Source organism: Actinomadura rugatobispora, from assembly GCF_042656285.1.
GTDB classification, from domain to species: domain Bacteria; phylum Actinomycetota; class Actinomycetes; order Streptosporangiales; family Streptosporangiaceae; genus Spirillospora; species Spirillospora rugatobispora.
In genome coordinates this window covers 1-55,809 of sequence record NZ_JBHSON010000013.1, presented here as the reverse complement: position 1 = coordinate 55,809, position 55,809 = coordinate 1, and the positions used below count along the sequence as shown (strand labels likewise).

Annotated in this window: 57 protein-coding genes (1 of these 57 only partly in view); 22 read left to right on the top strand and 35 right to left on the bottom strand. The window is 72.6% G+C overall.

Annotation, left to right across the window (positions count from 1 at the left end):
* The 20 genes from ACFPZN_RS11850 to ACFPZN_RS11755 form a co-directional block, all read right to left on the bottom strand.
* Positions 1-479 carry the 5' portion of an enoyl-CoA hydratase/isomerase family protein gene (locus tag ACFPZN_RS11850; RefSeq protein WP_378281926.1) on the bottom strand. Its footprint begins 313 nt before the window's first position, so the window shows 479 of its 792 coding nt (coding positions 1-479); it begins with the start codon at positions 477-479; its stop codon lies beyond the left edge, outside the window.
* On the bottom strand, positions 476-1,336 hold the full coding sequence (locus tag ACFPZN_RS11845) for an enoyl-CoA hydratase/isomerase family protein (protein WP_378281925.1): 861 nt from the start codon (positions 1,334-1,336) through the stop codon (positions 476-478). Before ACFPZN_RS11845 ends, ACFPZN_RS11850 begins: the two co-directional genes overlap by 4 nt.
* A complete protein-coding gene (locus ACFPZN_RS11840) occupies positions 1,333-2,148 on the bottom strand; it encodes an enoyl-CoA hydratase/isomerase family protein (protein WP_378281924.1) in 816 nt (271 codons plus the stop codon). Before ACFPZN_RS11840 ends, ACFPZN_RS11845 begins: the two co-directional genes overlap by 4 nt.
* Positions 2,145-3,146: an acyl-CoA dehydrogenase family protein gene (locus ACFPZN_RS11835; protein ID WP_378281923.1), complete on the bottom strand. Its 1,002-nt coding sequence runs from the start codon at positions 3,144-3,146 to the stop codon at positions 2,145-2,147. Before ACFPZN_RS11835 ends, ACFPZN_RS11840 begins: the two co-directional genes overlap by 4 nt.
* Before the next feature lie 162 nt (positions 3,147-3,308).
* On the bottom strand, positions 3,309-4,124 hold the full coding sequence (locus ACFPZN_RS11830) for a VOC family protein (RefSeq protein WP_378281922.1): 816 nt from the start codon (positions 4,122-4,124) through the stop codon (positions 3,309-3,311).
* Between the two features lie 179 nt (positions 4,125-4,303).
* Positions 4,304-5,494 carry a HesA/MoeB/ThiF family protein gene (locus ACFPZN_RS11825; RefSeq protein WP_378281921.1) on the bottom strand — a complete coding sequence of 397 codons (1,191 nt, stop codon included), beginning with the start codon at positions 5,492-5,494 and terminating at the stop codon, positions 4,304-4,306.
* The gene (locus tag ACFPZN_RS11820) at positions 5,487-5,678 is read right to left on the bottom strand and encodes a hypothetical protein (RefSeq protein WP_378281920.1); all 192 of its coding nucleotides are present in this window, start codon (positions 5,676-5,678) and stop codon (positions 5,487-5,489) included. Before ACFPZN_RS11820 ends, ACFPZN_RS11825 begins: the two co-directional genes overlap by 8 nt.
* Before the next feature lie 15 nt (positions 5,679-5,693).
* A complete protein-coding gene (locus ACFPZN_RS11815; RefSeq protein ID WP_378281919.1) occupies positions 5,694-6,140 on the bottom strand; it encodes a hypothetical protein in 447 nt (148 codons plus the stop codon).
* Between the two features lie 37 nt (positions 6,141-6,177).
* Positions 6,178-7,461 (bottom strand): hypothetical protein, encoded by a 1,284-nt coding sequence (locus ACFPZN_RS11810; RefSeq protein ID WP_378281918.1) that lies wholly within the window; start codon positions 7,459-7,461, stop codon positions 6,178-6,180.
* The gene (locus ACFPZN_RS11805; RefSeq protein WP_378281917.1) at positions 7,458-8,594 is read right to left on the bottom strand and encodes a hypothetical protein; all 1,137 of its coding nucleotides are present in this window, start codon (positions 8,592-8,594) and stop codon (positions 7,458-7,460) included. The genes ACFPZN_RS11810 and ACFPZN_RS11805 overlap by 4 nt, the downstream gene beginning before the upstream one ends.
* A 185-nt stretch (positions 8,595-8,779) precedes the next feature.
* On the bottom strand, positions 8,780-9,427 hold the full coding sequence (locus tag ACFPZN_RS11800; protein WP_378281916.1) for a protein-L-isoaspartate(D-aspartate) O-methyltransferase: 648 nt from the start codon (positions 9,425-9,427) through the stop codon (positions 8,780-8,782).
* Between the two features lie 425 nt (positions 9,428-9,852).
* Positions 9,853-11,388 (bottom strand): class I adenylate-forming enzyme family protein, encoded by a 1,536-nt coding sequence (locus ACFPZN_RS11795; RefSeq protein WP_378281915.1) that lies wholly within the window; start codon positions 11,386-11,388, stop codon positions 9,853-9,855.
* A gap of 25 nt (positions 11,389-11,413) precedes the next feature.
* Positions 11,414-12,031 carry a dihydrofolate reductase family protein gene (locus ACFPZN_RS11790; RefSeq protein WP_378281914.1) on the bottom strand — a complete coding sequence of 206 codons (618 nt, stop codon included), beginning with the start codon at positions 12,029-12,031 and terminating at the stop codon, positions 11,414-11,416.
* Positions 12,032-12,088: 57 nt separating this feature from the next.
* Positions 12,089-13,387 (bottom strand): tetratricopeptide repeat protein, encoded by a 1,299-nt coding sequence (locus tag ACFPZN_RS11785; RefSeq protein WP_378281913.1) that lies wholly within the window; start codon positions 13,385-13,387, stop codon positions 12,089-12,091.
* Positions 13,388-13,457: 70 nt separating this feature from the next.
* The gene (locus ACFPZN_RS11780; RefSeq protein WP_378281912.1) at positions 13,458-14,687 is read right to left on the bottom strand and encodes a PP2C family protein-serine/threonine phosphatase; all 1,230 of its coding nucleotides are present in this window, start codon (positions 14,685-14,687) and stop codon (positions 13,458-13,460) included.
* A 72-nt stretch (positions 14,688-14,759) separates the two neighbouring features.
* The gene (locus ACFPZN_RS11775) at positions 14,760-16,001 is read right to left on the bottom strand and encodes a glycosyltransferase (RefSeq protein WP_378281911.1); all 1,242 of its coding nucleotides are present in this window, start codon (positions 15,999-16,001) and stop codon (positions 14,760-14,762) included.
* Positions 16,002-16,124: 123 nt separating this feature from the next.
* On the bottom strand, positions 16,125-16,871 hold the full coding sequence (locus ACFPZN_RS11770; RefSeq protein ID WP_378281910.1) for an enoyl-CoA hydratase/isomerase family protein: 747 nt from the start codon (positions 16,869-16,871) through the stop codon (positions 16,125-16,127).
* 17 nt (positions 16,872-16,888) lie between these two features.
* The gene (locus ACFPZN_RS11765) at positions 16,889-17,662 is read right to left on the bottom strand and encodes an SDR family NAD(P)-dependent oxidoreductase (protein WP_378281909.1); all 774 of its coding nucleotides are present in this window, start codon (positions 17,660-17,662) and stop codon (positions 16,889-16,891) included.
* Between the two features lie 41 nt (positions 17,663-17,703).
* Positions 17,704-18,519, bottom strand: a complete 816-nt coding sequence (locus ACFPZN_RS11760; protein WP_378281908.1) for an SDR family oxidoreductase — start codon at positions 18,517-18,519, stop codon at positions 17,704-17,706.
* Entirely contained in the window at positions 18,516-18,989 is a 474-nt protein-coding gene (locus ACFPZN_RS11755) for a VOC family protein (RefSeq protein WP_378281907.1), read from the bottom strand. Before ACFPZN_RS11755 ends, ACFPZN_RS11760 begins: the two co-directional genes overlap by 4 nt.
* A gap of 79 nt (positions 18,990-19,068) precedes the next feature.
* Between ACFPZN_RS11755 and ACFPZN_RS11750 the strand changes: the two genes are divergently transcribed.
* Genes ACFPZN_RS11750 through ACFPZN_RS11740 form a run of 3 tightly spaced genes read left to right on the top strand, consistent with a single transcriptional unit; the run spans position 19,069 to position 22,153 of the window.
* Positions 19,069-20,370, top strand: coding sequence for an acyl-CoA dehydrogenase family protein (locus ACFPZN_RS11750; RefSeq protein ID WP_378281906.1), 1,302 nt, complete (start codon positions 19,069-19,071; stop codon positions 20,368-20,370).
* A complete protein-coding gene (locus ACFPZN_RS11745) occupies positions 20,367-21,386 on the top strand; it encodes a phosphotransferase family protein (RefSeq protein ID WP_378281905.1) in 1,020 nt (339 codons plus the stop codon). Before ACFPZN_RS11750 ends, ACFPZN_RS11745 begins: the two co-directional genes overlap by 4 nt.
* Positions 21,383-22,153, top strand: a complete 771-nt coding sequence (locus ACFPZN_RS11740) for an enoyl-CoA hydratase-related protein (protein ID WP_378281904.1) — start codon at positions 21,383-21,385, stop codon at positions 22,151-22,153. The genes ACFPZN_RS11745 and ACFPZN_RS11740 overlap by 4 nt, the downstream gene beginning before the upstream one ends.
* Positions 22,154-22,301: 148 nt before the next feature.
* On the opposite strand, the gene ACFPZN_RS11735 is transcribed toward ACFPZN_RS11740, so the two are convergent.
* Positions 22,302-23,279, bottom strand: a complete 978-nt coding sequence (locus ACFPZN_RS11735; protein ID WP_378281903.1) for an NADPH:quinone oxidoreductase family protein — start codon at positions 23,277-23,279, stop codon at positions 22,302-22,304.
* A 157-nt stretch (positions 23,280-23,436) separates the two neighbouring features.
* On the opposite strand from ACFPZN_RS11735, the gene ACFPZN_RS11730 reads away from it, so the two are divergent.
* A complete protein-coding gene (locus ACFPZN_RS11730; protein WP_378281902.1) occupies positions 23,437-24,255 on the top strand; it encodes an SDR family NAD(P)-dependent oxidoreductase in 819 nt (272 codons plus the stop codon).
* Between the two features lie 48 nt (positions 24,256-24,303).
* Here ACFPZN_RS11730 and ACFPZN_RS11725 read toward each other — a convergent pair whose 3' ends face one another.
* Positions 24,304-25,143, bottom strand: a complete 840-nt coding sequence (locus ACFPZN_RS11725; RefSeq protein ID WP_378281901.1) for an SDR family NAD(P)-dependent oxidoreductase — start codon at positions 25,141-25,143, stop codon at positions 24,304-24,306.
* 89 nt (positions 25,144-25,232) lie between these two features.
* On the opposite strand from ACFPZN_RS11725, the gene ACFPZN_RS11720 reads away from it, so the two are divergent.
* The 4 genes from ACFPZN_RS11720 (at position 25,233) to ACFPZN_RS11705 (ending at position 29,792) form a co-directional block, all read left to right on the top strand.
* The gene (locus ACFPZN_RS11720; protein WP_378281900.1) at positions 25,233-26,153 is read left to right on the top strand and encodes a TIGR03619 family F420-dependent LLM class oxidoreductase; all 921 of its coding nucleotides are present in this window, start codon (positions 25,233-25,235) and stop codon (positions 26,151-26,153) included.
* 105 nt (positions 26,154-26,258) lie between these two features.
* Positions 26,259-27,053 carry an enoyl-CoA hydratase/isomerase family protein gene (locus ACFPZN_RS11715; RefSeq protein WP_378281899.1) on the top strand — a complete coding sequence of 265 codons (795 nt, stop codon included), beginning with the start codon at positions 26,259-26,261 and terminating at the stop codon, positions 27,051-27,053.
* Positions 27,054-27,529: 476 nt separating this feature from the next.
* Complete coding sequence (locus ACFPZN_RS11710) at positions 27,530-28,888, top strand: cytochrome P450 (protein WP_378281898.1); 1,359 nt, start codon at positions 27,530-27,532, stop codon at positions 28,886-28,888.
* 88 nt (positions 28,889-28,976) lie between these two features.
* Positions 28,977-29,792 carry a tyrosine-protein phosphatase gene (locus tag ACFPZN_RS11705; protein ID WP_378281897.1) on the top strand — a complete coding sequence of 272 codons (816 nt, stop codon included), beginning with the start codon at positions 28,977-28,979 and terminating at the stop codon, positions 29,790-29,792.
* 22 nt (positions 29,793-29,814) lie between these two features.
* Here ACFPZN_RS11705 and ACFPZN_RS11700 read toward each other — a convergent pair whose 3' ends face one another.
* The 10 genes from ACFPZN_RS11700 to ACFPZN_RS11655 all read right to left on the bottom strand — a co-directional run bounded on the left by ACFPZN_RS11700 (position 29,815) and on the right by ACFPZN_RS11655 (position 38,519).
* On the bottom strand, positions 29,815-31,416 hold the full coding sequence (locus ACFPZN_RS11700) for an acyl-CoA synthetase (RefSeq protein WP_378281896.1): 1,602 nt from the start codon (positions 31,414-31,416) through the stop codon (positions 29,815-29,817).
* 113 nt (positions 31,417-31,529) lie between these two features.
* Entirely contained in the window at positions 31,530-32,366 is an 837-nt protein-coding gene (locus ACFPZN_RS11695) for a GNAT family N-acetyltransferase (protein ID WP_378281895.1), read from the bottom strand.
* A 69-nt stretch (positions 32,367-32,435) separates the two neighbouring features.
* The gene (locus ACFPZN_RS11690) at positions 32,436-32,630 is read right to left on the bottom strand and encodes a hypothetical protein (protein ID WP_378281894.1); all 195 of its coding nucleotides are present in this window, start codon (positions 32,628-32,630) and stop codon (positions 32,436-32,438) included.
* Entirely contained in the window at positions 32,623-33,480 is an 858-nt protein-coding gene (locus ACFPZN_RS11685) for an iron-sulfur cluster-binding protein (protein WP_378281893.1), read from the bottom strand. The genes ACFPZN_RS11690 and ACFPZN_RS11685 overlap by 8 nt, the downstream gene beginning before the upstream one ends.
* Complete coding sequence (locus ACFPZN_RS11680; protein ID WP_378281892.1) at positions 33,477-34,799, bottom strand: Zn-dependent hydrolase; 1,323 nt, start codon at positions 34,797-34,799, stop codon at positions 33,477-33,479. The genes ACFPZN_RS11685 and ACFPZN_RS11680 overlap by 4 nt, the downstream gene beginning before the upstream one ends.
* The gene (locus ACFPZN_RS11675; protein ID WP_378281891.1) at positions 34,796-35,275 is read right to left on the bottom strand and encodes a hypothetical protein; all 480 of its coding nucleotides are present in this window, start codon (positions 35,273-35,275) and stop codon (positions 34,796-34,798) included. The genes ACFPZN_RS11680 and ACFPZN_RS11675 overlap by 4 nt, the downstream gene beginning before the upstream one ends.
* Positions 35,272-35,841, bottom strand: coding sequence for a type I phosphoribosyltransferase (locus ACFPZN_RS11670; RefSeq protein ID WP_378281890.1), 570 nt, complete (start codon positions 35,839-35,841; stop codon positions 35,272-35,274). Before ACFPZN_RS11670 ends, ACFPZN_RS11675 begins: the two co-directional genes overlap by 4 nt.
* Positions 35,842-35,844: 3 nt before the next feature.
* Positions 35,845-36,699 (bottom strand): IclR family transcriptional regulator, encoded by an 855-nt coding sequence (locus ACFPZN_RS11665; protein WP_378281889.1) that lies wholly within the window; start codon positions 36,697-36,699, stop codon positions 35,845-35,847.
* 3 nt (positions 36,700-36,702) lie between these two features.
* The gene (locus tag ACFPZN_RS11660; protein ID WP_378281888.1) at positions 36,703-37,725 is read right to left on the bottom strand and encodes a dihydroorotate dehydrogenase; all 1,023 of its coding nucleotides are present in this window, start codon (positions 37,723-37,725) and stop codon (positions 36,703-36,705) included.
* Positions 37,722-38,519 carry a nucleoside phosphorylase gene (locus ACFPZN_RS11655; protein ID WP_378281887.1) on the bottom strand — a complete coding sequence of 266 codons (798 nt, stop codon included), beginning with the start codon at positions 38,517-38,519 and terminating at the stop codon, positions 37,722-37,724. The genes ACFPZN_RS11660 and ACFPZN_RS11655 overlap by 4 nt, the downstream gene beginning before the upstream one ends.
* 352 nt (positions 38,520-38,871) lie before the next feature.
* Between ACFPZN_RS11655 and ACFPZN_RS11650 the strand changes: the two genes are divergently transcribed.
* The 6 genes from ACFPZN_RS11650 (at position 38,872) to ACFPZN_RS11625 (ending at position 45,615) form a co-directional block, all read left to right on the top strand.
* On the top strand, positions 38,872-39,621 hold the full coding sequence (locus ACFPZN_RS11650; RefSeq protein WP_378281886.1) for an ABC transporter ATP-binding protein: 750 nt from the start codon (positions 38,872-38,874) through the stop codon (positions 39,619-39,621).
* The gene (locus ACFPZN_RS11645; protein ID WP_378281885.1) at positions 39,618-40,508 is read left to right on the top strand and encodes an ABC transporter permease; all 891 of its coding nucleotides are present in this window, start codon (positions 39,618-39,620) and stop codon (positions 40,506-40,508) included. The genes ACFPZN_RS11650 and ACFPZN_RS11645 overlap by 4 nt, the downstream gene beginning before the upstream one ends.
* Positions 40,509-40,534: 26 nt before the next feature.
* Positions 40,535-41,572, top strand: a complete 1,038-nt coding sequence (locus tag ACFPZN_RS11640; protein WP_378281884.1) for an ABC transporter substrate-binding protein — start codon at positions 40,535-40,537, stop codon at positions 41,570-41,572.
* A complete protein-coding gene (locus tag ACFPZN_RS11635) occupies positions 41,559-42,392 on the top strand; it encodes an ABC transporter permease (RefSeq protein WP_378281883.1) in 834 nt (277 codons plus the stop codon). Before ACFPZN_RS11640 ends, ACFPZN_RS11635 begins: the two co-directional genes overlap by 14 nt.
* Positions 42,393-42,493: 101 nt before the next feature.
* Positions 42,494-44,929, top strand: a complete 2,436-nt coding sequence (locus tag ACFPZN_RS11630; protein ID WP_378281882.1) for a PEP/pyruvate-binding domain-containing protein — start codon at positions 42,494-42,496, stop codon at positions 44,927-44,929.
* A gap of 107 nt (positions 44,930-45,036) precedes the next feature.
* Entirely contained in the window at positions 45,037-45,615 is a 579-nt protein-coding gene (locus tag ACFPZN_RS11625) for a hypothetical protein (protein WP_378281881.1), read from the top strand.
* 14 nt (positions 45,616-45,629) lie between these two features.
* Here the strand turns inward: ACFPZN_RS11625 and ACFPZN_RS11620 are convergent, their stop codons facing one another.
* The 3 genes from ACFPZN_RS11620 to ACFPZN_RS11610 are packed head-to-tail and all read right to left on the bottom strand — an operon-like array spanning position 45,630 to position 47,337.
* Complete coding sequence (locus ACFPZN_RS11620) at positions 45,630-46,067, bottom strand: YbaB/EbfC family nucleoid-associated protein (protein WP_378281880.1); 438 nt, start codon at positions 46,065-46,067, stop codon at positions 45,630-45,632.
* 7 nt (positions 46,068-46,074) lie between these two features.
* Positions 46,075-46,998: a hypothetical protein gene (locus tag ACFPZN_RS11615; RefSeq protein WP_378281879.1), complete on the bottom strand. Its 924-nt coding sequence runs from the start codon at positions 46,996-46,998 to the stop codon at positions 46,075-46,077.
* A 3-nt stretch (positions 46,999-47,001) separates the two neighbouring features.
* Positions 47,002-47,337, bottom strand: coding sequence for a hypothetical protein (locus tag ACFPZN_RS11610; RefSeq protein WP_378281878.1), 336 nt, complete (start codon positions 47,335-47,337; stop codon positions 47,002-47,004).
* A 233-nt stretch (positions 47,338-47,570) separates the two neighbouring features.
* On the opposite strand from ACFPZN_RS11610, the gene ACFPZN_RS11605 reads away from it, so the two are divergent.
* The 8 genes from ACFPZN_RS11605 to ACFPZN_RS11570 all read left to right on the top strand — a co-directional run bounded on the left by ACFPZN_RS11605 (position 47,571) and on the right by ACFPZN_RS11570 (position 55,557).
* Positions 47,571-47,870: an SAV_915 family protein gene (locus ACFPZN_RS11605; RefSeq protein ID WP_378281877.1), complete on the top strand. Its 300-nt coding sequence runs from the start codon at positions 47,571-47,573 to the stop codon at positions 47,868-47,870.
* Complete coding sequence (gene lysA / locus ACFPZN_RS11600) at positions 47,828-49,195, top strand: diaminopimelate decarboxylase (RefSeq protein WP_378282018.1); 1,368 nt, start codon at positions 47,828-47,830, stop codon at positions 49,193-49,195. The genes ACFPZN_RS11605 and lysA overlap by 43 nt, the downstream gene beginning before the upstream one ends.
* A 306-nt stretch (positions 49,196-49,501) precedes the next feature.
* Entirely contained in the window at positions 49,502-50,800 is a 1,299-nt protein-coding gene (locus ACFPZN_RS11595; RefSeq protein ID WP_378281876.1) for a CE1 family esterase, read from the top strand.
* Between the two features lie 90 nt (positions 50,801-50,890).
* Positions 50,891-52,159: an RsbRD N-terminal domain-containing protein gene (locus tag ACFPZN_RS11590; RefSeq protein ID WP_378281875.1), complete on the top strand. Its 1,269-nt coding sequence runs from the start codon at positions 50,891-50,893 to the stop codon at positions 52,157-52,159.
* Positions 52,160-52,188: 29 nt separating this feature from the next.
* Positions 52,189-52,764, top strand: a complete 576-nt coding sequence (locus ACFPZN_RS11585) for a TetR/AcrR family transcriptional regulator (RefSeq protein WP_378281874.1) — start codon at positions 52,189-52,191, stop codon at positions 52,762-52,764.
* Positions 52,765-52,889: 125 nt separating this feature from the next.
* Positions 52,890-54,137 (top strand): TetR/AcrR family transcriptional regulator, encoded by a 1,248-nt coding sequence (locus tag ACFPZN_RS11580; RefSeq protein ID WP_378281873.1) that lies wholly within the window; start codon positions 52,890-52,892, stop codon positions 54,135-54,137.
* 201 nt (positions 54,138-54,338) lie between these two features.
* A complete protein-coding gene (locus tag ACFPZN_RS11575; RefSeq protein WP_378281872.1) occupies positions 54,339-55,136 on the top strand; it encodes a maleylpyruvate isomerase N-terminal domain-containing protein in 798 nt (265 codons plus the stop codon).
* A 34-nt stretch (positions 55,137-55,170) separates the two neighbouring features.
* On the top strand, positions 55,171-55,557 hold the full coding sequence (locus ACFPZN_RS11570; protein WP_378281871.1) for an SDR family NAD(P)-dependent oxidoreductase: 387 nt from the start codon (positions 55,171-55,173) through the stop codon (positions 55,555-55,557).
* Positions 55,558-55,809 lie beyond the last annotated feature (252 nt).

Below are 55,809 nucleotides of genomic sequence, written 5' to 3'. Positions count from 1 at the left end.
CCCAGCCCGATCCGCCGCATCAGCCCGATCGGCTCGATCGCCGACACCATGCCGTAGGTGACATGGGAGTCGAAGAACGTCGCGTCCTGCGAGCAGATGACGATGTCGGCCTCGTTGACGAAGTAGAACGCCCCGCCCGTGCAGATGCCCTGGACCGCGCAGACCACGGGCTTCCACAGCTTCTGCCACTTGGGGCTGAGCAGCTCGCCGGGGTCCTCGTGGTTCCAGACGTCGTCCGGCTGCTCGTAGCGCTCCTGGACGTCCAGGCCGGCGCTGAACGCGCGGTCGCCCGCCGCCCGGAGCACCACGGCGTTGATCTCCGCGTCGTGCTTGATCCGGTGCCACGCGTCGGCGACCTCGTGGCACATCCGCTTGTTGAAGGCGTTGAGGCGCTTGGGCCGGTCGAGGGTGACGGTGGCGACCCGCGTGCCGTGGTCGGCCTCGTACCGGATCGTCTCGTAGCCGGGGTCCTCGGTCATTGGCACCGCCACTCGGGAGAGCGTCGTTCCAGGAAGGCCGCGGGGCCTTCGAGCGCGTCCTCGGTGCGGGTCACCCGCTCGCGGTACGCCTCGGCCAGCAGCTCCGCCTCGTACAGGGGCAGGCCCAGCCCCTTGCGGACCGCCATCCGGGTGCCCCGGACCGCCAGCGGGGCGTTGCGGTTCACCAGTTCGGCGATCTCGCGGGCCCGCTCCCGCAGCCCGTCGGCCGGGACGAGCTCGCTGACCAGGCCCAGATCGTAGGCGCGCTGCGCGCCCAGCCGCTCGTGCTTGCCCAGCAGCGCCATCCGCAGCGCGATGTTGAGCGGGACGACCCGCGCCAGCCGCACGGACTCCCGCGCCGACACGACGCCGATCGACACGTGCGGGTCCATGAACTCGGCCGTGTCGGCGGCGATGACGATGTCGGCCGTGGTGACCAGGTCCATCCCGGCGCCGCAGCACAGCCCGTTGATCGCCGCGATGACCGGCTTGGTCATCGTCCGGAACGGCGGGGTCGCCTCCTGCGGGGCGTCCCACTGCTCGTGCGTCGACAGGTACGGCTCCTCGTAGACCACCTTCCCGGTCCCGGGGATCTCGCCGACGTCGGCGCCCGAGGTGAACGCGCGCCCGGTGCCGGTCACGACGACGACCCACACGTCGGGGTCGGCCTCGGCGGCGGTGTAGGCGTGCTTCAGCTCGCGGGCCATGAGGGGGCTGATCGCGTTCAGCACCTTCGGCCGGTTCAGGGTGACGGTCGCGACGCGGTCCGAGACCTCGTACAGGATCGTCTCGTACGCCTCGGGCGGCGGCGGGTCGGTTCGGCCCATGTGCGGGATCCCCTCGTGTGCGTCGGTCATCGTCCGGTGTAGTCCGGGTCGCGGCGTGCGGTGAAGGCGGCCAGCCCTTCGCGGAAGTCGGCCGTCCGGGAGGCCAGTTCGAGCCCGAACGACTCGTCGACCAGGGCGCGGGCGAGCGGGACCTCCGACGAGCGCTGCAGCGACTGCTTCGTCAGGCCCAGGGCGACGGTCGGTCCCTTCGCCAGCGCGGCGACCAGCTCCAGGGCGCGGGCGTCCAGGTCGGCCGCGGGGACCGCCTCGTGGATCAGGCCCCACTCGGCGGCCCTGGCGCCGCTCACCTTCTCGCCCAGCAGCAGCATGCGCCGCGCCCGGGCGAGGCCCACCAGCCGCGGCAGCAGCCACGACGCCCCGCTGTCGGGGGTGAAGCCGCGCTTGACGAACGGCTCCCAGAACGTCGCCTCCTCGTCGGCGACGGTGAAGTCGGCGGCGAGCGCGAGCTGGCAGCCCAGGCCCGCCGCGTTGCCGCGGACGGTCGCGACCACTGGGAGCTGGACGGTGAGCAGCAGCTCGATCAGGCGGTGGCTCTGCAGCGGCAGGCGCCTGACCAGGTTCGCGGGCCGGGGCCGTTCCTTGGCGCCGGTGTTCGAGGACACCCAGTCCGACCCCGAGCAGAAGTCGCGTCCCGCCGCGGTGAGGTGGACGGCCCGCAGGTTCCCGTCGACCGCCGCCGCTTCGAGGAGCTCGACGAGCCGGGACGTGGACGCCTGGTCGAGGGCGTTGCGCTTGTGCTCGCGCTCGATCCGCAGCGTCAGGACGCCGTCCCGGACGTCGTGGCGGATGCTCGGCTCGGCGCCGGTCGTGTCCTCGCTCACGCGGCGGCCTCCGGGTCCCGCGCCAGGTCGTCGGCGACGAGCAGCGCGTGCCGTTCCCCCGAGCCGAAGGCGCTGTCGAGCACCCATGCCCGTTTCAGCAGCAGGTGCGGGGAGCTCTCCCAGCTGAAGCCCATGCCGCCGAACACCTGGACGGCCGCGCGCGCGTTGTCGTTCGCCGCCCGGCCGCACAGCAGCTTGGCGGCCGGGAGGTCGGCGCCCGTCCCGTCCACGGCTTCGAGTTCGGAGGCGGCGTAGAGCGCCGCGCGCGCCAGGCTCGTCCGCACGTAGCAGTCGGCGAGCAGGTGCTTGATCGCCTGGAAGGAGCCGATCGGGCGGCCGAACTGCCGCCGCTCCTTGGCGTACCCGATCGCCACGTGCAGGGCCGCGTCGCTGATGCCCAGCAGGAACGCGGCGGACAGCAGGGTGCCGGCGCGGCGCAGGCGGGCCGCCGTCTCGGCGCCGGCCACGCGCTCCCCCTCCGGCAGCCGGTCGATCCGGGCGATCGGGGTCAGGGGATCCAGCGGCCGGGCGACCTCGGCGAAGTCGACGCCGTCCCTCGCGTGCAGGTGGACGCCGTCGCCGGACAGGACCAGCAGCCGGTCGGCGGCCGCGAGGTGCTCGACCAGCAGCGGGTCGCCCTCCGGCCCCGCGTCCCGGTCCACGCCGGTCACGACCAGCTCCCCCGACGCCAGTTCGGGCACGGCCAGCGCCGCGAGCTGCGCCCACACCAGGGGACCCCATCCGAGCGCGCGCCCCAGTTCCTCCGAGGCCAGCGCGGACTCGGCGAGACCGAGGCCGAGGCCGCCGCGCTCCTCAGGGACGGCGAGGGCGAACACGCCGAACTCGGCGAGTCCCTTCCACCACCGGGACGGCTCCTCGGGAGGCGCGACCGCCCCGGCCGACGGGCCGCCGTCCGGCGAGAGGAGCTCGCGCAGCGAGACCCGCAGCTGGTCGCGCCGCCCGTCGGCGCTGCGCGGCCCACTGACCGACAGGGACATGGGCGACCGCCTTTCTTAGCTAAGATTAGTAATATAACCAGCGGTGCGCGAAGGGGTAAAGGGGATGCGCCCGCACCGCGTCGGCGAGCGCGAGGACGGGCCCCAGCCTGGCCGTGATCTCCCCGGAGGGCACTGGGGCGTGGTCGACGCGCCCGGTCCCGGCTAGGACTCCGCCGTCCAGCCGATGACCGAGTGCTGATCGGGGTGGCGCTGGATGATGACCAGGGGCGCGGCGGTGGGGTCCTGGAGCCGGACGTAGCGGCCGTGCGACGTCTCGGTGCACGGCCCCGTCACGGATCCGCCCTGCCGCACGGCCTCGGCGGCGGTGGCGTCGCAGTCGGCGACGGCGAAATAGGGGATCCACTGGGCCGGAACGCCGTCGGGCAGGTCGGTGCGGACCACGCTGGCGACGGACCTTCCGTCCTTCCTCCACAGGTACGACGGCGAGCCGGTGACGCCCTCGAACTCGACCGGCTCGTTCCAGCCCAGCACGCGGCCGTAGAAGCGGCCGGCCGCGGCGACGTCCCGGCACACCAGCTCCATCCAGCACATCGAGTTCGGGTCGCCGAGCATCCCGGCGCCGGGGTGGGTGTAGGCCTGCCAGAAACCGATTCCCGCGCCCTGGTCGTCGTCGGCGAGCACCATGCGGCCCATGTTCACGACGGGCGTCGGTTCGAGATGGACGTAGCCGCCCGCCTCCCGCGTGGCCGCCATGGCCGCGACCAGGTCGTCGAGGCCGAAGAAGCAGGTCCAGAAGGGGGCGCTGGAGTCGTCGGCCAGGGCCACCAGCCCGGCGACGTCCAGCGCGCTGGACGCGTCGTGGGTGAACAGCGTGTGGTCGCCCAGGCGCCGGTCGGCGATGATGTAGGAGCCCCAGCCGAACAGCCCCCGGTAGAACCGCTTGGACGCTTCGACGTTCGGGCTGGACAGCTCCACCCCGACCGGCGCGCCGGGCTCGAACGACGTGATCTCCGGCATGCCGATCTCCCCTTCGCGCCGGGCGTCGCCCCCTTCGGCTCGCGCCGGTCCCGCCCGCGCGCTTCCACGCTACGGGGCCCGGGGTAAACGATCACAAGCCCACCGGAATCCTGTTGCCCAAGAAATCGGCATTACCGGAAATATCGCCATGCGGTGCGGGTCTGCGGGAACTCGGGCGGTCAGGAGGGCGCGCCGAAGAACTCGTCCTGGATCTCGGCGTGCTGCCGCGAGCAGGCCCGGCAGTCCGGAAGGCGCTGGAGCAGCACGCCGTACCAGCGCAGGACGCTCAGCCGGTCCACCCCCACCCCCATCGGCTCCAGCCCGGCGTGGGCGAGCTCCCGCCGGTTGATCCACTGGTGGACGGGGGCGACCAGGTCGGCGCTCAGCGAGGCGAAGGCCGGGGACTCGCCGTCCAGCAGCTCCACCAGCGCCAGCTTCGCCATGTGCAGGGCGATCGGCAGGATGTCGGTGGACAGGCCGGGCTGCGGCTGCACCGTCCGGTCGGTGTAGGAGACCCGCGCCGCCTCGTCACCGCTGCTGATCTCGTTGTCGCCCGCCTGCTCCGGCAGCGCCGACACGAAGCACTGGTAGCACGCGGTCAGGCCGGGGACGACCCGCTGCACGACGCCCCCGTACGCCCGGCGGAACACGCCGCCGAGCACCAGCGGGACGTCCTCCTCCAGGCACAGCCGGTTGATCAGCAGCCGGCTCTCCCGGTTGTCGGTCGCGCAGATCACCACGTCGGCGGGCAGCGCCCGGACCAGCTCGCGCAGTTCGGACCAGGTCTCACCGCTGACACGCAGGTCGCTGGTCACGATCCGGGCGGCCGAGTGGTGCCGCCGCACGAGGTCGCGCAGCGCGTTCACCTTCAGCCGCCCCACGTCGTCGAGCCCGCACTCGTGGCGGGAGATGTTGCCGACCTCCAGGCGGTCGTGGTCCAGCAGCAGGAACCGCCCCACGCCCGCCTTGGCGAGCTCGCGGACGATGAAGCTGCCGCCGGACCCGAGCCCCAGCACGGCCACGCCCTTGTCGCGCAGCACATCGGTCTCGAAGATGCCGCGCACCCGGTCGAAGGCGTCCGCCCCCGCGGGCACCAGCGTGGTGCCGATCGGCTCGCCGGACGGGCTCCGGCAGGTCAGCCCGCCGTCTTCGACCCGGCACACCGCCAGCAACCCCGCCTCGTCCGGTCCCGGTTCACCGGTTCCGGAGTCGGCGGGCAGCACGACCAGGTCGTCGCCCGGCGCGCCGTCCACCACCCCCAGATCTCCCTGGTCGCGCAGCCGCACGCGGAACCGCGGCCCCGCGTTCCCCTGCGCGACCACCGCCAGCGCGGCCGGTGTGAACACCAGATGGCGCACCGTCTCAGCCATGCGCGAACGCCTTCATGTCCTCGGCGTCCACCTGGGGAACGTGGTCACCGGGACGCTCCCCGGCCGAGCGGACCTCGAACTTCCCGGTCGCCGGGTTGAAGACCATGCGCTGGCCGGGCGGCATCTCGCCGGAGGCGGCCTGTTCCAGAAAAGCCCGGATGTCGTTGTGCGTGTCGCCGGCCATGCGGCTCCTCCAGCCTCAGTCCATCAGGAATCGGTTCAGCGGGCTGCCGTCCTGCAAATGGCACTCGTAGGCCACCAGCCAGAGCATGCCCTTGCGGATTATCTTCACGATCGAATGGTCGGCGGACCACAGGTCGGGCCGGTACGTGCAGATCTTCACCCAGCCGGGATGGTCGGTCCTCCAGGTGTGCATCTCATGACTCGACCCGTGCGACTCCATCGTCCGGCGGCCCTTCCAGCCGAGCAGGGGGCTGGGCCGCACGATGTAGGTGCTCGGGCATTCGTCCGGATAACCCGCCGGAATGTTGACGCGCAACGTGTAGTCGTTGCCCAGGTTCGTCGTCCAGTTGCCCGCGACGTACGTGGAGCCCCTCGGGTCGAAGAAGCCGAAGAGCGGGAACTCCCTGCGCAGAACGTCGCGTTCCTGTGACAGCCGCACGATCTGATGGCGATTCCAGCTCATCCTGATGTCCTTTGCAGCGTGCCTGTCCGACGGACGATCACGGCGCCCGGTCCAGGAGTCGGAGTCCCCAGGCCAGCGTGTTCGGAAGGCCGTACCTTTCCTCCTCGTCGCTCGGCCGCCATTCCTCGAACTCGTGCTCGGAGTAGAAGAGCCTGCAGGCGAGGACGAGCGGGCGCTCGCCGTCCCACGCGGTGTAGAAGTGCAGGCGGCTGCGGCGGCCGTGGACACGGACGATCAACGCGATCCGGTGGTGCTTGATCGGCTGCAGCTCGGCCTCGTACCGGCCCTCCAGCACCTGCAGCAGCGGCTGGATGTGGTCCCTGACGTAGTCGGCGAGATCGGGGACGGGGCTCAGCCGCGGCCCACCCCGCTCGTCGCGACGCGGGTCGGCCGGCGTCGCGTCCGCCCCTCGTTCACCCGCCTTCTCGGCCTTCTCCTCCTTGGCCGGCCGGGCCGGAGCGGCGTCGGCGGGCGCTTGTTCACCCGACGGCTTTCTCGTCGCGACCTCGGTGCGTTCGGGCTCCCTCCCCGCCGCCTCGCTGCGCTCGGGCTCGTCCCGTTCGGGCGCGTCCGTCGCGGTGTCGTCGGCCGCGCCGGGATCGGCGCGGGTCTCCAGGGCGGCGCGCTTGTCGGAATCGCCGAAGTGCGGGAGCCGATCGGCCAGCCCCCGCCACCACGAGGACCCTGCGGCGGACGCGTCCGAGCTCGCCAGCACGTAACGGACGCGCGGCCTGAGCGCGGCGGGACGCAGCGAGCCGGCGACCGAACCGTCCAGCTCCACCCTGCTCAGCGCGCGGCGCAGCGGGCTCTCGCCGGGCAGCACCTTCAGGGACGCCTCGGCCCGGGTGAGGTTGCGCGCGTCCATGTAGAAGAAGGGCGTCAGCTTGACCTTGGTCTCCTCGCCATCGCCCCGGAACACGCGCGAGCGCTTCTCCGGACCGACGAAGTTGGCGAGGATCTCGGTGTACTGCGGACGCTGGTGCTTCTGCGCGTACCGGCGCGTCCGCTCGCGGTCGCCGCTGCTGGGCTCGTGCAGGTCGAACCAGTGGTGGGAATGCCACATGCCGAGGCACTGGACGCCGAACTCCTCCCACGACAGCCGTTCGAGCTCCCAGGTCACGTCCGGGTCGAGCTCCAGCGTGGACGAACCGCGCACGGCGCGCTCCGACGGCCGGGTCGCCAGGAAGACCGTCGGCCCGCCGCCATGGCTGAACAGGCCGAACAGGCTGCCTCCGGTCTCGATCCGCTCGTGGTCGAAGGTCTCGTCGGCGATGACGCGCAGCTCGGACTCGAAGATCCGGACCAGGTAGTGATCGTTCACCGGAAGCCCTCCGCGATCTCCAGCAGGGTGCGTTCGGCCGACCAGTCGGCGGCGTCGATCTCCATCCGCTCGCGGAGCGCGCCGGCCACGTGGAACACCATCGGCGGGCTGAGCGGGTAGTCGGGGGCCAGGACGAACGCGAGTTCGAGGTCCTGGTCGGACACGATCAGCGCGACCCTGGTGTCGCCGAACTCGGCCGTCTCGTGGTCGAAGCCGCGCCGTTCCAGTTCCCGCAGCTCCATCTCCAGCCGGCAGCCGAACACGTCGCCGCCCGTCCCGGGTTCCGCGTCCCCTGCCGGCGGGTCCGCCGGAGCGTCCGCCGGAGCGCGGCCGGCCAGCACCGAGCCGCGCAGGTCGGCGCCGGCGAAGCCGCGCAGCTGCCAGTGGTACTCCAGGCAGGTCAGGACGAACCAGGCCACGGCCGCGGCGATGACCTTCTCGGCGGGCTGGCCCGCTTCGGAGAGATCGATGTGCTGCCAGGTCGGGAGCGATCCGCCGTCCGGCCGGGTGGGCCTGCCCGGCCCCGTGCCGAACCGGGCGATCCGGATCGGGAAGCCCGCGGCCCCGTCGACGGCGGGGAACAGCGAGCCCAGATGGGCGAAGGCGCTGATGTCGCTGCCGTCCGCCTCGAACCAGACGACGATCGCCGGATGCGCCGGGAACTCCAGCGCGCTGATCTCCGCCGCCCCCACCGAACCGCGGATCGTCCGGTCGCCGACGAACGCCCCCGTGTGCAGCTCGGCGTAGCGGGAGAATCCGGCGACCTCCCGCAACGCCTCGTGGATCAGCCCGGGCAGCCGCCCGGCGGGCAGGCCGTGCCAGGAGACCGGTGCGACCAGCACGGCCGGGCGGCCGTCGGAGATCTTCTCCGCCAGCCGGCCGATGACCCCGAGCGGATAGTGCTCGCCGCGATGGCGATACCGCTCCAGCAGCATTCTGCGTTCGTGTTCCTCGCGCGCCTGGATCTCGCGCGCGGCCGCGTCCCGCCGCTCCGCGATCTCGATCAGCCGCCGCTCTTCCTCCGCCGCGCCGACGACCCCCCGATTGCGCAGCTCGAATCCGATGAGATCCGGAATCCGGCCGGCGAGGCCACTGATCACCGGGCCGAGAATGACGGCCAAGAACCATTCCACCCGTTGCTCCCCCGTAGAAGAGAACATCCCCTCGCTGGAGGGTAGTCCGGCCGTCACCCGCGGAGCTCTTTTCCGGTCGTCCACATCCGGCTACGTGGTTTTTTCCACGCATCGGGGAGAATACGGCGGCGACCTTTTCCGCCCCGGAACGGGCCCGGTGATCGTTCAGATGATCGAATTCCCGGTCATTCGGAGAGCCCGTGCCTTCCGACCAGGGGAACGAAACGCGCGAACGTCACCAGTTCCCCTTTCAGCAGCCGTCCGCCCCGCTCGGTGAAAGCGATGACCCGCTCGGCGCCGCCGGTGCCGATGGGCTGGACCAGGCGTCCCCCCGCGGCGAGCTGCCCGGCGAGCGGGGCCGGCACCTCCGGGGCCGCGGCGGAGACGACGACGCCGTCGTAGGGGGCGTGTCCGGCGAGCCCGCGCGTCCCGTCGCCCACGATCACGGTCGCGTTCGGGACACCGGCCGCCGCGAGATTGGCGCGCGACCGGGCGGCGAGGTCGGCGTACCGCTCGACGGACCACACCTCGCGGGCGAGCCGTCCGAGCAGGGCGGTCTGGAAGCCGAGCCCGGTGCCGATCTCCAGGACCCGTTCGCGGCCGGTGAGCCCCAGCGCGGCGACCATCTGCGCGATGAGCGAGGGCTGCGAGGTCACCTGGCCGTGCGGGATCGGCAAGGGGATGTCCTCGTACGCCTCGGCGCGATGCGACGCGGGGACGAACCCTTCGCGCGGCGTCCGCCGGAACGCGTCGAGCACGCGCGGGTCGTCCACCCCCTGGTCGCGCAGCGCACGGATCAGCGCGTCCGATCCATGGCGCTCGCCCGCCCGCATGGCTCCCCCCTCCAGCGATGCGAGGGTTATGCCCGCTCACCCCGGCCACCGCACACGGGCCGCTCGGCTGGCGCATCGTGGCCGTGCGAGCCCAGCCGTGATCAGCGCGGCCGCAGGGCCGCCGAAACCAGCCGCCGTCGCTCGGCGGTGAGCCCCCGCCACCCACCCGCCGCCACCAGCGCGGAGGCGACCGCCGCACCGGCCAGTTCGGGCCAGCCGAGCCCCGGCCCCGCAGGCTCCGGTCCACGCCGAAGACCTCATCGATGGTGCGCCGGCCGCCCAACGCCTTGGCCGATGCCAGGTAGGCGGGCCAGAAGAGCGGCTCGTCCAGGAACGGCGTCCCGTCGACCAGCGGCGCGCTCTCATATCCGGCCTCCAGCACCCGAGCATGATCGCAGCACCGCCCGCCGCGCACCACCGCCGGGTCAGGTGAGGAGCGCGCGTTTGAGGACCTTGCCCATCGGCGACCGCGGGAGCTCGTCGACGACCTCCAGCCGTTCGGGGCACTTGAAACGGGCCAGCCCCTGCTCCCGGCAGTGCTCGACCAGCCCGGAAAGGGTGACCTGGTGGCCAGGGGCGGCGACGACCACGGCGCACACCCGCTCGCCGGTCCGCTCGTGCGGCTCCCCCACGACCGCCACGTCCGCGACCCCCGGACACCCCAGCAGGACCCCCTCCACCTCCCCCGCCGAGATGTTCTCCGCGTTGCGGATGATCACGTCCTTGATCCGGCCCTCGACCCGCACCCGGCCCTCGTCGTCGACGGATCCGACGTCGCCGGTGCGCACCCACCCCTCATCGTCGAACACCTCCGCGTCCAGCGCGGCGTCCACATACCCCAGGAAGCACTGCGGCCCCTTGAGGCGCAGCTCGCCGCCGACCACCCGCACCCGCACCCCGTCCATCGGCCGCCCGACACCCGACCCGACCCCCGGATCGGACGGTCTCTCACTGGTGGCCACCGGAAACTCCGTCAATCCCCAGGACCCGGCCACGCCCGCCACCCCCAGCACCTGGGCGACCTCGCGATTGACCGGTTCGGGGGTCGCCGCGCCGCCACCGACGCAGGCGCGCAACGCCGGGAACAGCGGCCGCCCGCCGTGGCGGCGCTGCGCGGCCACGTACGCCTGGAAGAACGGCGTCGCCGACCCCAGGATCGTGGGCCGGTGGGCCGCCATCCGCTCCGGCGTCACCGCCGGGTCGAAGGCGTCGAACAGCACGAGCCTGCACCCGGTCCGCAGCGCGGACGCCAGCATCGACACACCACCGATGTGGGCCAGCGGCCACGCGATCGGATACACGTCGCCGGGGCCGAGGCCGAGACCGTCGACCGGGCCGTTGGACGAGGCGATCACCGAGGCGTCGGTATGCCGGACGCCCTTGGGATCGGCCGTCGTCCCCGACGAGTAGTAGATCCACCGGCACTCACCGGAGCCCGCCGGCGGCCCGGGAAGATCACCAGGGTCCCCGCCCGGCAGCCGCAGCGCCGCACCGGGCGGACCGTCCAGATCCAGGACGAGCACCTCAGGCCCCAGGGACCGGGCCATCTCGCCGTGACCGAACCCGCGCCAGGTCTCGGGCACCACGACCAGGCGAGCCCGCACCTGCCGCACGATGAACCCGACCTCCCGCTCGCGGAACACCGGAATGATCGGATTCTGCACCGCGCCCAGCCGGGCGCACGCCGCCATCAGCACCGCCGCCTCCAGCGTCGTCGGCACCTGCCAGGACACCACGTCACCCCGGCCGACACCCAGAGCGCGCAGACCCGCCGCCACCCGCTCCGCCTCACCGGCGAGAGCGGCCACCGTCAGCGAACGACCATGATCGTCCGCCAGGACCACCGCGTCGGGACGACACCGCACGGCTTCCTCCAGCAGACCCCAGAACCCGCCCTCCACCACTTCGGCCTCCTGACCGGTAACGGGAGCCGACCGCACGCTCGGCACCCCCAGTCTCATACCTCTAGAGGTTTAAGGCCAGAGGTCACGCCACGACGTCGTAGGTCAGGTGCGTCGCGGTCGAGGTCGGGACCACGCTCCGCTGTACCAGCGTGCGCGGCGTTCCGCCGGTGAACAGCGGCGTCCCGGCGCCCAGCACGACGGGCGCGAGGTGCAGCGACAGCACGTCGACCAGCCCGGCCGCGAGCGCCGAGCCGATCGTGGCGCCGCCGCCCATGAGGACGACGTCGAGGTCCTCGCCGCGGTCCGCCGACGCCGCCTCGGCGCGCTCGCGCGCGGTGGCGACGGCGTCGGGCAGGCCGGTGGTGACGAACGTCCAGTCGAGCTCGGTGAGCCGCACCGACGGCGGCGGCGAGCTCGTCACGACGACGAACGCGGGCCTGCCGACCTCGCCGGCGCCGTAGCCGGTGTCGTCGTTCCAGCCGCCCGGCCCGTCGACCACGTCGAAGAGGCGGCGGCCGAGGACGACGGCGCCCGAGCGGGCGGTCCCCTCGCGCAGGACCCGGCGGTCGCCGGGGTCGTCGGAGAACGCCCAGGTGTGCAGGGCCTCGCCGCCGGTGCCCAGACCGCTGTCCGGGCCGGGGCCGGGCCCGGTGACGAAGCCGTCGAGGGAGATCGAGATGTCCGCGATGATTCGAGTCATGTCAGGGCAGACCCGCTCCGCCGCCCGAACTCATCGCCCACGCGCCCGCCTGCCCGGTCAGACCTCGGTCCGCTGGACGAGGCCGGCGCGGATCCGTTCGGCTTCGGCCAGGTCGTCGCCGGATGCCGCCTGCGCTCGGTAGATCAGGATGGCCTCGTCCACCGCCTTCAGTGAGGCGTCGAGGTCGATCCCGTGGGCGTCGCCGATCGACGCGGCGGAGCAGAGGGAACGGGCGAGGCCGGAAAGGTGCTCGGCCCTCCCGGACTCGGCCGCCCGCCGCCTGATGTCGACCGCCTCACGGGCCGACCGCAGCGCCTGCTCGGGCTGTCCGATCTCCGCCAGCCGCTTGCCGAGGTTCTGGACGGAGACAGCGAGAAGCGGCAGGTGGACGTCGGGATCGTCGCCCGCGAGATCGCGCAGGATGCTCACCGATTCGGTGGCGGCGTTCACCGCGCCTTCCCGGTCTCCGGTCTCCGCGAGGAAGTTCCCCAGCCCGTTCAGGGCGACGGCGAGGTCGGTGCGGTAAGGGGCCGGGAAAGGCAGATTCCGGCAGTGGTCGATCGCTTCCTGGACGGCCTCCACCGCGGCCGCCGTGTCTCCGGCGTGGGACAGCTGCGTCCCGAGATTGATCAGCCCCATGACCAGGTTGGGCAGGTGGGCCGCCGCATCGGCCTCGGCCAACCGGCGCCAGGTTTCCACCGCCTCGCCGACGGCCGCGAGCGCTGCGTCGCCGTCCCCGGCTTGGCCGAGGTGGACGCCGTGGCGGTTCAGCATCAGGGCCAGCTTGGGGAGGTGCGCGGCGGGGTCCTCGTCCGCCAGCCGCCGCTGGATGCCGACGGCCTCACCGATGGTCTCGACACCGGCACGGTCGTCCCCGGCCTCCACCAGACGGGTGCCGAGCCCGTTCAGCACATTGGCCAGCCGGGGAAGGTGGGGCGCGGGCTCCTCCTCGGCGAGGTCCCGCATGATGGCCACCGCTTCGCGGGCCGGTTCCAGCGCGGCCCGCTCGCTGCCGGTCCTCGACAGGCGGATCCCGAGGTTGTTCAGGGCGAGCGCCAGGAAGAGCCGGAACTCGGCAGGGTCCTGCCCGGCCAGGCGCCGGAAGATGTCGGCCGACTCCCGGGTCGGTGCCAGCGCCGCGCTTTCGTCTCTGGCGTCCGCCAGCCTGAGGCCCAGATCGTTCAGGGCCGTGCCCAGGCCGGGAAGGGACGAGGCGTCCTGCCCGGCCATCCGCCGCCAGTCCTCGACCCGCTGACGCGCTTCCAGTACGGCCAGGTTCTCGGCCCGCTCACGGCCCTGATCAGGCGGGGCCGCCGCACGGGCCGGCACCGGACGGCGCCGGCCAAAGATCCGCAAGATCACCACACCCCACCAGACCGACCACCCGCATTCCACCACAGCGGGCCCGACGCGGGGACCATCGTGATCAGAGGCGGGTGATGATCAGGGCGATGTCGTCGGCGCCGCCGCCGGCGACGCCGAGGCGGGCCAGCAGGGCGTCGGCGGCCTGCTCGGTGCCCAGGCGGGCGCAGTCGGTGAGGGCGTCGGTCAGGCGCCGCAGGCCGGTGTCGATGTCCTCGCCGCGGCGTTCGATGAGCCCGTCGGTGTAGAGCACGAGGGTGTCGCCGGCCTGGTAGTGGATGCTGGCCTGGGGGCGGAGGACGTGCAGCGGGCGGGCGCCCAGCGGCGGGTCGGTGGCCTGGTCCAGCAGGTCGAAACCGCCGTCGGGGTGGGCCAGGACGGGCGGCGGGTGACCGGCGCTGCTGTAGCTGAGCAACCGGCTTCGGGTGTCGACGATGACCTTGACGGCGGTGGTGCCCAGCGCTCCCTCCACCGACCGCGCGTACAACCCCAGGACCTCCAGGGCCTGGGCCGGGCGCTCCAGGGCTCGGACGGCGGCGTTCAGGGCGCTGCGGAGCATCCCCATGACGGCGGCGGCCTCCAGGCCGTGCCCGACGACGTCACCGACCGCCAGGGCGAGGCGGTCGGGCGCGATGTCCGCGACGTCGTACCAGTCGCCGCACACGTTCAGCGACGCGGCGGCCGGCAGGTACCGCACCGCCACATCGGCGTGATGGACCAGGTCAGGGGTCTGCAGCATAGCCTCCTGCAGGGTGAGGGCGACCTCGCGTTCACGGGTGTGGGCCTGGCGCAGCTCCTCGTTCAGCCGCTGCAGCTCCCGCGCCCGCGCGTACAGCTCGGCTTCCAGCGCCTGCGCGTTCTCCGGAGGGGCCGCCCGGGGATGGGCGCTCTGGAAGGCCCTGACATAGGCGGTGACGTCCTCGACCCGGTGGATGATCCACGTCACCCGCCCGTCCGGCCCGGCCACCGGGGTGTTCACCGGCGACCACCAGCGCTCCTCGAACCGGCCCGGCTCGCCCGCCACCGGGATGTCGTACTTCTGCAACGCGATGGTGTCCTGCTTCCCCGTGGCCAGGACCCTGTGCAGGGAGGCGCCGAGGTTCCGGACCCCGTCGGCCTCGGGGTCGGCCGGGTTGTCGGGGAACGCCTGGAAGATGTGCTGCCCGACCAGATCCTCCCGGGTCCGCCCGGTCGCCTCCAGATACGCCCGGTTCACGTCCACGATCACCAGATCGGGCCCCAGCACCAGATACGGGCTGGGCGTCGCCGCGAACAACGCCGCATAGTCGACCAACGGTCCCACACTTGCCCCCCCGACCTGCGCGAACCTGGATTCCAGGGTACGCGGCGCCGCCCGGTCAGCGGCTCACGTGGACACGGGCGGCTTGTCCCTGCTGATCGCGTCCACCAGCAGCTTCGCGGCCGCCGCCGCCCCGTCGGTGCTGATCGTGCCGGCCAGGGCGATCGCTCGTGCGCGGGTCTCGGGGGCCAGGGCCGTCTTGAGCGCGGCCGACAGGGACTCAAAGGTGGGAGCCGGACCGTCATGGGCCGTGCCGATGCCCAGATCGGCCACCCGGCCGGCCCAGTACGGCTGGTCCGCCGATTGCGGCACCACCACCTGGGGCGCGCCGGCCCGGGCGGCCGTGGTCGTGGTGCCCGCGCCCCCGTGGTGCACGACGGCGGCCACCCGGCCGAACAGTGCCTGCTGGTTGACCTCGTCTACGGCGAAGCAGTCGTCCCGGTCATCGATCAAGCCCAGTTCGGCCCAGCCGCGCCCGGCGAGCACGCGGCGGCCCTGCGCCCGGACCGCCTGGACGACCACCTGGGAGAGGTCCTTCGCCTCGCGCATGGGCGTGCTGCCGAAGCCCACGTACACGGGCGGTGCGCCGGCGTCCAGGAATGCCTCCAGCTCGGCCGACAGCGGGCGGACGTCGGGAAGGATCCACGCGCCGGTCTGTACGACATCCAGGTCCGGCGTCGGCCGCCACGGGTCCAGGACGGGGTCCGTCGCCAGCCACGGCCGGTCGCCGATGACGTAGTCCCGGACGTCGTCCACCGGGGGCAGGCCGAGCGACGCGCGGTTGCTGTTGAGCGCCTCGCCGAACAGCGCGTTGATGCTCTGGGCGTCCAGGTCCCACAGCACCCGGTTGTCGGTCACCTCCGGCGGGAACGGCCGGCCCGGATAGGCCAGCGGCGCACGGTGCGGCGACGGCAGGGTGAGCTGCTGGAAGGTCACGGACACCGAGCGGATGCCCAGCTTCTCGGCCACCGACCGCGCGCCGGCCGCGGCCGGCGTTATCCCGGTCGCGACCAGCACGTCGCAGCCCTCGGCCGCCGCGGTGATCCTCTCGAACTGGCCGGCGATCAGCTCGGCCGCGCGCCGGGGCAGGCCCGCCGGCGTCGGCGGCGCCGCCGCGGTGGTCAGCGCGCGCGCCGACGGGCCGACCGGCACCAGCGGCACGCCGACACCGGCCAGCCGCTCCGCGAACTCCTCGTCCGGCGGCGCGCACAGCCGCACCTCCGCGCCCAGCGCCCGCAACCGCACCGCGAGCCCCGCCAGCGGTTCCACATCCCCGCGCGACCCGTACGTCGACAGCAGCACCCGCACTTCGCATCCCCCGTTTCCGCAGCCTCGCAGCACCCGGCCCCCGGCCCAGGCCGACGATTCTGCGGCATGACCCGGGTCTTGCCGCAAGCCCCCGGGTCCGCTATACGTTGAGAACGGAGGGCGTCACCGCGCATCGGAGCGGCGGGCCGCGAACCCCTCGCGGGCCGACGGGCCGGCGGTCACGTGCAGGTGCCGCGCCGACTCGATCTCCACGTAGTCGGCGATCGCGCTCGTCTCCGCGGACAGCACGTTCGCCTTCATCATCCGCAGCGGGAACGGGTGGTGGGCGACCAGCCGGCCCGCGAGTGCCAGCACTTCCTCGTGCAGCACGTCCGGCTCGAACACGCGGGTGACGAGGTCGTGGCGCAACGCCTCCTCGGCGCCGAGCTTCTCCGGGAAGAACAGCAGCTCGCGCGCCCGCGCGCCGCCGACCAGCCGGATCAGCGACCACGCCAGCCCCATGTCACCGGAGACCCCGACCTGGAGGAACCCGGTGTTGAAACGGGCGCCGGCCGCCGCGAACCGGAAGTCGCAGGCGCACGCCCACCCCATCGCGGCACCGGCGCATCCGCCGTGGACGGCCGCGATGGTCACCTGCGGCATGGTGTGCAGGAGCGTGGCGGCGTGGTAGACCGGCCCGAGCCGTTCGAGCGTCGCCGGATCCGACTCCCAGTCGCCGCCCAGGTCCGCGCCGACCGAGAAGTGCTCGCCCGCGCCGCGCAGCACCACGACGCGGGCATCGCTCGCGGCCACGTTCACCAGCGTGCGGTACAGCTCCTCGCACAGCTCGATCGTGACGGCGTTGCGCCGCTCGGGCCGGTTGAGCGTCACGATCGTGACGGCGTCCCGGCGTTCGGTGCGCACGAGCATCGTCCACCTCCCACTGGTCAGACCGGGCCGAGACCGTCGACGCGGAGCAGCGAGCCCGTCGTGTACGACGAGGCGCCGCTGGCGTAGTACAGCGCCGCGGTGACGATCTCGCGGGCGTAGCCGAAACGCCGCAGGAGCATGCCGGGCTCGTCCTTGCCCGGGACGGCCCACGCCTTGGAGACGTCGGTGTAGAACCCGCCCGGCGAGATCACGTTGAAGCGCACCTTGGGCGCGAACTCCTGCGCGAAGGCGACGCTGATCGCGTTGAGCGCGGCCTTGGACCCGGCGTACGGGCCGAAGTTCGGCGACGGCCGCAGCGCGCCGGTGCTCGAAACGCTGATGACCGAGCCGCCGTCCCCCGCCGCCATCCGCTCGGCGACCACCGCCGACAGCCGGAACGGGCCCTTGAAGTTGACGCCGACGACCTTGTCGAACAGCTCCTCGCTCGTCTCCGCCGACGACGGCGCCAGCGGGGACATGCCCGCGTTGTTGACCAGCACGTCGACCTTGCCGAAGTGCTCGTAGGCGCGCTCGGCCAGCGCGTCGAGCTCGTCCCAGCGCCCCACATGGCACGCGACCGGGAGCGCCTTCCGGCCGAGCGCCTCGACCTCCTTCGCCACGGCCGCGCAGGCGTCGAACTTGCGGCTGGCGATCACCACGTCCGCGCCGGCGGCGGCGTAGCCGAGCACGATCGCGCGGCCCAGCCCCCGGCTCCCGCCCGTGACGAGCGCGACCTTGCCCGTGAGGTCGAACAGCTCCGCCGGGGTGCGTACCTCGTCTTGTTCGTTCATCTGCACCGTCCTGATGTCGGCTCTGTTGTGTTCGCGCGCGGTCAGCCGTTGATCGCGGCCATGACCCCGCCGTCCACGAGGAGGTCGATGCCGTTGAGGAAGCTCGCGTCGTCGGAGAGCGCGAAGCCGACGACGGCGGCGACCTCCTCCGGCCGCCCCTCGCGCGCCAGCGGCGTGCGCTGGAGGAGCATCTGCATGCTGGTGTGCTTCTCCGCCTCCTGCCTGCCCTGCGGGGTGTCGATGAGACCGGGCGAGACCGAGCACACCCGCGCGCCGACCGGCCCCAGCCGCACGGCCTCCTTCCGGACGAAGCGGTGCACGCCGCGCTTCGCCCAGGAGTAGGCCAGCCCCGGGTCCTCGATGGACGGCCCGACGGCTGCGCGGAGGCGATCGGCGAAGTCCTCGCCGAGCGGATCGTCGAGGACCTCCAGCGCCGCGGGGTCCGGTTCGTCCGGAGACAGCAGCGGCGCCATCGAGGCGAAGTGCACCATCGCGGTGCCGGCGGTGGCGAGCGGGCGGAGCGCCTCGGCCAGCAGTGCCGTCCCGACCAGGTCCACCGTGAGGATGCGCCGCCAGTCGGCCATCGTCGGTGAGATGCCCGCGGCGTGCGCGACGGCGCGCAGCGTGCCGAGCTCCCCCACACGCGCGGCCAGACGGGCGAGGCCCTCGGCGTCGGTGACGTCGAGAACGAAGGGCTCGGCCACCGGCCCCGCGCCCGAGAGCTCCTTCGCGGCCGCGGACACGGCCGCCTCGTCCCGGTCGACCAGCACCAGGTGGTCCACCAGGGGGCCGAGCCTCCGCGCGCACGCCAGCCCCATGCCGCGCCCCGCTCCGGTCGCGATGCCCACGGTCGTCATTGGCGGTTCCCTTCCGTCGCCTGCCGGGCGGGGGTCGCCCAGCACCGTTCCAGTCCCGCCCGCGCGGCCGTGCTGACCAGCTCGACGCGGAACCCCGTCGTGCTGCGCTGAAAGGTGAAGAACGGCTTGCCGTCGGGCCCGGTCCTGCTCGCCTCGAGCACGTAGCCGTTGCTCGCGAGCTCGGCCGAGTCCGCGGCCACGTCCTCCGACCAGAAGCCGATGTGGTGGACGCCGCCGGGAGCCGGTTCCCACATGGTCCCCGGGATGCTCCGGACGAGCTCGAGTCGCGGCACGGTCGTCGAGAAGGCGCATCTCAGGTTGAGCACGGCCTCGCCGGACGGCAGCGTCACGGCGATCGGCTCACCGATCTCCGGACCCCACTCGTGGCCGAATACCGCGGACAGCGCGTCCATCGTCGTCTCGAACTCGGCGGTGACGATACCGAGGTGGAACTGGTCGCCGGGCTTCATACCGGCACCGTCCGCACCCGCTTCAGAATTGCATTCTCCATGACAAGAAGTATATTCTCACGACGCGAGAGGAGGCGCAATGGGGTGGGACTTCGAGACCGAGCCCGGGTACCAGAAGAAGCTGGACTGGGCGGACGAGTTCGTGCGCGAGGAGGTCGAACCGCTCGATCAGCTGTGGGGGCATGAGACCTTCCTCCCGAGGGACGACACCAAGCGCAGGATCCTGGAGCCGCTCAAGGCCGAGGTGAAGCGGCAGGGGCTGTGGGCGACGCACCTCGGGCCCGAGCTGGGCGGGCAGGGCTACGGCCAGCTCAAGCTGGCGCTGCTGAACGAGATCCTCGGCCGCTCGCCGTGGGCGTCGCACGTGTTCGGGTGCCAGGCGCCCGACACCGGCAACGCGGAGATCATCGCGCACTACGGCACGACGGAGCAGAAGGAGCGCTACCTGCAGCCGCTGCTGGACGGCGAGATGTTCTCCAGCTACTCGATGACCGAGCCGCAGGCCGGGGCCGACCCGACCCGGTTCACCTGCCGGGCCGTCAAGGACGGCGACGAGTGGGTCATCGACGGCTGGAAGTACTTCTCGTCCAACGCCAAGGTCGCCTCGTTCCTCATCGTGATGGCGGTGACCGACACCGAGGTGAGCCGGTACGAGGGCATGTCGATGTTCCTGGTGCCCACCGACACTCCGGGCATCAAGATCGAGCGCAACGTCGGCCTGTACGGCGAGGCGATGAACGAGGGCTTCCACGCGCTCATCCACTACGACGGCGTGCGGGTGCCCGCGGACGCGCTGCTGGGCGGTGAGGGCCAGGCCTTCGCCGTGGCCCAGACCCGGCTCGGCGGCGGCCGCATCCACCACGCCATGCGCACCATCGGGCTCGCGCAGAAGGCCCTGGACATGATGTGCGAGCGCGCGCTCTCCCGTGAGACCCAGGGCAGCCGCCTGGCGGACAAGCAGTTCGTCCAGGGCTACATCGCCGACTCCTACGCGCAGCTGACCCAGTTCCGGCTGTTCGTGCTCTACACCGCGTGGGAGATCGACAAGTACAACGACTACCGGAAGGTCCGCAAGGACATCGCCACGGCCAAGGTCGTGATGCCCACGGTGCTGCACGACATCGCCTGGCGGGCGATGCAGGTCCACGGCGCCCTCGGCACCACCAACGAGATGCCGTTCTTCCAGATGATCCACGGCGCGGGCGTGATGGGCCTGGCGGACGGCCCGACCGAGGTGCACAAGGTCACCGTGGCCAAGCAGGTGCTGCGCGGCTACAAGCCCAGCGGCGACCAGTGGCCGACCGAGTGGATCCCGAGGAAGGCCGAGGCCGCCAAGGCGAAGTTCGCCGAGTACCTCGAACACGAAGTGGGGAACCTGTGATCGACTTCCAACGGCTGGCCGGCTGGATGGACTCCGCCGGGCTGCCCGGCAAGGGCGCCCCGATCGAGCACCGCTTCCTCTCCGGCGGCACCCAGAACGAGATCTACGAGATCATCCGGGGCGACGAGCGCTGCGTCATCCGGATCCCGCCGCCGGAGGCGCCCGCGGACCGGGACAAGGGCATCCTGCGGGAGTGGCGGATCGTCGAGGCGCTGGACGGCACGGAGGTGCCGCACACCAAGGCGGTCGCGGTGTGCGAGGACGCCTCGGTGCTCGGCCGCCCCTTCTACCTCATGGGGTTCGTCGAGGGCTGGTCGCCCATGGGCCGCAAGACCTGGCCCGAGCCGTTCGGCAGCGACCTCAAGGCGCGGGCCGGGCTCGGCTACCAGCTCGCCGAGGGCATCGCCCTGCTGTCCAAGGTGGACTGGCGGGCCAGGGGCCTGACCGACCTCGGGCGCCCGGACGGCTTCCACGAGCGCCAGGTGGACCGCTGGACCGCCTTCCTGACCCGGATCAAGGGCCGCGAGCTGCCCGGCTTCGAGGAGGCCGCCGGCTGGCTGCGGACGCACCGGCCGATCGACTACATCCCCGGCATCATGCACGGCGACTACCAGTTCGCCAACGTGATGTTCCAGGACGGCGCCCCGGCGCGGCTCGCGGCGCTGGTGGACTGGGAGATGGGCACCGTCGGCGACCCCAAGCTGGACCTGGGCTGGATGCTGCAGGGCTGGCCCGAGGACACCGACGCGCCGGAGGCGTCCGAGTCCAGCTACAAGGACCTGCGCGGGATGCCCTCCAAGGAGCAGCTGCTCGCGCACTACGCCGAGGTGTCGGGCCGGCAGGTCGACGACATCGACTACTACCTCGTCCTGGCCAAGTGGAAGCTGGGCGTGGTGCTGGAGCAGGGCTTCCAGCGGGCGGGCGACGACGAGAAGCTGCTGGCGTTCGGCCCGATCGTGCTCGACCTGATGAAGGACGCCGCCGACCTGGCCGAGTCGAGCGGGTACGCGTCATGACCGGCGAGCTGCTCAGGGAACGGCGCGGCGCGGTGCTGATCGTCCGGTTGAACCGGCCGGAGGCGCGCAACGCCCTCAACGTCGCGCTGATCGACGGGATCGGCCGCGCGATGCTCGACGCCGAGAACGACCCGGAGATCCGGGCCGTCGTGCTGACCGCCGCGGGCGACCGGATCTTCTGCTCCGGCATGGACCTGCGGGAGTTCGCCAGTGGCGGCGGCGGCACGGCCTCGGCCGAGGGCATGGCGGGCTTCATGCGGCTGGCGCAGGGCGAGCTGGCGGTGCCCGTGGTCGGGGCCGCCAACGGCACCGCGGTCGGAGGCGGGCTCGAACTGCTGCTGGGCTGCGACGTCATCGTGGCCGCCGAGACCGCCAAGTTCGGCCTGCCCGAGGTCAAGCGGGGCCTGTACCCGGCGGGCGGCGGCACCAACATCGGCACCCGCATCCCGCTGGCGATCGCGCTGGAGATGACGATGACCGGCGACCCGATCGAGGCCCGCCGCGCCTTCGAGCTGGGCCTGGTCAACGCCGTCGCGGCGCCGGAGCGGGTGCTGGACACCGCCGTGGAGATCGCGGAGCGGATCGCCGGGAACGCGCCGCTGGCGCTCGCGGCCATCAAGGAGCTGGTGCGGCTCGCGGTCACCGACGCCACGCGGGCGGCCGAACGCAACAAGGACCTGCAGGCGTCGGTGTTCTCCAGCCAGGACGCCATCGAGGGCGCGGCGGCGTTCGTGGAGAAGCGCAAACCGGTGTGGACGGGCCGGTGAGGCGGCGTTCCGGGCCCGTTCGCGGGTGACCCGGCGAACCGACTCGGCGCGGTGACCGAGGTCGCCGGCGGCGCGCACGATGCCGTCGCCGGCGACCGCTCACCGCCACGGGAACGGTCCGTCCAGGGCGCTCACCCTGGACGGGGTCTCAGAGGTCGTCCCCGCCGTCCGGGACGATCAGCACCTTGCCGGCGGAGGCCCGGTTCGCGACGGCGGCCATCGCCTCGGTCGCCCGCTCCATCGGGTGGACGGCGTGGATGTGCGGCTTCAACTCCCCCGCGTGGAACAGCCGGGCCAGTTCGGCGCGGCCGCGCCGCAGCGCCTCGGGGTCGCGCCGGCCCCAGCCGCCGATCTCGAAGCCGCGCACCGTGACGCCCTTGAGCATGACCAGGTTGAGCGGGATGCGCGGGATCTCGCCCGCGGCGAAGCCGACGGACACGAAGCGGCCGCCCCAGCGCATCGCGCGCAGCGCCGGCTCGGCGTGCTCGCCGCCGACCAGGTCGATGACCACGTCGGCGCCGCCCGCGTCGGCCAGCCGCCGCTTCAGGTCGTCGTAGGGCAGCGCGGTCTCGGCGCCCTTGGCCAGGCACAGCTCGCGCTTGGCCGCGGACGAGGCGACCGCGATCACGCGCGCGCCCAGCAGCCGGCCGAGGTCGACGGTCGCGAGGCCGACGCCGCCGGCCGCGCCCAGCACCGCCAGCGTCTCGCCCTTGCCGAGCTCGGCCACCAGGGTCAGCGAGTGGTAGGCGGTGGCGTAGGCGACGCCGAACGCCGCGGCCGCGCGCATGTCGATGTCGGGCGGCAGCGCGGTCAGGCTGGACGCGGCCACCACCACGCGCTCCGCGAAGGCGCCGACGAACGTCGAGCCGGACACCGCGTCACCGGGGGCGAACCCCTCGACCTCGGGCCCGACCTCGACGACCCGGCCGGCGAACTCGCTGCCGGGGGTGAACGGGACGGGCGCCTTGACCTGGTAGGTCCCCTGGACGATGAGGATGTCGGAGAAGTTCACCGCGGCGGCGCGCACGTCGACGACGACCTGCCCGGGGCCGGGCGCGGGATCGGCCAGCTCCTCCAGCGTGAGGCCGTCCAGGGGACCGTGGACTGAGCAGCGTAGGGCCTTCACCGGCGTCCTCCTCGAGCGCGTACCTGCGGAGCAGCGCTCCGAGAATAACATTCTCTCCTCCAAGAACGGCCATTCGACGCACTTGAAGGAGCGCACCGTCCTGTGATCACATACGTTCCGGTGACAAAGAATCGCGTTCTGAGGCTGGGAGGGACAGGTGCGCACAGGGCTGGCCGGCAAGGTGGTCATCGTGACCGGGGCGACCGCCAACATCGGGCGGGCCACGGCGCTGGCCTTCGCCGAGGAGGCGGCGCGCGTGGTGGTCGTCGGGCGGGACGCCGAGGCCGGCGCGCGGGTCGTCGAGGCGGCCCGCGAACGCGGCGCGGCCGAGGCGCTGTGGCGGGCCGCCGACGTGACCTCCGAGGACGAGGTGGACGGGCTGGTCGCCGACGTGATCGGCCGGTTCGGGCGGGTCGACGTGCTGGTCAACAACGTCGGGGGCAACGCCGCGGTGACGCCGTTCGTCTCCTCCGCCCCGGAGCAGTGGCGCGAGGACCTCGACATCAACCTGATGAGCACGCTCCGCTGCACCCACCGCGTGCTCCCGCACATGCTCGGCCAGGGCGGCGGCCGCATCGTCAACATCGGCTCGATGGCGGCGCTGATCGGCGACCCGTACATGGCCGTGTACTCGGCGGCCAAGGGCGCGGTGCACTCCTTCACCCGGGTCCTCGCACTGGAGATCGGCAAGTCCGGCGTGACCGTCAACGCCATCGCGCCCTACGGCACCGTCCCCGAGGACCTCGCCGGGGAGACCAGCTCCGGCAGCCGTTTCCACCCGCGGACCGGACTGTTCACGCGGCCCGGGGCCAGCCGCTCGGAGGAGCGCGCCGCGTTCCGCCGGACGACCGCGCTCGACCGCGGGACCGCCAGGCCGCAGGAGATCGGCGCGGCGGCGGTGTACCTCGCCTCCGACCAGGCCGCCTTCGTCACCGGTCAGATCCTGCAGATCGACGGCGGCGTGGCGCTCACCTGACCGGGCACCGCGGAGGCCACGATGCCGGGACGGCGATCGACCCGTACCTCACCCGTCGACGAACGCGGTGTCCTGCTGGTCGTACACACCGGTGAACACCTCGGTCGGCGGGAGCGGCCAGGCCGCGACGGTCGGCATGATCCCCTCCCGATGGGCGAGGTGGGCCATGCTCTCGAGCCGTCCCGAGTAGCCGGCCGGCCGGCGCAGCATCCAGGCGATCCCCTCGGCCGCGACCGCGGGCGCCTCCCAGCCGCTGTGGTCGACGCCCGGCATGTTGGCCAGCGTGCCCTCGGAGGCCACCGGCACGTCGATCCGGAAGCAGTTCACGGCGATGCGGTCGGGGGCGAGCTGCCGGGCGAGGTCGACGGTCATCCGCTCGAGCGCGATCTTGGCGATGCCGTAGGACATCAGGCCCGGCACCGGCTTGAGCGCCGCCAGGGACGAGACGTTGACGACGCGCCCCTCGCCGGCGGCGCGCAGGTGCGGGACGGCGTGGCGGATCGCCTGCAGCGGGGCGTCCAGATCGATCGCCATCACCAGGTCGTGGCGGCGCAGCGGGATGTCGAGGTCGCCGACGAACGTGACCGCCGCGTTGTTGACCAGCACGTCGAGGCGGCCGAGTTCGGCGACGGTCCGCTCGACCATCCGGGTCACCTGGTCGCGGACGGAGAGGTCGACCGGCACGGCGACCGCGGTCCCGCCGGCCGCGCGGATCCGGTCGACGACGTCATCGAGAGTGCCGGGGGTGCGCTGCGGGCTCTCCCGCGTGGCGCGGGCGGCGCACGCCACCGCGTACCCCTCGCCGGCGAGGGCGAGGGCGGTCGCCGCTCCGACGCCCCGGCTGGCGCCCGTGACCAGCGCGACCTTCTCGATATGAGCGCTCTTCATATGGAGAACACTACTCTCGCACCCAAGAGCCGCATATGCATGCGGGAGCGGCGCGCCGCCTCGCGTGACGGAACCGAGCGGGAGGAAACGTGAAGCTGGGATTCGCCATGCCGCACCTGCTGCGACTGAAGGCGACCTGCCAGCCGTGGGAGGCGGCGGTCACGGGCGCGGACCAGACGCGCCTGGCCAGATGGGCCGAGAAGCTCGGCTACGCCATGATCAGCGTGCCCGAGCACCACATCATCCCCAGGGCCCACGTCGAGCTGTCCGGGCCGCACTACTTCAGCGCCTACCCGGCCATGGCCTACCTGGCCGGGGCCACCGAGCGGATCCGCGTCAACTCCTGCATCGCGATCCTGCCGGCGCAGCACCCGATCGTCACGGCCAAGGCGCTGTCCAGCATCGACTGGCTGTCGGGCGGCCGGGTCACCGTCACCTTCGGGGTCGGCTGGCTGGAGGAGGAGTTCGACCTGCTCGGCGTCCCCTTCCACGAGCGCGGCGCGATGAGCGAGGAGTACGTCCAGGCGATCATCGAGCTGTGGACCAAGGAGGAACCGGAGTTCGAGGGCCGGTACGTCTCCTTCCGCGACGTCGCGTTCGAGCCCAAGCCCGTCCAGTCCCCGCACGTGCCGGTGTGGTTCGGCGGCGACGCCGACGCCGTGCTCAGGCGCGCCGGCCGTTACGCCTCGGGCTGGTGGCCGTTCCTGACCAAACCCGAGGACATCCCCGCCAGGCTGGAGTTCATCAGGTCCCAGCCCGACTACGCCGGCAGGCTGACCGAGGTCTTCTACGGCTTCGCCACCTCGCGCGTCGGGGAGGGCCACGCCGTGCGGGACGATCCGCGCGCCCGGCCGGGGATGACCGGGCAGGAGATCATCGACCGGCTCGGCTGGTTCGCGGAGCTGGGCGTGACGATGAGCTCGGTGCCGATCCCCCCGCTGCGGCACATCGACGAGTACTTCGACTACACCCAGTGGGTGGCCGAAGAGATCATGCCGGCGGTCGCGTAGCGGTGGCCCGGCACCGCGCGGCCGCGCCCCGCACGAGGCCGGGGCGTAAAGTCGAATATGACATAAAGAATCAAAGATTCAATCAGGGTGGAGAGGTGAGGGCGAGTGGCTGACGATCTGGGCGCCGCCGGGTTGCGCTTCGAGCGCCGGGGGCCGATCGGCTGGTGCTTCATCGACCGGCCGGAGGCCAGGAACGCGTTCACCCCGGCGATGTACTTCGGCATCAAGCGCGCCGTGCGCCTGGTCAACGGCGATCCCGATCTGGCGGCGCTCATCATCACCGGAACCGGTGACGTGTTCGCCCCGGGCGGGGATCTGGGCGGCCGGGACCAACCCGGCGACGCGGTCGTGCCCGACATCGGCCACGAGATCCTGCCCTTCCTCACCATCCGCGACAGCCGGGCGCCGGTGATCGCCGCGGTGAACGGCATCTGCCAGGCCGGGGGGCTGCTGATCGCCATGCTGGCCGACATCGCCGTCGCCAGCGACCGGGCCGTGTTCCGGGCCCCGGAACTGCTGCGGGGCATTCCCGACGCCACGTTCGCCGCCGTCCTGCCCGCCCATGTCGGCGTGGCCGTGGCGCGCGACCTGCTGCTGTCGGCGCGCCGGTTCGACGCCGCCGAAGCCCAGCGGCTGGGCGTCATCTCACGGGTCGTGCCCCACGAGGAGCTCCAGGAGGCGGCGCACCACGCCGCCGCCGAGATCCTCCAGACCCCGCCCATGACCCGCATGCACGTGAAGCGGATGCTGAACGAGCGCTACGGGGTCATCGACTACCAGACGATGTTCTGGGCCCTGGAGGAATCGCCCGAGCCGCGCGAAGGGATGAAGGCGTTCATGGAGAAGCGTCCCCCGAGCTGGGTGCCGCCGGGGCTCACCGGCGACGGCGGCCCGAGCTGAGCCCTCCCGGCCGCTCCCCTCGTCGCCTGAGAAGGGCGTCGGTAGAATCCCGTTCTCCTCGCACGCACAGTGAGGAGTGCTCGCCACCGACAACTCGGATGCGGCCCGCCGGCGGGCATCGGTACCTCTGACGCGGCACCCGATACCGCGGGCGGTCGCGAAGACGCCCAGATCGCCCCGTGATCGGGGGGTTCCGCAGCGACCTTTCCCGAGAGTAATATTCTCGGTATCGGAAAGGGGTATTCTTGTCGGTCGGCAGCGCCCTCAGAGCGTCTCGGCCTGCCCGGACCGCCACGCCCCGGGAGGAAGACCGTGCAGGCACAGGTCGACACGACCCGCCGCCGGGGGCGCACGAGGAGCACATCCGGGCGGCGGTCCGCTTCCGCCGGGAACACGCGATCGCCATCTCCTGACTTCCACCCCCCGAGATCATCCGCCGCCCCCATGGCCCGAAAGCCGTCTCAGAGAGGAGCCCCGTGAGCGTGGACGAGGACCGCAAGAAGAACCGCTACGCCTTCGACCGGCACACCCCCGAGTACCGCGAGCAGTTCGAGACCATCACCCAAGAGATGCAGCAGAAGTGTCCGGTCGCCTGGTCGGACACCCACGGCGGTCACTGGGTGGCCGCGGGCGCCCAGCAGGTCTTCGAGATCGCCAGGTCCGCCGAACTGCTGTCCAACGAGCACGACGTGAACGGCAGCCTCGGCCACGGGTACAAGGGCATCACCGTCCCCGCCCCCAACCCCTCGCCCCCGGTGTGCGGCGGCTTCCTGGAGATGGACCCGCCCGAGCAGCGCCACTACCGGCAGGCCCTCAACCCCTACCTGTCCCCCTCCGCGGTGAACCGCTGGATCCCGATCATCGACGAGGTGGTGCGCGCCTCGCTGGACGAGCGGATCGAGACGGGCCGGATCGACTTCGTCGACGACCTGGCCAACGTCGTCCCCGCGGTCATCACCCTGGGCATGCTGGGCATCTCCGTCCACAAGTGGCACATGTACAGCGAGCCCACGCACGCCTCGGTCTACACGCCGCCGAACACGCCCGAGATGCAGAAGGTGCGCGAGCAGCAGTCGGCGATGTTCGGGGACGTGGCCGCCGAGATGGGGGCGATCCGCGAGAACCCGCGGCCGGGCCTGATCAACGCGCTGGTGACGGCGGAGATCAACGGCAACAGGCCCGACGACCTGGAGCTGCTGGGCGTGATCGCGCTGCTCATCGGCGGTGGTTTCGACACCACCACCGCCCTGACCGCGCACGCCCTGGAGTGGCTGTCGGAGCACCCCGGCGAGCGGGAGCGGCTGTCGCGCGAGCGCGACACCCTGCTGAACCCGGCGACCGAGGAGTTCCTGCGCTTCTTCACCCCCGCGCCCGGCGACGCGCGCACCATCACCGAGGACTGCGAGATCGCCGGCACCCGGTTCGCGGAGGGCGAGCGGGTCTGGCTGTCCTGGGCGATGGCCAACCGCGACCCGGCGATCTTCGACAACCCCAACGAGATCGTCATGGACCGCAAGGGCAACCGGCACCTGGGCTTCGGCCTGGGCATCCACCGCTGCATCGGGTCCAACCTGGCGCGCACGGTGTTCAAGCGCATGGTCGTCCAGGTGATGGACCGGATGCCCGACTACCGCTGCGAGCCCGAGGGCACGGTCCACTACCAGACGATCGGCGTCATCCAGGGCATGCAGAAGCTTCCGGCGACCTTCACCCCCGGTTCCCGGCAGGGCCCCGGGCTGGAGGAGACCCTGGACAACCTCCAGCGGACCATCGAGGAGGAGCGGCTGGCCGAGCCGGTGACCACGGCCAGGTCGGCGGCGAAGAACGCGCGCTGACCGCGCGCACGGTGCCGGGCGGACGCGGCGTCGCGTCCGCCCGAGGACCGGGGCCTCCCCGGTACCGCGGCTCGACGGGAAGGGAACGATGCAGCCGGAACGGGTTCTCGCGCTGGAGGGCGCCACCAACTTCCGCGACCTCGGCGGTTACCCCACCTCCGGCGGCGGGCGGACCCGCTGGGGCCGGGTCTTCCGTTCGGACGCGCCGCACCGGCTGACCGCGGCGGATCTCGCCGCCGTCCGGGAGCTCGGCCTGCGCCGCGTGTACGACCTGCGCACCGACGAGGAGCGCGCCCACTCCCCGTCCGCGCTGCCCGCCGGACTGACGCGGGAGGCGCTGCCGATCGGCGGCGGCGCGAAGGAGACCAGCGGCCTCGGCGTGCTGTTCGCCGAGGGCCGGTTCGCCGAGATCCCCGCGGACTTCCTGGCCCGGGTGTACCGGGCCATGATCGACCACAACGCCCCGGCGTTCGGCCGGCTGCTGACCGGGCTCGCCGACCCGGCCCGGCTGCCCGCGCTCGTCCACTGCACGGCCGGCAAGGACCGCACCGGCCTGGGCTCGGCGCTGCTGCTCACGGTCCTCGGCGTGGACGAGGAGACGGTGCTGGACGACTACGAGCTCAGCGCCGCCCACTACAGCGAACCCCTGATGGCGAGGATGCGGGAACGGCTCGCGAAGGCGGGCATCGACGAGCGGCAGTACCTCGCCGTCTTCGGCGCGTCGCGCCAGGCCATGGCCGGAGCCCTGGCCGTGCTGCGCGAGGAGCACGGCTCGGTCGAGCGCTACCTCCTCACCCGGGCCGGCCTCTCCCCCGGCGTCCTCGACGACCTGAGGACGCACCTGGTGGAGCCCGCCGCGACCGGCCCGAGCGCGCCCGCCCGCAGCGCCGAGCCCGCGGTGTAGGACGGGGCGCCGGGGTGCGCGGTCAGCCCGCCACCCCGATCCCGCCGGCCCCGTAGCGTTCGCGCAGGAGGCGCTTGTAGAGCTTGCCGCTGGGATCGCGGGGCAGCTCGTCGACGAAGTCCAGCGTTCTCGGGCACTTGTAGGTGGCCAGCTCGGCCCGGCAGTAGGCGAGGATCTCCTCGGCCAGCCCGGCGCCCGTCGTCACGCCCTGGGCGGGCTCGACGACCGCCTTGACGGCCTCGCCCATCTCCTCGTCCGGCACGCCGATGACCGCGACGTCCGCCACGGCGGGATGGCCGACCAGGACGTTCTCCGCCTCCTGCGGGTAGATGTTCACCCCGCCCGAGATGATCATGTGCGCCCGCCGGTCGGTGAGGTAGAGGTAGCCGTCCTCGTCCAGGTACCCGATGTCGCCGAGGGTGCGCCAGCCCCTGTCGTTGGTCACCGACGCCGTCTTCTCCGGGTCGTTGTGGTACTCGAACGACCGGCCTCCCGCGAAGTACACCGTGCCCGGCTCGCCGGGCGGCAGGTCCCGGCCGTCCTCGCCGACGATGTGGCACTCCTGCGCCGGCCTGCCGACCGAGCCGGGGTGGGCCAGCCACTCCTCGGGCGTGATGGAGGTGTGCCCGACGTCCTCGGTGCCCGAGTAGTACTCGTGGATGATCGGGCCCCACCAGTCCAGCATCCGCCGCTTCACCGAAACCGGGCACGGCGCCGCCCCGTGCGTGGCGATGGCCAGGCTCGACAGGTCGAAGCGATCGCGTTCCTCCGCGGGCAGCCGCAGCATGCGGATGAACATCGTCGGGACGAACTGCGCGTGGGTCACCCGGTGGCGCTCGATCAGCTCCAGGCAGCGCAGGGCGTCGAACCTCTCCATCACCACGACCGCCGCGCCGAGCCGGTGCATCGACATGGAGAACACCAGCGGCGCGCCGTGGTACAGCGGAGCGGGCGACAGATAGACCGAGCCCGCCCCGCCGCCCTGCATCACGAGCCCCTTGGCGATCTGGACGGGAGCCGACTCCGGATCGCCCAGCCGCGTGCGCGGCAGCGGCTTGCGCACGCCCTTCGGCCGCCCGGTCGTGCCGGACGAGTACAGCATCTCGCGCCCCTCGCACTCGTCGGGGAGCGGGTCCGCGGGTTCCGCGCCGAGCAGGTCCTCGTAGCGGTCGAAGCCCGCGAGCCCGCCCGCCGCCGTCAGCCGGACCGGGATCCGCGACAGGTCCAGGCCGGCGACCACGTCCGCCATGGCCTCGCTGGTCACCAGCGCGGTGGCCCCGCAGTCCTCCAGCACGTACTGCACCTCACCGGGACGCAGATGGCTGTTGATCGCGGTGTAGTAGAGGCCCGACCGCTGCGCCGCCCACGCGACCTCCAGATACGCCCGGTTGTTCTCCATGAGGATCGCGATGTGATCGCCCGCCCGGAGACCGCGGGAGCGCAGCGCCCGGGCGAAGCGCACCGACCGCTCCTCCAGCTGCGCGAAGGTCACGACCTCCCCGCTCGTCCCCATGATGATCGCGGGCGCGTCCGGGGTGGCCCGCGCATGCCAGGTCGGGGTCATCGGCTCGACCGCCCTCGCCGGATCGCCGTCCTCGTCCCGCCGCTCCCGTCGCACCGCCATGCGCCCTCCTCGCCGCGTCCCCACCGGAAGAATGATCTTCTCCCCGTAGAGAAGAATATTCTCGGCGCGGGACGGGTGCAATGGCCATCTCTCCCCGACCCGCCGCCCGCAGCTCAGGAACCGCCGCGGAAGGCGAACTGGAGCACGTCGGCCACCGGGCGGTAGCCGAGCCGCGGGTAGAGGCTGTTGGTCGTCGGGTTCGCGAGATCGGTGAAGAGCACCACCTCGCGCGCGCCCGCGTCCAGGGCCGCCCGCGTGGCCGCCGCCGTCACCGCGCCCCCGTACCCGAGCCGGCGACGCTCCAGCGGCGTGTAGACGGGAGCGACCCGCGCCATCCCGGCGACGACGCGCGTCCTCCCTGCCAGCGACACCGGCTCGCCGTCCACCCACAGGAGGTAGCCGCCGTAGTCGAGCTTGTCGTCCGTTACGGCGGGATTCACACCGTGCGGCAGCCCCGCGTCCTCCCTGAAGGCCGCCAGCCAAGCCAGCAGAAGCCTCCGGTCGTCGCTCGTCGCCAGGCGGGCCTCGCCCGGCACCCGGGGAGCCTCGAGCCGTTCCAAGCGGTAGAGGCGTTCCCGCAACTGCACTTCGCCGGCGCGCCCCGTCCGGTGCTCCCAGGCCGCCGCGAAAGTCTGCCCCACCGCCGCCTCGGCGCCCAGACCGGTCACCTCATCCGGGAGGACCTCCACCAGTTCCCGGACCGCCGGCTCAGGCATCGGGCTCAACTGGACGGCACGCGGCGGCGTGTGCACGAACGCCCCGCGCACCTCCCCCGTACCCGATCGCCACCATCCGAACGAAGGGTCGAGATCCCCATAGACGTGCACCCCGCGCACGCGCAGCGTCTCCGTCACGGTGAGCAGAACCGTGTTCCGCACCGGATCCGCGTACAGGAACCCACCCGCGGCGGCGAGGAACTCCTCCGGGTTCCCTGAAACGTCCCAGCTCATCCTCCATGGTCACCCCGCCGCACCCCGGGCCGCACCCGATTTTCCTCCCGTGGACGTGCCCTTCGCCGATCAGCGGAGGGTTCCGTCCAGGACGGTCGGCCTGCCTCGCAGGAAAGTGGCGGTGACGAGGCCCGGCAGGAGCACCTGCCCGGTGGCCTCGACGACGTCCGCGCCGCCGGGCGGCAGGCCGGTTCCGACCGCTTTGACGATGCCGTCCCGGACGAGCACGTCCCGGGGCGCGCCGCGGATCAGCGTGTCAGCCATGGGCCCGCTCCGCGGGGCGCAGCTCGAACACCGGACCGTCGGCACAGATCAGCGGGCTCTCGTCGGCGGCGGTCCGGGCCGCGGTGGCGCAGCCGTGGCAGTAGCCCAGGCCGCAGGCCATGTGCGCCTCCAGCGACACCTGGACCCGGGCGCCCCACCGGTCGGCCAGGCGCGCGCACATCTCGGCGAGCCGCTCGGAGCCGCAGGTGAAGATCTGCTGCGGCGGCGCGGCGTCGAGCGTCCGGCGCAGGCGCGCGGCCAGGGCGTCCGGTGCGCTGCTCCCGTCCCGGTCGGTGACCTCGATCAGGCGCCGCACGCCCAGCTCGCGGTGGTCGCCGGAGCCGACCAGCGCGTCCGGGCCGCGCCCGCTGACCACGGCGGTGACCTCGACACCGGCGCGGACGGCGTCCTCGGCCGAGGTCGTCACCGAGCACACGCCGATGCCGCGGCCGACCAGGAGGAGCCCGGTGGTGTCCGGCGACAGCGCGAACCCCACCCCCAGCGGCCCGACGATCTGGACGCGGGTGCCGATCCCGGTGCCGGTCATCGCGCGGGTGCCCGCGCCCTGCACGCCGTAGACGATGTCGACGCAACCCTCGCCGGGCAGACGGCGGTGGATTGCCATCGGCCTCGGCAGCACCGCCCGGGTGCCCGTCGCGTCCGGGATCGTGACCATGACGAACTGCCCCGCCCGCGCGGCGGCGGCGATCGTGGGCGCCTTCAGCCGCATCCGGTGGTACCGGTCGCCGACCGGGTGGTGGCCGACGACCTCGGCGTGGTCCCAGGTCGGCGCCACCGGTCCGGGGAGGGCGAGCGGGGCGAGCCGCCCGCCTCCGGGGCCCGCGGTCACGTGCCGCTCCCCTGCGGGAGCGGTGCGAGCAGCCGGTCAAGGCCCAGCAGGCTCGCGAGCAGCACGCGGGTCCCGGTGGCGAGCTCCGACGGCTCGGTCCACTCCTCGGGCGTGTGGCTGAGCCCGTCCCGGCTCGGCACGAAGATCATTCCGGTCGGGACGATGTGGTTGATCATCTGGCTGTCGTGGCTGGCGCCGCTGGCCAGGCCGGTGCGGCCGACCCCCAGCGCGGCGCAGGCGGCGCCGATCGCGTCCGCGATCCAGACCGGCAGGACGACGGGCGAGGCGTCGGCCAGCTCCCGGGCGCGCAGCCCGATCCCGCGCCGGTCGCACAGCTCCCGCGACCGTGCGAGGAACTCCGCGGCGGTCTCCCGCTGCCGGTCGCTGTCGATGTCGCGGATGTCGACCGCCATCGTCACCTCGCCCGGGATGGTGGTGATCGACCCCGGCGACACGTCGAGACTGCCGACGGTGGCGCGGGTCCCCCGGTGGCGCGGGTCGTTGGCCAGCCGCTCGGCCAGCAGGACGCACTCCGCCGCGGCGGCGAGGGCGTCCGCCCGCCGGTGCATGGGGGTGCCGCCGGTGTGCGAGGCGCGGCCCGTGAACGTCAGCCGCAGCCGGGTGCTGCCCGAGATGGTGTCGACCACCCCGATGGGCACGCCGAGGCCTTCGAGCACGGTGCCCTGCTCGATGTGCAGCTCGACGAAGGCGCTCCATCGGGCGGGGTCCCATCGGGCGTCCTCGACGCGCGCGGGATCGAGGCCCACCTCCTCCATGGCGCGGGCCAGGGTCGTGCCCGCCGCGTCCCGGAGGGCGTGCAGGTCGCGGGCGCCGGTGAGGCCGGCGGCGATGCGGCTGCCGACGCACGCCTGCCCGAACCGGGCGCCCTCCTCGGTGGCGAAGGCGACGAAGCGCAGCGGGCGGGCGTGCGCCGCGTCCCGTTCCACCAGGATCCGGGCGGTCTCCATCGCGGCCACGACACCGGCGATGCCGTCGAAGCGTCCGGCGCCGGGCACGCTGTCCAGATGCGAGCCCGTGCCCAGCGCCCCGAGCCCCGGCTCACCGCGGCCCGGCCGCTCGGCGTAGGTGTTGCCCGCCGCGTCGGACCACACCCGCAGGCCGAGGCCGGTCATGTGCGCGGAGAAGACCTCGTGCGCCCGGCGTTCGAGCGGGCTGTAGCCCGGACGGGTGACTCCCGGGCCGTCGTCCTCGGAGAGGGCGGCGAAATCCTCGACGAGCCCGGCCACCCGCTGCGGATCGACGTGCGCGGCCAGATCCTGGACGTCATGTTCCAGGCGTTCCCTGGTGTCAGGGCTCATCGGCCCTCGTCCGAGGACAGCGCCGGCTCGTCCACGAGGGCGGCGTACGGCACCGGGACCTCGGCGGCCGCGCCGGGCGAGCCGATGACCTCGACGATGCCCGCCAACTCCGCGTCGTGCGTCGCCACGAACGAGTGCATGGTGCTCAGCCGCAGCGGGCGCACGCCCCTGGCGACCATCAGCACGACGCGGCGCCCGCGGATCAGCGCGGCGTCGACCTCGATGACGCCCTCCTCGAGGTAGAAGGGCGCCGCGCGGACCCCCAGCTCCCGCGCGACGATGTGCGCGAGCACCGCGTCGGCGCCCTCGCCGGAGGTGAGCAGGACCTCCGGCGCGAACGCCCGGACCGCCTCGGCCAGCGCGCGGCCGACCGTCTCCGTCGCCTCCGCGGACCGGCTCGGGTCCAGCTCCGGTCCGGCCCCGGCGAGCCGGCGGACGGCGGCGAGCGTCTCGGGACGTGTGTGCGGCTGGTTCATGCTCGGCCTCCTGCGGTCGATACGGCCAGTTCCTCTTCGGTCAGCAGTGCCGCCCTGGGCGCGGGCGCGGGGACGTTAGCGCCGCCGGACGCGCCCGGCCTTTCCGGGGCGAGCAGCGACAGCACGGCGACGACGTGGGGCAGCGGCTCCTCCAGCCGGGCGACCCGGGCCGCGACCTCGGCGTCGCCGGTCGTGGAGGCGACCACCAGCGCGACGGGCCGTCCCGCGTCCAGGTCCCCATCGGCGAGGACCGGTGGCGCGGCGCCCGGCTCCGGATCAGCCGCGACGGACAGCGGGAGGCCGGTGTGCAGGGACAGGGCCGTCGCCAGGACCGCGGCGCCCCATCCCGCGGCGACCAGCCGTTCCGCCTCGCGCGGCACCCGCGGCGCCAGGTCGGCCGCCACCCTGCGCAGGATGGACGGCCGGTTGAGCGCGGCGGACTCCCTGAACTCCGACCTGTCGCGCAGCGGGCCGCTGTGCGGGATCGCGATGGCCGCGATGTCGGCGACCAGCTCGGCTCGGCGCCGTCCCGCGCCCCCGGCCGTTTCCGGACCGTCTCCTGTCATCGGCTACCCCTCTCCCGGTCGGCGGCTCGCCGGCACCCCGGCCGCGCTCGCCTCTGTCGCGGCGGACTCCTCCGCGCTCGCCGCGGCCTCCTCCAGCGCGGGGAACCCGCCCGTGTGGCCCAGCTCCTCGGAGAGGGCCCGCGCCGTCCGCAGCACGATCTCCGTCGCCCGGGTGCGCTGGATCGGGTCGCGCATCCGGTTGCCCGCGGCGGCGAGCGTCACACTGGAGACCACGTGCGCCGTCGAGGAGAACACCGGTGCCGCCACCGCCCACACGTTCTCGTCCAGTTCGTTCTCGCAGACGTCGTAGCCCCGCGCGCGGACCTGGGCGAGATGCTCCTTCACCTGGTCCGGCGTCCGGAGGGTCCCGGCGGTGAACGCGGTCAGGTCCCGCTCGCGGAAGATGGTGTCGACCATCTCGCCCGGCAGGTAGGCGAGGATGCTGCGGGCGGACGCCGCCGCGTGCAGCGGCATCTCCTGGCCCACGCGGACGAACAGCCGGAGGGGATGGTGTCCCTCGACGAGCGCGCAGCAGACCGTCTGCAACCCGATCAGCTCGGTGAGGAAGACCGTCTCGCCGCTCTCCCGGGCGGCCCGCAGCACCGGCGCCGGCGGCGTGACCAGCGTCCCGCGCGCCGCCGTGGAGATGCCGACCAGCTCGGCGGCGGCCGGGCCGAGGAAGTACCGGCGGTTGGTGGGCGACCTGGTGACGTACCGCTCCTCGGTGAGGGCGGCCAGGACCCGGTGCATGCTGCCGATGGGGATCTCCAGCTCCTCATGGAGCTGCTGCAGCGTCATCCCCCGCTGGCTCGTGGAGAGCGTCTTGATCACCCGCAGTGCGCGATTGAGAACCTGCATGCCTCAGCCATCCGTTCGCCCGGAGATGCTCGTCGTGGTGGGGTCGCCCGCGCCGCTGCCGGCGGCGACCAGCCCCTGAAGATTAGTGACACCCGCACGCGCGCACCGGGCGTCCAGCTCACGGACGATCTCGGCCATGACCTGAGGGCGGGCGAAGGTCGCGGTGCCGACCTGGACGGCGCTCGCGCCGACCCGGAGCTGGTCGAGGACGTCCTGCGCGGAGCCGATCCCGCCGCATCCGATGACCGGGACGGAGACCGCCCGCGCGACCAGCCACACCAGCCGCAGCACCAGGGGTTTGATCGCCGGTCCGGACACGCCGCCCACGTCGTTGCCGAGGACGGGCGTCCCGGTGCGCGGGTCGACCACCATGCCGGGGAAGGAGTTGGCGACCGTCAGCGCCCGCGCCCCCGCGCTCTGCGCGGCCTCGGCGACCGCGGCGACGTCGGCGGCCATCGGGGTCAGCTTCACCCAGACCGGCACGTCGCCCAGCCGGCGCCGGACGCCGTCGGTGACGCGGTGCACCGCCTCGGGGCTCGCGCCGATCTCGATGCCCCCGTGCTCGAGGTTCGGGCAGGAGACGTTGACCTCGAAGGCCGCGCAGTCGGCGCCGGCCAGCTCGTCGGCGACCCGCCAGTACTCGTCGATCCCGAGCCCGCCGATGCTGACCACGACGGGACGCCCCGTGGCCCGGTAGCGGGGAAGGACGTCGCGCAGGAAGCCGGCCGTTCCCGGGCTGGGGATGCCGACGCTGTTGATCATGCCGAAGGGGGTCTCGGTCAGCCGGTGGGCGGCGTTGCCGCCGCGCCGCCGCGCGAAGACGGTCTTGGTGACGACGGCGCCCAGTTCGTCCATGGGCAGCAGCGGCGCCAGTTCCGGGCCGAAGCAGCCGGAGGCGGGCATCACCGGATTGGCCAGGCGCAGTCCGCCCAGGTCCACCGACAGGTCCGCGCGGTGGCGGGAGGGCCGGTCGGCGAAGAACCGCTCGCGGGCGTCGGTCGCGGCGGAGCCCGTGTCCGCCGTCATGACGACTCCCCAGCGTCCGGCGACAGGGACCGCGCGGTGTGCGCGGCCAGCCGCAGCATGGCGAGCTGGGCGGGTTCGTAGTCCTCCAGCCAGGCGTCGGTGGCCCGGTTGGCGTGCGCCACCAGGACCGCGCCCGCGCGCAGCCCCATCGCCCTGCCCACCGCCAGGACGGTCTCGGTCTCCATGTCGACGCCGTCCACGCCGAGCGCGCGGAGCTCCTCGTACCGCGCCGCCGCCGTCCGCTCGTACCCGGCGAGCGGACGGCCCTGGCCGAGGTAGTAGGAGTCGGCGGACGCCACGGCGACCTCGGTCAGGCCGATGCCCAGGGACGCGGCCTCGGCGCCCAGGCGGCGGAGCACCTCGGGATCGGCGGCGTGGCGGTCGTCGCCCTCGTCGTCGTCCCCGGCGTACGGCGCGGCGGCCCCGCCCCCGGGCACGGCCCGGGTCACCGCGCACACCGAGCCGGGGGCGATCCGTGCCCGCAGCGCCCCCATGCCGCCCGTGCGCAGGACCGTCGTGACGCCCAGCCGGGCCAGTTCGACCACCGCGATCTCGGCCGAGGGGCCGCCGATGCCGGTCGAGCACACCGCGATGCGCGTCCCGTCCAGACAGCCCGTGCCGAGGCGGAACTCGCGGTTGTGCCCCACGATCTCGAAGCCGTCGAGCACCGCGGCGGCGAGGTCGACCCGGGCCGGGTCGCCGGGCAGCAGGCACACCGGGGGCAGGGTCCCCGTACGGGCGGGGAGGTGCGGGGCGGCGCCGTCCCGCCAGGGGTCCCGGGCGCTACGGGCCATCAAGATCCTCCAGAAGTGGATGGCTGGTTTCCAGATGTGGAAGTGTGCAGGGAGACGGAGCGTGACGTCAATAGAGTTATGGCCGGTTTCTCCGGACTGATTCGAAACGCGTGGCCCGAATATGTCCAGCATGTAACGCCATGGGCAGTCTTGACAGCGACCGAAATTGGCTGCACTCTGTGACCTTCATTGCTGGAGGCGGAGCTTCCGTCTGCGGAAGCAAGCAGCCGCGCAGGGCCGGAGAGACCGAGGGAGTCGTCGTGCGACATCGTCAGTGGACGCGGGAGGACGGCGGCCGGCGGCCGCGGTACGGCACCGGCCGGCGGCCCGCGCGGAAGGGGACGGCGGCCCGATGACGGCGTTTCTCTCCATCCGGGACGTCCGCAAGACCTACGTCGGCACCAACCGCCAGCGGGTCGTCGCGCTGTCGGACGTGCACCTCGACGTCGCCGAGGGCGAGGTCGTCGCGCTCATCGGGCCGTCGGGCTGCGGCAAGTCGACCCTGCTGCGCATGATCGCCGGGCTGGACGACGACTTCGAGGGCGGGCTGTCCTGGACGAGGCAGCCGCGTCCAGGCAAGGACATCGGCTTCGTGTTCCAGGAGCCGGCCCTGCTGCCCTGGCGCTCGGTGGAACGCAACGTGTCCCTGGGGCTGGAGGCGCAGCGCGACAAGTCCGCCGAGGGGCGGACCCGGGTGCGGGACCTGCTCGACCTCGTCGGGCTCTCCGACTTCTCCCAGTCCTTCCCCAAGGAGCTCTCCGGCGGGATGCGCCAGCGCGCCGCGATCGCCCGCGCGCTGGCCTACGACCCGCAGATCCTCCTCATGGACGAGCCCTTCGGCGCCCTCGACGCCATCACCCGCGACCGGCTGCACGACGACCTGCTGCGCATCTGGGAGACCACGCGCAAGACCATCATCCTGGTCACCCACAGCGTGGAGGAGGCCACCTACCTCGCGGACCGGGTGGCCGTGATGTCGTCGCGGCCGGGACGGATCAAGGCCGTCCACCACGTGCCCCTCGACCGGGACCGCAGCCCCGAGACCCGGCGGCTGCCGCGGTTCGCCGAGTTCGCCGGCATGCTCCGCCAGGAGCTGGAATGAGCGGCGGCTCGGTGGCCTCCGCCCAGGACACGGGCGGGCGCGGCGGCTCCGGCGGCTCCGGCGGCTCCGGCGGCTCCGGCGGCACCCGCGAGCGGGACCGGCTGCGACGCCGCTCCGATCGTCGCGGCGGCCTGACGCGGACCGGCGCCCGCGTCCTCGGCGCCGCGGTGTACGCGGTCGTCATCATCGGGGCCTGGAGCCTGTACGTGCGGTCGGCGGACGTGCCGAGCTACCTGCTGCCCGCGCCGGGCAGCGTGCTCTCGGCGATCTCCGGCCTGGTGGGCGACGGGCAGCTGTGGCCCCACCTCGCCTACACGATGCGCAACATCGTCCTGGGGTTCGCCGGCGGCTCGGTCATCGGCATCGCCCTCGGCTGGGCGCTGTGGTCGTCCCGCGTCCTGCGCGAGGTGCTCAACCCCTACATCGTGCTGCTGCAGGCCGCCCCGAAGATCGCCGTGGCCCCGCTGCTGGTGCTGTGGTTCGGGCTGAGCCTGACCTCGCAGTTCGTGCTGATCCTGCTGCTGGTGTTCTTCCCGATGATGGCGGCCACGATGCTGGGCCTGCGCGACGTCCCCGCCGACGTGGCGTCCCTCGGCCGGCTGCTGCACCTGTCGCGGGGGCAGTACCTGTGGAAGATCCAGATCCCCGCGGCGATGCCCGCCCTCCTGGCCGGCGCCAAGATCGCCGTCATCGACGCGATGACCGGCGCCTTCCTCGCCGAGTACCTGTCCGCGCAGCGCGGCCTGGGCTACCTGATGATCCTCGGCAACACCTCCAACGACACCCCGATGCTCATCGCCGCCGTGCTCGTCACGGTGCTGGTGGGCCTGCTCGGCTTCGGCCTCGTCTCGCTGGCCGAACGGCGCCTTCTGCGCTGGGACCGCTGATCCCGGCACGTTTCCAAGGAGAGTCCATGAAGTTCAACGTGCGTCGCGTGCCCGGAATCGGGGCCGTCGTGCTGCTGGCCGCCGCCCTCGCCGCGTGCAGCCCCGCGTCGTCCGGCGGGTCCAAGTCCGACGGGACGGGCCCCGGCGGCACCAAGAAGGTCACCATCCAGATCGACGGGTCCGCGGTCCCGTACTACGCGCCGCTGTACGCGGCCAAGGAGCAGGGCTACTTCGCCAAGGCCGGCCTGGACGTGACCTTCACCTACGCCCAGGGCTCCGACATCGTCAAGAACGTCGCGGCGGGCAACGTCGACTTCGGCTTCCCCAACGGCGACTCGGTCATCACCGCCTACGGCAAGGGCGTCAAGACCCGCGTCGTCCACACCACCTACCAGCAGGGCATCGGCGCGCTGCTGTCGACCGGCCGCGCGAACATCTCCTCGCCCGCCGACCTCAAGGGCAAGACCGTCGCGGTCACCGACCTGGGCAGCCCGAACTACATCCAGCTCCAGGCCATGCTGAAGCAGTCCGGCCTGGGCCTCGGCGACGTGAAGGTGAAGACGATCGGCACCGGCGCCATCGTCGACGCCCTCAAGAACGGCCAGGTCGACGCGATCGTCTTCTCCCGGCTCCGCTACTACGCGCTGAAGTCGGCCGGGGTGGACGTGCGCCAGATCCTCAGCGACCAGTACCTGCCGTCCTTCGGCAACGTGGTCGTGGCAAGCCCCGACAAGGTGGAGAAGGACCCGAAGACGGTCAAGGCCTTCGACGACGCCCTCGACCAGGGCCTGGAGTACACGACCAAGGACCCGGCCGCCGCCGTGGACATGGCGGTGCAGAAGTACGCCCCCACCTTCAACGGCCAGCAGAAGGACGTCACGACCATCATCCAGGACGTCTTCGTCAAGACCCTCTGGCAGTCGGACACCACCCGGCAGCACGGCTTCGGCCACCCGGACGAGGCCCGCTGGCAGAAGGCGATCGACGCCCAGGCCGGCTTCAAGCTCATCGACTCCGGCTTCAAGGCCGGTGACCTGGTGGTGAAGCCCGATGCGCTCGGCTAGCCCGGCCGCGGGAGGATCGGCCGGCGGCGCGCCGCCGGCCGGGCTCCGGCTCGGCGACCGGGTGCGGGCGGGCCGACCGCTGCTGGTCGGCGCGCTCTCCCTCGCCGCCGGCGTCGTGCTGTGGTGGCTGGTGACCGTCGCCTTCGACATCCCGGCCTACCGGCTGCCGACGCCCGGGGCGGTGGCCTCGCACGCGCTCACGCTGGCCCGCGACGGCGCGCTCACCCTGCACGTCCAGCAGACGCTCGCGGAGGTCGTCCAGGGGGTCCTGCTGGGCAGCGTGCTCGGCGTCGTGCTGGCGATGCTGTTCACACGGGTCCGCCCGCTGGAGCGCGTCCTGATGCCGCTGATCGTGATCGCCCAGGTCACGCCCAAGATCTCGATCGCGCCGCTGATCGTGCTCTGGCTGGGCCTCGGCATCGGCTCCAAGATCGCGCTGATCACGCTGGTGTCGTTCTATCCCGTGCTGATCAACATGACCATGCGCCTGCGGACCATTCCCACCGGGGTGGACGACCTGGCCCGGCTGCTGAGGATCGGCCCGATCGCCCGCGCGATCAAGATCGACCTGCCCTACAGCCTGCCGGCCATCGCCGTCGGCCTGCGGCTGGGCGTGCTGCAGGCGGTCACGGCCGCGGTCATCGGCGAGTTCATCGGCGCGGAGGCCGGGCTGGGCTACCTCGAACGGCAGGCGCAGGACAACGACGACATCCGGCTCGTCATCATCTCCCTCGGCCTGCTGTGCCTGCTGGCCTGGGTGCTCTACGCCCTGGTCGGGCTCGTCGAGCGCAGGCTGAGCAACCGTTTCGGAGCGGCCTGACACCCGCGCACGCCTGGCCCGGGCGGGCCCTCTCCCTGGTTTCAGAGGGCACCCCGGGGCAAGGAGCCAGGTCATCCCCCTTTTTCAGAGGAGGGTGGGCGATGAGACCGATCCGGCCGCTGTCCGAGGTCGACTCCTCGATGGTCGATCTGGTGGGGGGCAAGGCCGCCGGGCTGGGCGAGATGATCAAGGCCGGGGAGCGGGTCCCGGACGGCGTGTGCCTGACCGCGGACTCCTACAGGGCGCGGGACCTGCCCGAGAAGCAGCTGGTCGACGCCTACGAGCGGCTCGGCGCCGGCCGGGTCGCGGTCCGCTCCAGCGCCACCACCGAGGACCTCCCGGACGCCGGTTTCGCGGGCCAGCACGACACCTACCTCGACGTCGAGGGCGCCGACCGGCTCGTCGAGGCCGTCCGCCGCTGCTGGGACTCCCTGAACACCGACCGGGCCGTCGCCTACCGCGCCGCCGCCGGCATCGACGACGCCGCGATGGCCGTGGTGATCCAGCGAATGATCGACCCCGACGTGGCCGGCGTGCTGTTCACCGCCGACCCGGTCACCGGGAGCCGTTCGCGGATGATCGTCGACGCCGCCCCCGGCCTGGGCACCGCGGTCGTCGAGGGCACCGTCGTCCCCGACCACTACGCCCTGGGGCCGTCCCCGTCCGGGCCGGACGCCGGCAGCCTCGACCGGCACCGGCTCCGGCAGCTCCGTGACGCCGGCCGACGGCTTCAAGCCCATTTCGGCGCGCCGCAGGACATCGAGTGGGCGATCGATCCGGACGGCACGCTGTGGCTGCTCCAGTCCCGGCCGATCACCACCCTGTTCCCGCTGCCGCCCGACACCGGCGAGACCCGCCTCTACCTGGAGTTCGGCCACATCCAGGGCATGTTCCGGCCGTGCACGCCGATGGGCGTGGCCATGCTGAAGGCCGGATCGGCGATGTGGCTGCGGGGACGCGGCGCCAAGCTCGACCGCCGCGATCCGATGCCCCGGCTCGTCCCGATCGGCGGGCGGCTCTACTTCGACCTGACCGACTTCGTCCGCAACAAGGTCCTGCGGAAGCGGCTGCGGGCGGGCCTGCGGATCTACGGGCCGCGAGTGCAGAGCGCGGTCGAGCGGATGATGACCGATCCGCGGTTCGCCCCCCGCCCCGGCATGCCGCTCCGGCTGCGCAACGCGCTCAGGATCACGGCGCCGCTCGTGCCGCACGCGATCGCCGGGCTGGCGTCGAGCCTGGCCCGCCCGGACGCGGCGCGCTCCCGGGCCTACCGCGCCGTGAAGGAGATCAGGCGCGAGACGATCCCGCCACTGGAACCGGCCACCGCCGAGGCACGGCTGAGATGGGTCACCGACGACGCGTACAAGCAGGTCATGGGCCCCCGCATGCTGGACCTCATGTGGCCGCTGGCGACCGGGATCCTCCTCGGCGTGGTGCCGTCCCGGCTGCTCAAGGGCATCGCCACGGACGAGGAGACGGGGACCGTCCTGGGCGGGATGCCGCACAACGTGACCACCGAGATGGATCTCGCCCTCTGGGACCTGGCCGTGAACGCGCGCCCGCACCGCGCGCTGTTCCTCGGCACCCCGCCGGACGAGCTCGCCGCCAGGTACCTCGGCGGCGAACTCCCGGACATCGGGCTGGCCGGATTCCTGGACAGGTACGGCATGCGTGCGGCCGCCGAGGTCGACGTCGGCGTGCCGCGCTGGCAGGAGGACCCGGCGCCGCTGCTGGCCGCGATCGCCAACTACCTCCGCGTCGAGGACCCCGATCAGGCGCCCGACCGGCGGTTCGAGCAGGCCGCGCACGAGGCGGAGGAGATGATCGAGACGCTGTCGCGGCGGGCGCGGCGCACGCGCCCCGTCCGCGGCCGGCTCGCGGCGTTCCTCATGCGCCGCTCGCGCCGGCTCACCGGCCTCCGGGAGATCGGCAAGTTCGCCTGGCTCCCCGCGCTCCAGGCGGCGCGCCGCCAGCTCCTGCTGATCGGCGACGACCTGGTCTCGCACGGGCTCCTGGAACGCGCCGACGACATCATGTTCCTGGACCTCGACGAGGCACGCGCGGCCGTGCTGCACGGGACCGACCACCGGGACCTGGTCGCGTCACGGCGTGCCGGCCACCGGCGTGAACTGCGACGCGCCGCCGTCCCGGGCGCGCTCCTCTCGGACGGCACCGACGTGGAGGCGCTCGCCCCGCCGGGCCCCGCCGGCGAGGGGACGCTGGCCGGGATGGCCGCGGCGGCGGGCCGGGCGACCGGCCGGGCCCGGGTGATCCGCGACCCGTCCGGCGCGCGCATCGAACCCGGCGAGATCCTCGTGGCCCCCACCACCGACCCCGGCTGGACACCGCTGTTCATGACCGCCGCCGGCCTGGTGACCGAGACCGGCTCGCCCGTGGCCCACGGCCCCACCGTCGCCCGCGAGTACGGCATCCCCGCCGTCATCTGCCTCCGCGACGCCACGCACGCCATCGAGACCGGCCAACTGATCACCATCGACGGAACCGCGGGCACAGTGCACATCCACACACCCTCCTGACGCCCGCCTCAGGGTCCGGGACCGGCGTATGGATTTCGTGAGGACGGCTTGAAACCATTGGTGATCGTCGCGTATTCAGAAAGAAAGGACACCCGCTGGGGAGGGAAATGCGGAAGGGATGCGGCGCCGGGCGGGCGGCATTGTTCCGGACGCCGGCGCTGACCTTCTCCGGTGACCGCACCTATGTCGATCGCTCCGATGGCGAGCCGCTCGCCAGGGCCGTTCGGCGGACCCGGTTCCCCAGGGGGATCATGGACTTCACCGCCCCGGACGGTGCCGTGCTGCTGGCGGTCGGCCGTGTCCCGCCCGGATTCCGCCCGTACGCGTGGGCGCCGGTGTCGTGGCCGGCGGGGCGGCGGATCGGCGTCATCCGTCCCCGAGGGTTCGTCCACTGCGACTTCGAGCTGCGCGATCCGCGCGGAGGGGTTCTCGCGGTGGCCGAGCGGGGCTCCCGGGGGTTTCGGGAGTCCTTCCTGGTACGGGACGCGCGCGGCGGTGCGGAGTTCGCCGCCGTGGTCGAGCCCGAGGAGTCCGTCCGGGCCATGGGCGAGCGGGGCGCGCTGCCGTCCGCGCGCCGGCTCGACGTCGAGTTGCTCTCCGATCCGCCGCCGGACGTGCACGCGCTCGTCCTCGCCCTGCCCCTCGTCATCCGCATGCGCCACGGCTGGGACCACTGGCAGTGGTGACCCCGCCGGAGGGCTCAGCGGCGGAGCAGGGCCTGGAGCTCCGCCAGCGTCGCCTTGGCGGCTTCAAGGTTCTCGGTGACGGCGGTGGTGGCGTTCCGGAGTTCCCTGCCGAAGGAGTAGCGGTCGCTGACCAGGGAGTTCTCGTCGCCGAGCGCCTCGGTGAGCCGCTCCTGGCCCTCGGCCTCCACCTCTGCGCGCGCCCGCCTGATCAGTTCCAGGATCGTCGCGGCCAACTCGCCGGCGCCCACCCGCATCGCGCGGGGGTCGATCTCCAGAACCCGGACGCCTTCGGCGCTGGAGTACTCCACCGCGACGCGGCGGTCCGCGGACTCGGTCCTGGCGGTGACGGCCAGGCCGATCTCGTGCATGTCGCGGAGCCGGGCGAAGAACGTCTCGGAGTCCTCGGCCAGCTTCCCGGGGTCGAATCCGAGCACCTTCTTGAAGTCGTCCATCACGCCGTCATTCCCATGGGTATCGGTAGGAGCCGTCTGTGTCCTGCTCGGGGGCGAGGCCGCCGGTGATCGCTTGGCCGCCCTCGTTGTACTGCGTCTCGTAGAAGCCTTTGGCGCCCGCGGCCTGCGTCCAGCCCGCGGGGAGGTCGGCACCGGCCCGCCCTCGGCTCAGCCATCCGTAGAAGCCGTCGGCGGGGAATCTGCCGCCGAGGCCGTAGGCCGTGGCATCGCGCTCGACGCGGTTCAGGGTGCCCCAGATCAGCATGGGTCCCTGCGCGACGGTCGCGCTGACGAAGTCCCGCACTCCGCTGAAGTCGCCTTGCGCGGCCTCGGCGAGCACGTCCCCGGCCACCAGCGCGCCGAGGATCCCGGCGCAGGTGTGCAGCACGGTGGCCAGCGCCGATTCGACGGACTTGAGCGCGGCGTTCACGCTCGCCAGCGTCCCGATCGCCGACAGGCGCGCCGCCGCGGCGCTCATGGGCGTGATCGTCGCGATCGCCAGCCAGGCCGCCAGCGCCACCAGCACCGCGGCGATCAGCGCCATGAACAGGATCATGGCCATGACGAGGACGGCGGCCATGAACAGCACGGCCGCGGTGACGGCGGCCCGGATCTCCATCGACAGCAGGTCCTGGAGAAAGCGGTCCATCCGCTGTTTGAACGCGCGGCCGTCCTCGCTCCGCCAGCCCTCCTCCTCGATCCCGTCCACGAGCCGCTCGATCCGCTCGCGGGCGGTCCTCACCTGCCGGCCCGCCTCCGCCCAGGCCATCCCGCCGTCCCAGAAGGCCTGCGGGTCGTACTGGTGGACGTACAGCGGCGGGACGAACGGCCACGCGGCGGGGACGCCCAACGCCGACAGCGACAACGCGGCGACGGTGCCGATCTGGAGGCTCTTCTTCGAGAGCCACGCGCCCTGTTCCAGCCCGACCATGCCTCACACCATCCTCGGCGCGCTGGCCTGCTCCGCGGCCTCCCAGGCGTCGGCGGAGTACCTCACGCCGTCCTGGATCTCCACGGTCTCCTCGGCCCGGTGCCGCAGTTCCCGCAGGGTGTACGCCTCGACCTCGTTGTAGGCGATGGCCAGCGAATAGGTGAACGAGGTGAACGACGCCTCCGCCACCTGCAGACCGACGAGTTCCGCCACGGCCTTCTCCAGCGGCCCTGCCGCCGCGGGCAACTCTGTTTGGAGCCTGCGCAGACGCCCGCGTTCGATCCGGACCTCCTCAGCGGTGGCCGGCGGCGGCGCGGGCGGATTGAGCATGTGATTCACGACGCATTCCCCCATGGCTTGCGAACCTGGCGCCATCATTCAAGATCGCCGCATTGTGGCGGGGCAAGAGCGTTAACGCTTCATTGACGCCCTTTCACGCGAAGCAAAGAGGCCGGCGTCAGGATGGCGTCAATATTTCCGGATCGGTCGTATGGGGCGCGTAGCGAAACGTCCAGGAATGGATGTGGTGTCCCTAGCGTGGGCTCGTCGGTCGTCTTGAAAGGGATGCGTTGATGCATGAACTCCTGATCGTCCCCGTGCACGTGTGCACGAGCGGCACGGTGGTCCTGCGGACCGGGCTCCTGTCCCCCCGGAAGAAACGGGTGGGGATCGCCTTCACCAGCGAGGAGGGATTACGGTCCGCGCTCGGTGAGGGGCAGCGGTCGATCCGGCTGAGCGTGCGCGCGCTGCGCGCCATGTTGCGGCCCATGGGCATCGCCGACGTCCAGGTGGACCCGCTGTTCGTGGGCCCGGAGCTCCCCGCGGCCCCATCGGCGCCGCGGCCCGTCCCGACGCTGGCCGGGCACCGATGACCCCGCAGACCAGGCCGTCAGCCGTCGCCCTGGAAGCCCTCCTCTGGCCCGCCACCGCGCGCCCCCACCTGGACGGGGACATCTCGATCGGCCGGATCAAGCTGACGCCCCTCACCGAACGCTTCGGCACCCCGCTCCTCGTCGTGGACGAGCAGGACGTCCGGGAACGCTGCCGAGCCTTCCGCCGCGCCTTCGGTGACGCCGAGGTGGCCTACGCGGGCAAGGCGTTCCTGTGCCGTGCCATGGCCACCTGGATCGGGCAGGAAGGGCTGTCCCTGGACGTCTGCTCCGCCGGAGAGCTCGCCGTGGCACGGGCCGCGGGGTTCCCCGCCGAGCGGATCCTGATGCACGGCAACGCCAAGACCCCCGAAGACCTGCGGGCGGCGCTCGGCTACGGCGTGGGGACCATCGTCGTCGACTCCTTCCACGAGATCTCCCGCCTGGCCGCGCTGGCGGCCCAGGGCGCCCGGCCCCGCCTGCTGATCCGGGTCACGCCGGGAGTCGACGGGCACACCCACGCCGCCGTGACCACCGGCACCGACGGGCAGAAGTTCGGCTTCTCGCTCGCCTCGGGCGCCGCCGCCGAGGCCGTCCGCCGCGTCCTGGCCCAGCGGCACCTGGAACTGGCCGGGCTGCACTGCCACATCGGCTCCCAGATCACCGACCCCGGCGCCTTCGACCTCGCCGCCGCGCGCATGGTCGAGTTCCTCGCCGAACTGCGCGCCGCGCACGGCACTCCCCCGCGGCGGCTCGACCTGGGCGGCGGTTTCGGCGTCGCCTACCGGGCGGGCGACCCCGAACTCGCTCCCGGCCCGGTGGCCGGCCGGCTGCGCCGTACCGTCCAGGATGCCTGCGCCGCGCACCGGCTCCCCGTACCCCGTCTGACGGTGGAGCCGGGACGGGCGATCGTGGCGCACGCCGGGGTCACCGTCTACCGCGTGGTCAGCGTCAAGCACGGCCCGGCGGGCGGGCTGCTGGTCGCCGTCAACGGCGGCATGAGCGACAATCCCAGGCCCAGCCTGTACGGCGCGCGCTACACCGCCCGCCTGATCGGCCGCCGCGGTGCCGGAGGCGAACGCAGCGCGACCGTCGTCGGACGCCACTGCGAGGCCGGGGACGTGATCGCGGCCGGCGTGCGGCTGCCCGCCGACGTCCGTCCCGGAGACCTGCTCGCGGTGCCGTGCACGGGCGCGTACCACCACTCCATGGCCTCCAACTACAACATGGTCCGCCGCCCGCCCGTGGTGGCCGTGCGCGACGGCCGCGCCCGCCTCATCATCCGCCGCGAGACCATCGACGACCTCATGGCCCGTGACCTCGGCTGACCCGCACGACCCGAAATCCCGCCGGACCGCCGTTCGCCCGATCGAGAGGCATTCCGCGCGCAGATGTGGCAGGCATGCCGGAGCCTCCTGTCCAGAGACGGTGTCCCCGTCACCGATGGTCGCGGCGATGTCCGTTCAGGATGACCGGTGAACTGGGGATACGCCGGATCCATCATCCGGATGCGCTAAAAGCGTCCGCTGGATGTGCGCGTTCGTGCATGGGCGGCTGAGGTGGGTCGGACTTACGGTGGCGCGACTCGCACCTCGGATGTGCCTTGACGGCACCCTTCGCAGGAAGGATCCACCGTGCACTCCCACCCCCCTCGGTCCCGGCGCGGGCTTGCCGCCGCACTCGTGGCGGGAACGGCGTTCAGTGCCGCCGCCGCCATCCCGGCCGGGACCGCCCACGCCGCCGCACCCGCCGCGCAGGCCGCGGACCGCGTCACCGTCACCGCGGCCGGCTCCCCCGCCTACACCCTGACCGGCGACCTGTCCACGGGCGCCATCGCCGTCCTGGACAACGTCGCGACCTACGAGACCAACAAGATCCAGGGGACGGGGACGCTGCCCGGCTCCGGCGGCGGCGCCGCGAACGTCGCCTTCGCCATCGCCCGCGACGGCTCCGCGCTGAAGGGCACGTTCACCCTCAAGGACCCCGGCGCGGGCGTGGAGATCTCCGCCGCCGTCAACGGCGGGGTCACCGTCCCGGGCGAGGCGACGGTGAAGTGGGAGGGGAACGGCACCGTCCGCCGCGGCGGTGCCTCCTCCTCCCAGAAGGTCACCTTCACCGTCCAGGACCGCCGCCCCGACCCCGGCGACCACGCCGTCCGCATCACCCACGCCGGGCAGGCCCGCAACGCCATCCTCCGCCTGCCCGACGACTACGACGGCACTCCGCGGCCGGTGCTGTTCCACTTCCCCGGCCTGCTGGAGACGCCCGGCATCGCCGAGTGGTACGGCCGCATGGCCGACTACGCCCAGACCCGCGGCTTCATCATGATGACCCCCGAGCACTACGGCATCGGCTGGCAGGGCGTCCTGGCCGGCACGCCCAGCCCCGACGTGGACGACCCCGGCTTCGTCCAGCGGCTCCAGGACATCCTCATCGAGCGCTTCAACGCCGACCCCCGGCGCCTGTACGCCTCGGGCATGAGCAACGGCGGCTTCTTCACCAGCAAGATGGCCTGCGACAACAGGCGGTTCGCCGCCTACGCCGCCGTCGCCGGCCAGCTCAACGACCCCGGGGCCTGCCGCCCCGAACGGCACGTCCCGATCGTCCTCATCCACGGCGACGGCGACTTCGTCGTCCCCTACTCCACGGTGCGGCCCGCGCTGGACTTCTGGACGCGCAACAACGGCTGCGGCACCGAGACCGTCGCCACGAACCTGCCCGACATCGCTCCCGACGACAACACCACCGTCGTCCGCCACGACCACCCCGGCTGCCCGGCCGGCGGCCCCGTCACCCTGTACCAGATCAAGGGCGGCGGGCATAACTGGCCCGGCGGGACGCCGTTCCTCGGACCCGTGCTCGGCGGCACCACCTACGACATCGACGCCAACGCCGTGATCTGGGAATTCGTCTCCCGCTACCGTCTCCCCTGAGGGACGACCCCGGAGCGTTTGTTAAACGATCGGCTAGTGAACTGCTAGCCGATCGTTTAACATCTTGGGCCGGACAGCGAGAGGACCCCCATGCTCGACCCCTGGAACGTCACCGCGGATCCCGGTCCCGCCGCGATGGAGATCGCCGCCATCCTGTACCCCGACCTGCCCGCCCTGACCGCGGAGATCGTCGACGAGATCCGGGAGCGGATCCCCGACTACGCCGTCCCGCTGGACGGCGTGTTCAGCGACCACCTCCGGCAGGGCATCGAGGAGGGGCTGCGCCAGTTCCTCGCGCAGTTCGCCGCCGGCTCCCCCATCGAGAACCACAACGCCGAGTTCTACCGCGACCTGGGCCGCAGCGAGTTCCGCGAGAGCCGCAGCCTGGACGCCCTGCAGGCCGCCTACCGGATCGCCGCCCGGGTCACCTGGCGCCGCTTCGCCCAGATCGGGCACCGGGCCGGCGTCGCCCCCGGCCAGATGTACCTGCTGGCCGACAGCGTCTTCGCCTTCACCGAGGAGATGGCGGCCCTGTCGGTCAGCGCGTTCACCGAGCTGAGCGCCCAGGCGGCCGGCGCCTTCGAGCACACCCGGCAGCGGCTGCTGCACCTGCTGCTGACCGAGCCCGCACAGGCCATCCGCACGCGCCTGGCCGACCTGTCCCTCAAGGCCCGGTGGCCGCTGCCCGACACCGTGGCGTGCGTGGCGATCAGCGAGGACTACGACACCCGGCGCATGATCTCGCCCGTGCTGGATCCCGACATCCTCGCCGACCTGGAACGTCCCGATCCGTGCCTGCTCATCCCCGCCGACCCGTCACCGGGCCGCTACCAGAACCTGCGGCGCGCGTTCAAGGGCGTCGAGTTCGCCCTCGGGCCCACCGTCCCGCTGGAGGAGACCGCGCACTCGCTCGACCTGGCCCGCCAGGTGCTGGCCCTCAAATCCCAGGGCGTCCTGACCGGCGAGGAGCACATCCGCTGCGAGGACCACCTCGCCACGCTGCACCTGCTGCGCGACGACACCTGCACGGGAATCCTGCTCCGGCGGGCGCTGATCCCGCTCTCCGGGCTCAGCCCCAACCAGCGCGACCGCCTCTGCGAGACGCTGCTGGCCTGGATCAGCCTCGGCAGCTCGGTCATCGACGTCGCGGCCCTGCTCCAGGTCCACCCGCAGACCGTCCGCTACCGCATGCGCCGCCTCGAAGAGTTCTTCCCCGGCCGTCTCAACGACCCCGACTGGCGGTTCGAGATGCAGCTGGCCCTGCGCACCCGCCAGCTCACCCAGCGCCGCCCCAGGCAACGGCCGCGCGACGCCGCCGGCCGGCGGAAACGCGCCACCACCGCCCGGTCCACCCGGTGAGCGTCCACCCGCACGCTAAGGTGCCGCAGATGGCCCGGAACAACCCCGCGGGGGACGTGCGCGAGCGGCTGGTCCAAGCCGCCCTGGGCCTGTTCGCCCAGCACGGCGTCAACGGCACCTCACTCCAGATGATCGCCGACGAGATCGGCGTCACGAAGGCGGCCGTCTACTACCACTTCCCGAGCAAGGAAGACCTCGTCGAAGCGGTCGTGACCCCCTACCTCCGCGACCTGGCGGCCGTCGTCGAAGCCGCCGAAGGCCGGCACCGCCGCGCCGACCGGCTCGACACCCTTCTGGGCGGCATCATCGACCTCCTCGTCGACAACCGCGAACTCCACATCGCCCTGCAGGCCGACCCGGTCATCCGCCGGCACGTGGACGGCCGCCCGGACATGCGCGACCTCGGAATGCGCGCCGGCCTGCTCATGATGGGCACACGCACCGACACCCACGCCCTGATCATCACCCTCATCGTCAGCGGCGGTCTCGCCTACGCCTCCACCAGCCCCTACCTGGCCGACCTCGACGACACCGAGCTGCGCCGCGAACTGCACACCACCGCCCGCCGCATCCTGGGCATCAAAACCCCGATCACCCAACACTGAGCGGGTGACCGGGCGGTCTCGTCCGAGGGCCGGCGATCTCCACGCTCACAAGGCGTTTCGCCCCGTGCGGCTAGAGTGGCCTCGCTCCTCCTCGGCGAGGGCGGACGGCGACTCCGAAGGTGACGATGGCGAGAGGTTCCGACTCACGGCGCGCACAGACCGGCACGGAGGCCGAGCGCCGGGCCACGCCGTCGTTCGACCGCGACCGGCACGAGCGAATCCTCGACGCCGGGCTCGCTCTGCTCCAGGAACAGCCGGACGAGAGCGTCAGGGTCGACGACATCGCCCGGGCCGCCGGCATGGCCAAGGCGACGATCTACCGCTACTTCCCTTCGAGGGAACACCTCTATGTCGCCATCTACCGCCAGTGGACGGAGCGCGAGCAGCGGCGGAGGCGACGACCCGCACCGACCTCGGGTGCGGACCGGGCGCGCCTGCGGGGGCACGCCCTCCTCGACGCCTTCCAGCGCCACCCCCGCTTCTTCGAGCTCAACGTCATGCTGTCCGCCAGTACGGACCCCGACGTGCAGGCGGAGCTGTCCGCGCTGACCGCACGGACCCGCCGGTACTTCGCGAACGACTTCGCCATCCTCGGTGTCGCCGCGCCGCACGACGCCGCCGTGATGCTGTCGGCGATCCTGCACTCCGCGCTCACCGCCGCCGTCTACCACGGCACCCCGTTCACCGAGACCCATCGCCTTCTCGATCGCTTCGTCGACCTCTACGATCCGCCGGAGGGCGGGGACCCCGTGGGGGCGTCCGAAACTCGCGCACACCCCGCCCCGCCCTCCAAGGAACGGTCGAATGACCGATCCGAGCGCCGGGACCGGATCGTGGCCGCGGCCCACACCGCCTTGCGCGAGCGGCCTTACGAGCGAATCCACGTGGCGGACGTCGCCCAGCGCGCTCAGGTCGCGCTGGGCACGTTCTACCGGGAGTTCTCCTCGAAGGAGCACCTCTACGCGGTCGTGATCAGGGAGTGGGCCGGCGCCGGCCCGTTCCGGTCGTCCCTGGACGCCGAGGCGCCCGAGGCGAGGCTGCGCACACGGATACGCGCCCTGCTCGACACCTTCGAGGAGGATCCGCAGTTCTTCAAGGTCAACGTTCTGCTGTATTCGGCGGCGGACGACGCCGTCGGGTCGATCATGGCCGGGATCCACGCGGAATCGCATCAGATCCTGGTGGCCGACTTCCGGGCGCTGGGCGCGTCGGTCCCCGAGGATGCCGCGGTCATGCTGTGGTCCATCCTCAGCACGCTCACCACGGCCGCGCTCACCTACGACGGCAGCTTCCCCGAGGCGCGGCGGGTAGCGGACGAGTTCATCACCCTCATCGCGCGCAGTACCGCACGGCGCGCTTCCCACCTGGCCTGACGCGACCGCAGAGGCGGGCACGACTCGCGCGGCCCCGGTCAGTGAAATCAGCGTCTCGCTGGAAGGCTCGTCCTTCCTTCGACAGGAACTGAGATCCGAGATCTACCACGGCTGTTGACATCGATCCGGTTGAAACGGGAGTCTTGTTGCGCTCCGCGCGCGTTCTGGCTCGACCCCCGCCCCCGAACGAGAGGTCTTCCCATGTCCGTCGCTGGTGTGGCCGCCACCCGGCTGCTCGTCGAGGACACGCTGCGCGTGATCCGAGGGCTGGGCGCCGACGACTGGGCGTGCGACAGCGCGTGCCCCGGATGGCGCGTACAGGACGTCATCGTCCACATGGCGGCCTTCTTCCACACCGTCGCCGACCCCACCTCCGCTCCGGACGAGCCCACCGGACTCGCGGAAAGGATCAACGACGCCGCCGTCCGCGAGCGCGCCCACTGGGGGTGGGAGCAGGCCGCCGAGTACTACGCGGAGAAGTCCTCGGCGGGCCTCGTGCTGCTGGAGGGGATCCAGGCACCCGAGTACGCCGAGGTCACGATGCCCGTCGCGGAACTCGGCACCTACCGCCTCGCCGAGCTGAGCAACGCCTTCGCCTTCGACCACCTCGTCCACCTCAGCTCCGACCTGCTCGCTCCGTTCGGTCCCATCGCTCAGGACGCGGTCGCCATGGACGCCGATCGGATCGGCCCGGCGCTCGACTGGATGCTCGCCGGGCTCCCGCAGATGTGCGGGACGGCGCTGGCCCCCGTCCTCACCCGCCCGCTCGGAGTGGATCTGCGCGGGCCGGCCGCCCGCCGGTTCGTCCTGCGCCCCGGCGCGGAGCCCGGAACCGTCCAGCTCGACGAGGACGCCCCCCTCCCCGGCGACGTCGCGCGCTCCTCGACCGTGGACTTCCTGAGGTGGGCCACCACAAGGACGGACTGGCGCACGGCCGTCACCATCGACGGCGATCCCTCCTTCGTGGCGCCCGTCCTCACCGCCGTCAACGTCATCTGAGCCATCCGGCGCACGCCGCGAACGGAGCACGTCCATGAGCGACCACCTCGCAGGCAAGGTCATCGTCATCACCGGAGCCGGCAGCGGGTTCGGCAAGATCATCGCGGAGATGACCGCGGCGCGGGGCGCCCATGCCGTCGGGGCCGACATCGACGCCGACGCCCTCACCGCCACGATCGACGGCATCCGCGCCGCCGGCCACACCGCCGCGGGCCTGCCGACCGACGTCACCGACAAGGCCCAGACCGACGCCCTCGCCCGGTTCGGTGTCGTCAACCACAAGGCCGTGATGGGCCTGGTCGGGCAGCGGGCCGCCGGCTACCAGGAGAAGACGGGCCGCCTTGTCAACGGCTCCCTCACCGCGGCCGAGACCGACCCCGACTCCATCGGCTACTTCACCGTTCCTAAGGACTGTGCATAAGTTGCTCAGCCGCGCGCCCCGAACGGTCTTGGACGCACTGGTCCCCGGCGTACTCGACCCCGGGGCGGCGACACGCATCCTGTGCGTGGTCCGTACCCGGGAGGCCGGTTCCCTGCGCGACCTGGCCAAGTGGGCTCGACCAGAGGCGACGGGGAGGCCCCAGACCATCACTCCGGTGGAAAGGGGGCCCCGCACGCTGACATCGAACCCGGCGTCCCAGATCGCGCTACCGAAAGTACAGAGACGAACACA

Coding starts and splice junctions, on each gene's coding strand:
- ACFPZN_RS11770 (WP_378281910.1), bottom strand. CDS start 16,871: ATGCTCGTGCGCACCGAACGCCGGGACGCCGTCACGATCGTGACGCTC.
- ACFPZN_RS11755 (WP_378281907.1), bottom strand. CDS start 18,989: ATGAAGCCCGGCGACCAGTTCCACCTCGGTATCGTCACCGCCGAGTTC.
- ACFPZN_RS11590 (WP_378281875.1), top strand. CDS start 50,891: ATGCTCGACCCCTGGAACGTCACCGCGGATCCCGGTCCCGCCGCGATG.
- ACFPZN_RS11690 (WP_378281894.1), bottom strand. CDS start 32,630: ATGGCTGACACGCTGATCCGCGGCGCGCCCCGGGACGTGCTCGTCCGG.
- ACFPZN_RS11825 (WP_378281921.1), bottom strand. CDS start 5,494: ATGGCTGAGACGGTGCGCCATCTGGTGTTCACACCGGCCGCGCTGGCG.
- ACFPZN_RS11635 (WP_378281883.1), top strand. CDS start 41,559: ATGCGCTCGGCTAGCCCGGCCGCGGGAGGATCGGCCGGCGGCGCGCCG.
- ACFPZN_RS11700 (WP_378281896.1), bottom strand. CDS start 31,416: ATGGCGGTGCGACGGGAGCGGCGGGACGAGGACGGCGATCCGGCGAGG.
- ACFPZN_RS11820 (WP_378281920.1), bottom strand. CDS start 5,678: ATGGCCGGCGACACGCACAACGACATCCGGGCTTTTCTGGAACAGGCC.
- ACFPZN_RS11680 (WP_378281892.1), bottom strand. CDS start 34,799: ATGAGCCCTGACACCAGGGAACGCCTGGAACATGACGTCCAGGATCTG.
- ACFPZN_RS11740 (WP_378281904.1), top strand. CDS start 21,383: ATGACCGGCGAGCTGCTCAGGGAACGGCGCGGCGCGGTGCTGATCGTC.
- ACFPZN_RS11675 (WP_378281891.1), bottom strand. CDS start 35,275: ATGAACCAGCCGCACACACGTCCCGAGACGCTCGCCGCCGTCCGCCGG.
- ACFPZN_RS11620 (WP_378281880.1), bottom strand. CDS start 46,067: ATGGACGACTTCAAGAAGGTGCTCGGATTCGACCCCGGGAAGCTGGCC.
- ACFPZN_RS11575 (WP_378281872.1), top strand. CDS start 54,339: ATGTCCGTCGCTGGTGTGGCCGCCACCCGGCTGCTCGTCGAGGACACG.
- ACFPZN_RS11650 (WP_378281886.1), top strand. CDS start 38,872: ATGACGGCGTTTCTCTCCATCCGGGACGTCCGCAAGACCTACGTCGGC.
- ACFPZN_RS11795 (WP_378281915.1), bottom strand. CDS start 11,388: ATGAGACTGGGGGTGCCGAGCGTGCGGTCGGCTCCCGTTACCGGTCAG.
- ACFPZN_RS11695 (WP_378281895.1), bottom strand. CDS start 32,366: ATGAGCTGGGACGTTTCAGGGAACCCGGAGGAGTTCCTCGCCGCCGCG.
- ACFPZN_RS11725 (WP_378281901.1), bottom strand. CDS start 25,143: ATGAAGAGCGCTCATATCGAGAAGGTCGCGCTGGTCACGGGCGCCAGC.
- ACFPZN_RS11605 (WP_378281877.1), top strand. CDS start 47,571: ATGCATGAACTCCTGATCGTCCCCGTGCACGTGTGCACGAGCGGCACG.
- ACFPZN_RS11615 (WP_378281879.1), bottom strand. CDS start 46,998: ATGGTCGGGCTGGAACAGGGCGCGTGGCTCTCGAAGAAGAGCCTCCAG.
- ACFPZN_RS11655 (WP_378281887.1), bottom strand. CDS start 38,519: ATGGCCCGTAGCGCCCGGGACCCCTGGCGGGACGGCGCCGCCCCGCAC.
- ACFPZN_RS11790 (WP_378281914.1), bottom strand. CDS start 12,031: ATGACTCGAATCATCGCGGACATCTCGATCTCCCTCGACGGCTTCGTC.
- ACFPZN_RS11845 (WP_378281925.1), bottom strand. CDS start 1,336: ATGACCGACGCACACGAGGGGATCCCGCACATGGGCCGAACCGACCCG.
- ACFPZN_RS11765 (WP_378281909.1), bottom strand. CDS start 17,662: ATGAACGAACAAGACGAGGTACGCACCCCGGCGGAGCTGTTCGACCTC.
- ACFPZN_RS11800 (WP_378281916.1), bottom strand. CDS start 9,427: ATGCGGGCGGGCGAGCGCCATGGATCGGACGCGCTGATCCGTGCGCTG.
- ACFPZN_RS11760 (WP_378281908.1), bottom strand. CDS start 18,519: ATGACGACCGTGGGCATCGCGACCGGAGCGGGGCGCGGCATGGGGCTG.
- ACFPZN_RS11630 (WP_378281882.1), top strand. CDS start 42,494: ATGAGACCGATCCGGCCGCTGTCCGAGGTCGACTCCTCGATGGTCGAT.
- ACFPZN_RS11625 (WP_378281881.1), top strand. CDS start 45,037: ATGCGGAAGGGATGCGGCGCCGGGCGGGCGGCATTGTTCCGGACGCCG.
- ACFPZN_RS11660 (WP_378281888.1), bottom strand. CDS start 37,725: ATGACGGCGGACACGGGCTCCGCCGCGACCGACGCCCGCGAGCGGTTC.
- ACFPZN_RS11645 (WP_378281885.1), top strand. CDS start 39,618: ATGAGCGGCGGCTCGGTGGCCTCCGCCCAGGACACGGGCGGGCGCGGC.
- ACFPZN_RS11670 (WP_378281890.1), bottom strand. CDS start 35,841: ATGACAGGAGACGGTCCGGAAACGGCCGGGGGCGCGGGACGGCGCCGA.
- ACFPZN_RS11640 (WP_378281884.1), top strand. CDS start 40,535: ATGAAGTTCAACGTGCGTCGCGTGCCCGGAATCGGGGCCGTCGTGCTG.
- ACFPZN_RS11705 (WP_378281897.1), top strand. CDS start 28,977: ATGCAGCCGGAACGGGTTCTCGCGCTGGAGGGCGCCACCAACTTCCGC.
- ACFPZN_RS11830 (WP_378281922.1), bottom strand. CDS start 4,124: ATGCCGGAGATCACGTCGTTCGAGCCCGGCGCGCCGGTCGGGGTGGAG.
- ACFPZN_RS11750 (WP_378281906.1), top strand. CDS start 19,069: ATGGGGTGGGACTTCGAGACCGAGCCCGGGTACCAGAAGAAGCTGGAC.
- ACFPZN_RS11815 (WP_378281919.1), bottom strand. CDS start 6,140: ATGAGCTGGAATCGCCATCAGATCGTGCGGCTGTCACAGGAACGCGAC.
- ACFPZN_RS11580 (WP_378281873.1), top strand. CDS start 52,890: ATGGCGAGAGGTTCCGACTCACGGCGCGCACAGACCGGCACGGAGGCC.
- ACFPZN_RS11665 (WP_378281889.1), bottom strand. CDS start 36,699: ATGCAGGTTCTCAATCGCGCACTGCGGGTGATCAAGACGCTCTCCACG.
- ACFPZN_RS11835 (WP_378281923.1), bottom strand. CDS start 3,146: ATGTCCCTGTCGGTCAGTGGGCCGCGCAGCGCCGACGGGCGGCGCGAC.
- ACFPZN_RS11570 (WP_378281871.1), top strand. CDS start 55,171: ATGAGCGACCACCTCGCAGGCAAGGTCATCGTCATCACCGGAGCCGGC.
- ACFPZN_RS11585 (WP_378281874.1), top strand. CDS start 52,189: ATGGCCCGGAACAACCCCGCGGGGGACGTGCGCGAGCGGCTGGTCCAA.